Source organism: Haloferula sargassicola, from assembly GCF_040362925.1.
Taxonomy (GTDB): Bacteria; Verrucomicrobiota; Verrucomicrobiia; order Verrucomicrobiales; family Akkermansiaceae; genus Haloferula; species Haloferula sargassicola.
Window position 1 is genome coordinate 57,672 of record NZ_BAABRI010000016.1, and the last position, 57,671, is coordinate 115,342.

The 57,671-nt window shown below is 59.7% G+C and carries 44 protein-coding genes (1 of these 44 only partly in view); 41 read left to right on the plus strand and 3 right to left on the minus strand.

The annotated features are described in order from the left end of the window. From cysD to ABXH26_RS14340, 27 genes are all read left to right on the plus strand, one after another. Positions 1-103, plus strand: the final stretch of a protein-coding gene (gene cysD / locus ABXH26_RS14210; protein WP_353567802.1) for a sulfate adenylyltransferase subunit CysD. Its footprint begins 803 nt before the window's first position; only the last 103 of its 906 coding nucleotides appear in the window; its start codon lies beyond the left edge, outside the window; its stop codon occupies positions 101-103. A 70-nt stretch (positions 104-173) separates the two neighbouring features. After that, positions 174-548, plus strand: a complete 375-nt coding sequence (locus ABXH26_RS14215) for a four helix bundle protein (protein ID WP_353567747.1) — start codon at positions 174-176, stop codon at positions 546-548. A 152-nt stretch (positions 549-700) separates the two neighbouring features. Next, positions 701-1,945 carry a sulfate adenylyltransferase subunit CysN gene (gene cysN, locus ABXH26_RS14220; RefSeq protein WP_353567748.1) on the plus strand — a complete coding sequence of 415 codons (1,245 nt, stop codon included), beginning with the start codon at positions 701-703 and terminating at the stop codon, positions 1,943-1,945. Between the two features lie 1,159 nt (positions 1,946-3,104). Next, on the plus strand, positions 3,105-3,860 hold the full coding sequence (locus tag ABXH26_RS14225; RefSeq protein ID WP_353567749.1) for a class I SAM-dependent methyltransferase: 756 nt from the start codon (positions 3,105-3,107) through the stop codon (positions 3,858-3,860). 145 nt (positions 3,861-4,005) lie between these two features. Beyond that, a complete protein-coding gene (locus ABXH26_RS14230) occupies positions 4,006-5,988 on the plus strand; it encodes an acyltransferase family protein (protein WP_353567750.1) in 1,983 nt (660 codons plus the stop codon). A 59-nt stretch (positions 5,989-6,047) separates the two neighbouring features. Further along, positions 6,048-7,187: a glycosyltransferase family 4 protein gene (locus ABXH26_RS14235; RefSeq protein ID WP_353567751.1), complete on the plus strand. Its 1,140-nt coding sequence runs from the start codon at positions 6,048-6,050 to the stop codon at positions 7,185-7,187. A 71-nt stretch (positions 7,188-7,258) separates the two neighbouring features. Beyond that, positions 7,259-7,996 (plus strand): class I SAM-dependent methyltransferase, encoded by a 738-nt coding sequence (locus ABXH26_RS14240; RefSeq protein WP_353567752.1) that lies wholly within the window; start codon positions 7,259-7,261, stop codon positions 7,994-7,996. Positions 7,997-8,057: 61 nt separating this feature from the next. Next, a complete protein-coding gene (gene rfbF, locus ABXH26_RS14245; RefSeq protein WP_353567803.1) occupies positions 8,058-8,825 on the plus strand; it encodes a glucose-1-phosphate cytidylyltransferase in 768 nt (255 codons plus the stop codon). Beyond that, positions 8,810-9,949 carry a CDP-glucose 4,6-dehydratase gene (gene rfbG / locus ABXH26_RS14250; protein ID WP_353567753.1) on the plus strand — a complete coding sequence of 380 codons (1,140 nt, stop codon included), beginning with the start codon at positions 8,810-8,812 and terminating at the stop codon, positions 9,947-9,949. The genes rfbF and rfbG overlap by 16 nt, the downstream gene beginning before the upstream one ends. 60 nt (positions 9,950-10,009) lie before the next feature. Continuing rightward, positions 10,010-11,662 (plus strand): lipopolysaccharide biosynthesis protein RfbH, encoded by a 1,653-nt coding sequence (rfbH, locus tag ABXH26_RS14255; RefSeq protein ID WP_353567754.1) that lies wholly within the window; start codon positions 10,010-10,012, stop codon positions 11,660-11,662. 26 nt (positions 11,663-11,688) lie between these two features. After that, positions 11,689-12,528, plus strand: a complete 840-nt coding sequence (locus ABXH26_RS14260) for an NAD-dependent epimerase/dehydratase family protein (RefSeq protein WP_353567755.1) — start codon at positions 11,689-11,691, stop codon at positions 12,526-12,528. 1 nt (position 12,529) lies between these two features. After that, on the plus strand, positions 12,530-13,597 hold the full coding sequence (locus ABXH26_RS14265) for an SDR family NAD(P)-dependent oxidoreductase (protein ID WP_353567756.1): 1,068 nt from the start codon (positions 12,530-12,532) through the stop codon (positions 13,595-13,597). Between the two features lie 44 nt (positions 13,598-13,641). Continuing rightward, entirely contained in the window at positions 13,642-14,649 is a 1,008-nt protein-coding gene (locus tag ABXH26_RS14270; protein WP_353567757.1) for a hypothetical protein, read from the plus strand. Between the two features lie 48 nt (positions 14,650-14,697). Then, positions 14,698-16,116 (plus strand): oligosaccharide flippase family protein, encoded by a 1,419-nt coding sequence (locus ABXH26_RS14275; protein ID WP_353567758.1) that lies wholly within the window; start codon positions 14,698-14,700, stop codon positions 16,114-16,116. 84 nt (positions 16,117-16,200) lie between these two features. Continuing rightward, positions 16,201-17,229, plus strand: coding sequence for a glycosyltransferase family 2 protein (locus ABXH26_RS14280; protein WP_353567759.1), 1,029 nt, complete (start codon positions 16,201-16,203; stop codon positions 17,227-17,229). After that, positions 17,226-18,503 (plus strand): glycosyltransferase, encoded by a 1,278-nt coding sequence (locus tag ABXH26_RS14285; RefSeq protein ID WP_353567760.1) that lies wholly within the window; start codon positions 17,226-17,228, stop codon positions 18,501-18,503. The genes ABXH26_RS14280 and ABXH26_RS14285 overlap by 4 nt, the downstream gene beginning before the upstream one ends. A 1-nt stretch (position 18,504) precedes the next feature. Then, positions 18,505-19,398, plus strand: a complete 894-nt coding sequence (locus ABXH26_RS14290) for a glycosyltransferase family 2 protein (protein WP_353567761.1) — start codon at positions 18,505-18,507, stop codon at positions 19,396-19,398. Positions 19,399-19,489: 91 nt separating this feature from the next. Beyond that, positions 19,490-21,010, plus strand: a complete 1,521-nt coding sequence (locus tag ABXH26_RS14295) for a hypothetical protein (protein WP_353567762.1) — start codon at positions 19,490-19,492, stop codon at positions 21,008-21,010. Positions 21,011-21,385: 375 nt separating this feature from the next. Beyond that, positions 21,386-21,940: a class I SAM-dependent methyltransferase gene (locus ABXH26_RS14300; RefSeq protein WP_353567763.1), complete on the plus strand. Its 555-nt coding sequence runs from the start codon at positions 21,386-21,388 to the stop codon at positions 21,938-21,940. Between the two features lie 154 nt (positions 21,941-22,094). After that, on the plus strand, positions 22,095-23,204 hold the full coding sequence (locus ABXH26_RS14305) for a glycosyltransferase family 4 protein (protein WP_353567764.1): 1,110 nt from the start codon (positions 22,095-22,097) through the stop codon (positions 23,202-23,204). A gap of 32 nt (positions 23,205-23,236) precedes the next feature. Beyond that, entirely contained in the window at positions 23,237-24,217 is a 981-nt protein-coding gene (locus ABXH26_RS14310; RefSeq protein WP_353567765.1) for an NAD-dependent epimerase/dehydratase family protein, read from the plus strand. Then, on the plus strand, positions 24,214-25,374 hold the full coding sequence (locus ABXH26_RS14315) for a glycosyltransferase family 4 protein (RefSeq protein ID WP_353567766.1): 1,161 nt from the start codon (positions 24,214-24,216) through the stop codon (positions 25,372-25,374). Before ABXH26_RS14310 ends, ABXH26_RS14315 begins: the two co-directional genes overlap by 4 nt. A gap of 75 nt (positions 25,375-25,449) precedes the next feature. Next, a complete protein-coding gene (locus ABXH26_RS14320) occupies positions 25,450-26,349 on the plus strand; it encodes a glycosyltransferase (protein ID WP_353567767.1) in 900 nt (299 codons plus the stop codon). Between the two features lie 115 nt (positions 26,350-26,464). Next, a complete protein-coding gene (locus ABXH26_RS14325; RefSeq protein WP_353567768.1) occupies positions 26,465-27,886 on the plus strand; it encodes a sugar transferase in 1,422 nt (473 codons plus the stop codon). A 53-nt stretch (positions 27,887-27,939) separates the two neighbouring features. Next, positions 27,940-29,907 carry an O-antigen ligase family protein gene (locus ABXH26_RS14330; protein WP_353567769.1) on the plus strand — a complete coding sequence of 656 codons (1,968 nt, stop codon included), beginning with the start codon at positions 27,940-27,942 and terminating at the stop codon, positions 29,905-29,907. Between the two features lie 1,510 nt (positions 29,908-31,417). Continuing rightward, entirely contained in the window at positions 31,418-31,645 is a 228-nt protein-coding gene (locus ABXH26_RS14335) for a DUF433 domain-containing protein (protein WP_353567770.1), read from the plus strand. Further along, positions 31,642-32,202: a DUF5615 family PIN-like protein gene (locus tag ABXH26_RS14340; RefSeq protein ID WP_353567771.1), complete on the plus strand. Its 561-nt coding sequence runs from the start codon at positions 31,642-31,644 to the stop codon at positions 32,200-32,202. The genes ABXH26_RS14335 and ABXH26_RS14340 overlap by 4 nt, the downstream gene beginning before the upstream one ends. Positions 32,203-32,580: 378 nt before the next feature. Here the strand turns inward: ABXH26_RS14340 and ABXH26_RS14345 are convergent, their stop codons facing one another. Together ABXH26_RS14345 and ABXH26_RS14350 are read right to left on the minus strand one after the other, a co-directional pair. Beyond that, on the minus strand, positions 32,581-33,318 hold the full coding sequence (locus tag ABXH26_RS14345; protein ID WP_353567772.1) for an exosortase-associated EpsI family protein: 738 nt from the start codon (positions 33,316-33,318) through the stop codon (positions 32,581-32,583). After that, complete coding sequence (locus tag ABXH26_RS14350) at positions 33,315-34,289, minus strand: exosortase/archaeosortase family protein (protein WP_353567773.1); 975 nt, start codon at positions 34,287-34,289, stop codon at positions 33,315-33,317. Before ABXH26_RS14350 ends, ABXH26_RS14345 begins: the two co-directional genes overlap by 4 nt. 80 nt (positions 34,290-34,369) lie before the next feature. Here ABXH26_RS14350 and ABXH26_RS14355 point away from each other — a divergent pair, with 80 nt between their 5' ends. The 10 genes from ABXH26_RS14355 (at position 34,370) to ABXH26_RS14400 (ending at position 48,970) form a co-directional block, all read left to right on the plus strand. Further along, a complete protein-coding gene (locus ABXH26_RS14355) occupies positions 34,370-35,296 on the plus strand; it encodes a ribose-phosphate diphosphokinase (RefSeq protein ID WP_353567774.1) in 927 nt (308 codons plus the stop codon). Positions 35,297-36,659: 1,363 nt separating this feature from the next. Continuing rightward, the gene (locus tag ABXH26_RS14360) at positions 36,660-37,886 is read left to right on the plus strand and encodes a hypothetical protein (protein ID WP_353567775.1); all 1,227 of its coding nucleotides are present in this window, start codon (positions 36,660-36,662) and stop codon (positions 37,884-37,886) included. Between the two features lie 163 nt (positions 37,887-38,049). Beyond that, positions 38,050-38,865 carry an SLBB domain-containing protein gene (locus ABXH26_RS14365; RefSeq protein WP_353567776.1) on the plus strand — a complete coding sequence of 272 codons (816 nt, stop codon included), beginning with the start codon at positions 38,050-38,052 and terminating at the stop codon, positions 38,863-38,865. A 66-nt stretch (positions 38,866-38,931) separates the two neighbouring features. Further along, positions 38,932-41,121, plus strand: a complete 2,190-nt coding sequence (locus tag ABXH26_RS14370) for a polysaccharide biosynthesis tyrosine autokinase (RefSeq protein ID WP_353567777.1) — start codon at positions 38,932-38,934, stop codon at positions 41,119-41,121. A gap of 877 nt (positions 41,122-41,998) precedes the next feature. Continuing rightward, positions 41,999-43,888 carry a tyrosine-protein kinase domain-containing protein gene (locus ABXH26_RS14375; RefSeq protein WP_353567778.1) on the plus strand — a complete coding sequence of 630 codons (1,890 nt, stop codon included), beginning with the start codon at positions 41,999-42,001 and terminating at the stop codon, positions 43,886-43,888. Between the two features lie 391 nt (positions 43,889-44,279). Continuing rightward, on the plus strand, positions 44,280-44,777 hold the full coding sequence (locus ABXH26_RS14380; protein ID WP_353567779.1) for a GbsR/MarR family transcriptional regulator: 498 nt from the start codon (positions 44,280-44,282) through the stop codon (positions 44,775-44,777). 467 nt (positions 44,778-45,244) lie between these two features. Then, entirely contained in the window at positions 45,245-45,604 is a 360-nt protein-coding gene (locus tag ABXH26_RS14385) for a four helix bundle protein (protein WP_353567780.1), read from the plus strand. Between the two features lie 280 nt (positions 45,605-45,884). Further along, complete coding sequence (locus ABXH26_RS14390) at positions 45,885-47,216, plus strand: UDP-glucose 6-dehydrogenase (protein WP_434783430.1); 1,332 nt, start codon at positions 45,885-45,887, stop codon at positions 47,214-47,216. Positions 47,217-47,882: 666 nt separating this feature from the next. Then, positions 47,883-48,398, plus strand: coding sequence for a hypothetical protein (locus tag ABXH26_RS14395; protein ID WP_353567782.1), 516 nt, complete (start codon positions 47,883-47,885; stop codon positions 48,396-48,398). Beyond that, positions 48,395-48,970, plus strand: coding sequence for a hypothetical protein (locus ABXH26_RS14400; RefSeq protein WP_353567783.1), 576 nt, complete (start codon positions 48,395-48,397; stop codon positions 48,968-48,970). The genes ABXH26_RS14395 and ABXH26_RS14400 overlap by 4 nt, the downstream gene beginning before the upstream one ends. A gap of 1,102 nt (positions 48,971-50,072) precedes the next feature. On the opposite strand, the gene ABXH26_RS14405 is transcribed toward ABXH26_RS14400, so the two are convergent. Then, the gene (locus ABXH26_RS14405) at positions 50,073-50,501 is read right to left on the minus strand and encodes a hypothetical protein (RefSeq protein ID WP_353567784.1); all 429 of its coding nucleotides are present in this window, start codon (positions 50,499-50,501) and stop codon (positions 50,073-50,075) included. Positions 50,502-51,845: 1,344 nt separating this feature from the next. Between ABXH26_RS14405 and ABXH26_RS14410 the strand changes: the two genes are divergently transcribed. The 4 genes from ABXH26_RS14410 to ABXH26_RS14425 all read left to right on the plus strand — a co-directional run bounded on the left by ABXH26_RS14410 (position 51,846) and on the right by ABXH26_RS14425 (position 57,297). Next, on the plus strand, positions 51,846-53,189 hold the full coding sequence (locus ABXH26_RS14410; RefSeq protein WP_353567785.1) for a lipopolysaccharide biosynthesis protein: 1,344 nt from the start codon (positions 51,846-51,848) through the stop codon (positions 53,187-53,189). A 559-nt stretch (positions 53,190-53,748) separates the two neighbouring features. Then, positions 53,749-55,164: a hypothetical protein gene (locus ABXH26_RS14415; RefSeq protein ID WP_353567786.1), complete on the plus strand. Its 1,416-nt coding sequence runs from the start codon at positions 53,749-53,751 to the stop codon at positions 55,162-55,164. Next, the gene (locus tag ABXH26_RS14420) at positions 55,164-56,381 is read left to right on the plus strand and encodes a glycosyltransferase family 4 protein (protein ID WP_353567787.1); all 1,218 of its coding nucleotides are present in this window, start codon (positions 55,164-55,166) and stop codon (positions 56,379-56,381) included. Before ABXH26_RS14415 ends, ABXH26_RS14420 begins: the two co-directional genes overlap by 1 nt. A gap of 58 nt (positions 56,382-56,439) precedes the next feature. After that, positions 56,440-57,297 (plus strand): polysaccharide pyruvyl transferase family protein, encoded by an 858-nt coding sequence (locus ABXH26_RS14425; protein ID WP_353567788.1) that lies wholly within the window; start codon positions 56,440-56,442, stop codon positions 57,295-57,297. The last annotated feature ends 374 nt before the right edge of the window (positions 57,298-57,671 follow it).

The window sequence follows — 57,671 nt, forward strand, 5'->3', positions numbered from 1 at the left end:
CGAGGAAGTCGCCGCCGCCCGCCAGACCGAGCGCGGCAACCGCGCCGACGACAAACGCTCCGAGACCTCGATGGAAGACCGGAAGAAGGAAGGGTACTTCTGAGTCGCTGCGCTCCGTGCTTCGGGGCTTCGGTGGACGGTGTTTCGGTTAAGAACCAAAACGTTTCATAATCATGGCGATGGTCAATTCTTGGCGGGAGCTGGAGGTCTATCAGGCGGCCTTCTCTTTGCAGCAGGACATCTTCGCGGCCACGAAGAGCTGGCCTCGCGAGGAGACCTACTCGCTGATCGATCAGATCCGCCGCTCCTCCCGCTCTGTTGGAGCCTGCATCTCTGAAGCCTGGGCCAAACGCCGCTATCCCGCTCATTTTCTCTCCAAGCTCACCGACTCCGACGGCGAACTTCAGGAAACCCTCCACTGGCTCGATTCCGCCCGCGCCTGCGACTATCTCGATCCTGAAACTGCCGCGGCATTCATCAGCCGCGCAGAAAAAATCGGTCGCCAGCTCGGCAGCATGATGAACAACCACAAAGCCTTCTGTTTCTGACGGTCCGCGCCGAAAACCGAAATACCATTTCCTGGGTTTCCGTACTTCGGAAGCCGGTGCTTCAGATCAAGAAGTCCGCACTCGAAATCGAAACACCGGCTCCCGAAACACCGAAGCACTGCCCGCCTCCTCAGAATACTCACGCACCACTCATGGATTTATTACGCTTCACCACCGCCGGCAGCGTCGACGACGGCAAATCCACCCTCATCGGCCGCTTGCTTTACGACTCCAAGTCGATCTTCGAGGACCAGCTCGAAGCCGTCGAGGAAAGCTCCCGCCGCCGCGGCGATGAGCACGTCAACCTGGCGTTGCTTACCGACGGCCTCAAGGCCGAGCGCGAGCAGGGCATCACCATCGACGTCGCCTACCGCTACTTCGCCACGCCGAAGCGGAAATTTATCATCGCCGACACCCCGGGGCACATCCAGTACACCCGCAACATGGTGACCGGCGCCTCGACCGCCAACCTGGCCATCATTTTGGTCGACGCGCGCAAGGGCGTCATCGAGCAGACCAAGCGCCACAGCTTCATTGCCAACCTGCTGCGCATCCAGCACGTCGTCCTGGCCATCAACAAGATGGACCTCGTCGACTACTCCCAGGAAATCTACGACCAGATCATCAAGGACTACGAGGCCTTTGCCTCGCGGCTCGACAACATCGTCGACATCACCCCGATCCCGATCTCGGCGCTCAATGGCGACAACGTCGTCGACAAGACCGACAAGATGCCCTGGTACCAGGGGCCGTCGCTCCTTTACCATCTGGAAAACGTCTACGTCGGGGGCGAGGAGAACCACGTCGATGCCCGTTTCCCCGTCCAGTGGGTCATCCGTCCGCAGAGCGACGAGTGGCACGACTTCCGAGGCTTCGCCGGCCGCGTCGCCGGCGGCGTGTTCAAGCCGGGCGATGAAATCGTGGCCCTGCCCAGTGGTTTCAAGTCGACCGTCAAGGCCATCCACACCGCCGATGGGGCCGTGGAAGAGGCCTTCGCGCCGCAGAGCGTGACCATCACGCTGAATGACGAGATCGACATCTCGCGCGGCGACATGATCGTGAAGGCGAACAACCCGCCCAAGGTCGAGCAGGACCTCGAGGCGATGATCTGCTGGTTTTCGAACAAACCGATGGGCCACCGCGCCAAGCTGATCCTCCGCCACACCACCCGCGAGATGCAGGCGGTGGTGAAGGAGGTGAAGTATCACGTCGACATCAACACCCTGCACAAAATCGAGGGCATCGACGGCTTTGCGATGAACGACATCGGCCGCATCAGCCTGCGCACGGCGAGTCCGGTGATCCACGACAGCTACCGCAAGAACCGCCACACCGGCTCCTTCATCCTGATCGACCCCGGGTCGAACGAAACGGTGGCTGCGGGGATGATTCTCTGAAGGAAGGACCGTGGTCGCGAAAAGGAGCGGGTAGCGGGTAGCCAGGAGCGAGGAGCGAGGAGCGAGAACAACACCGCAGGTAGGGACGAGCGCCCTCGCTCGTCCGGCCCATGGTCCGCCCATGCCCAGCCCCATCCCCGCGCGAAGCCTTCCGAGCCTGCAAACCGCATCAAGCCTAACACCCGCGAACCCATGGCGTCTCCCCGCGCCGGACGAGCGAGGGCGCACGTCCCTACCATTCCGTGCCTTCCGCGTATTCCGTGGTTAAATTTCGTCCCTTTCGCCTGTTTCGTTGTTCCCATCACCGCGGGAGCCGGGAGCCGGGAGCTGGGAGCACAGCGGCAAAACCGCATTCAGCGTTTCAGTTTTTGCCTTCGGACCAAGCGCCACGGACGCCGCAGGAAAGAGGAACCACGAAACGGTCGAAGGAGTCGAAATCCGAACAGCCCTTGCAAGGATAAGGGTAGGGACGAGCGCCCTCGCTCGTCCGGTCCATGGTCCGCCCATGCCCAGCCCCATCCCTGCGCGAAGCCCTCCGCGCCCGCAAAACGCATCGAGCTTAACACCCGCGATCCTCTGACGTGTCCCCGGGCCGGACGAGCGAGGGCGCACGTCCCTACCATTCCGTGCCTTCCGCGTATTCCGTGGTTAAATTTCGTCCCTTTCGCCTGTTTCGTTGTTCCCATCACCGCGGGAGCCGGGAGCCGGGAGCCGGGAGCACAGCGGCAAAACCGCATTCAGCGTTTCAGTTTTCAGCGTTTCAGTTTTTGCCTTCGGTCCACGGACCACGGACTTGCCCTCGCTACGCTCACGCCATGCCATTTTGGCTTCGCATGGGAGAGAGGGACGCTATCGCTCCCGCCGCATTCGGACCACGGACCACGGACGTTAATCCCGAGCCGTAGGTTGACAGGTGGTTCGGGGACGCTGGACGAGGCGGGCTCGGCACGTCGGCGGCCACAGGCACGCCGCTCCTTTCGACCACGGGCCACGGACTTGCCCTCGCTACGCTCACGCCATGCCATTTTGGCTTCGCATGGGATAGAGGGACGCTATCGCTCCCGCCGCATTCGGACCACGGACCACGGACCACGGACCACGGACCACGGACCACGGACCACGGACGACGGACGACGGACCAAGCACCAAGCTTCCCACGATGCTGAAAACCCAGCTCCAGACCCTCCTCAAAGGCCTCGCCTATCGCTGCGGCTTCAGCCTTCGGAAGCTGCGTGGCGCCAAGCGATTCGAAGTCACCGGCGATCGTGCCGGGCGGGTTCGCCCGCTGCTCCACCAAGTCGATCCCTATGAGGGATTCGATCCCACCGCGTGGCCGGACGATGCCTCGGGCTGGGGCTCGGATTCCCCGGCGTTCGGGGAACTCATCGCGCAGGTCCGGCCCCGGCGGATCATCGAGGTCGGCACCTGGAAAGGCGGCTCGGCCTTGACGATGGCGGCCGGTCTTGATGAGGCCGGCATCGAAGCGGAAATCATCTGCGTCGATACCTGGCTCGGAGCCTTGGAAATGTGGGAGGATCTCGACGACCCCACCCGTCACGGATCGCTCCATCTCCGCCACGGCTACCCGACCCTCTACTACACCTTCCTCGCCAACATCGTCCGCGCGGGCCACACGGAGACGATCACCCCGTTTCCGGTCCCCTCCATCACCGCGGCCCAGTGGTGCTCCCTCCACGGGATCAAGGCGGACCTCATCTACCTCGACGGCAGCCACGAGGAAGAAGACGTTTATCAGGACCTCGTCGCCTGGTGGGACCTGGTCCGGGAGGGAGGCGTCCTGTTCGGCGATGACTGGAGTTGGGATGGGGTGAGGATGGCGGTGCAGCGTTTTGCCGGCGAGCAGCGCCTTTCGATCACCCATCGCCATGACAAGTGGGAGCTCCGGACCCCGTAGCGGCTGGCCCCTGCCCCGCCGGGAGGAGGGAGGCCCTCCGGTCGTCGGTGGGTCGCTTGATGATGAAAAGAGTTCTCCTTTCCGAATCCGAACCGGCGTTCTCCCCATCCGGTGAGGTCCGGGCAAACGAAAGCGTCTCCCTACGATGACGAACCTGGTTTATCGCAGTGACATTGATGGATTGCGTGCCATCGCCGTGTTGGGGGTGCTCCTTTTCCACGCGGGTTTCGGATGCCCGGGGGGATACACCGGGGTCGATATCTTCTTTGTCATCTCCGGGTTCCTGATCACCTCCCACATCCTGCGGGATCTGGACAAAGGAAGCTTTTCCCTCGTCCTCTTTTGGGAGAAACGGATGCGGCGGATTTTCCCCGCCTTGTTTGTAGTGGTCCTGGCGGTGTTTGCGGGTTCGCTGGTGATTCATCTCCCCAAAGATGCCCGCGATGTGGCGGGCGTCGGATTGTCACTGATGCTGATGGCCTCCAATGTGAGGCTGTGGCTGACCACCAATTATTTCGCCTCCACTGCGGAAGCGAAGCCGCTTCTCCACACCTGGTCGCTTTCGGTCGAAGAGCAGTTCTACCTCTTCATGCCGGTCGTCGTCCTCCTGCTGTTCAGGTTCCGCGGTCGGCGGCTGGTGGCGGCGGCGATGGTGGCCGGCATCGTCCTTAGCCTGGCCGCCTCCGTCATCGCCGTGCGGACAGAGCGCGTTGCCACCTTCTTTCTCCTTCCCACGCGTGCCTGGGAGTTGCTGGCTGGAGCGGTCCTCGCCGTGGTTCCCCGCCCGAAGGAGAGCTTTTGGAGGACGGGCGGAGCGTGGCTGGGGCTGGTCCTCGTTCTCCTGCCGCTGGGGCTCTATGGTCCGAAGACCCTTTTTCCCGGTCTCGCCGCGGTGCCTCCCGTGCTTGGGTCGTCCCTGCTGATATGGAGCGGGGTGAGCTCGGGCGCGGGCCGGTTGAGTGGAGTGGGCCGCATGCTATCGTGGAAACCTCTGGTGGGGATCGGGCTCATCTCCTACTCCTTGTATCTCTGGCACTGGCCCCTGCTTTCGTTCATTCACTATCTGGAAATCTGGGACGAATCGGTGATGCTGCGCGCCGCCGTCCTTGGGTTGTCGTTTCCGCTTGCCTATCTCTCCTATCGCTTCGTTGAAACGCCGTTTCGGCGCAAGGCGGTCTTCAGAAGCCGGCGCTCGGTGTTTGTCGGCGGGGCCACCGCCGTCGCCGCCATTACGGTCTTCTGTGGGTTCGCCCTCCGAAGCGGGGGATTTCCCCGCCGTCTGGACCCTTCGGCACGAGGCTATGCCGCGGGAATGAGCGACTTCAAATACACGCGCAGCAACGAACCCGGCGACGTGCCGGGGAAGCTCCTCAAGTTCGGGCCCGAAACCGAGGACCTGAGCGTGCTCCTGTGGGGCGATAGTCACGCCATGGCCCTCGCGCCAGCGGTCGTTGATGCCTGCGGGGAGTTGAACCTGAGAGGCGCCGCCGCGATGTGCGCCAGCACCCCGCCGGTGCTCGGCTGGATGAATCCCTCGCCTGACTATCGGATGGGCTCCAAGGCCCTGGAATACAATCGCGAAGTGGCGGATTTCGTGAAGGAAACGGTGGAACGGAGAGGGGAACGGAAGACCCACCTCCTCCTCGTGGGATACTGGTCGAACTACGCGACACCGGAGGCCCGCGAGAGCTTCATGCGGGGGTTTGCCGATACGCTTGTCGATCTCCAGCGCGATCATCTGGAGATCCACATTATGCGGCAGGTTCCGGTCTGGAAGAAGCCTGTCGCCAAATGCCTCGCCCTCAACGAGAGGTTCCCCTTCCTGGGACTCAGCCCCCAGGTGGATGAAGATCGCATTGCCAGAACCAACGACTTCGAAACCGAACTATTCCGCCGGGCGAGAGAACGTGGAGCCCGCTTCGATCTCCTCGACCCCAAACCGTTCCTGAAACGGAACGGGGAGTTCCTTTCGGTGGATCAAGGACACGCTTTGTATTTGGATACCCATCACCTTGCGAACTACGGAGCCTTGCGCCTGGATCCCATGATCGAGAGCGCGCTCCGGGACCAGCTCGCGATCCTTCCGGCGGGGATGTCTCCCGATTCCGGCTTGGTCGGGTCGCGTTGAGGGGCTGGCATTTGCCGGTCCGCTTCTCGGTAGCCATATCACCTCCCTGTTTTTGTCCGATGCTGCCCTCTCTGCCTAGCGACGCCGTCCAAGTGGTCATCGCCGGCCAGATGCCCCCGCCGTATGGAGGGCAGAACATCAACATCAAGAGGGTGCACGACATGCTCGCCGCAGAAAAGGGCTTGTGTGTGCGTCATCTCAAGTTCGAGTTCACAAAGTCATGGGAGGGGGTGCGCCGCTTCGAAATCTCGAAAATCATCGAGCTGCTGCGCGTGGTCGGACGGGCCATCAAGCTGCGCATGGAAGGGCCCATCGATATGCTTCTCTATCCCGTGGGCGGCCCGCACACCTCTCCCATCCTCCGGGACCTCGTACTACTCCCGGTCCTGCGATTGTTGTCCCGCCGCGTCGTCCTGCATTTCCGTGCGGCCGGCTTGCGCGAATATCTGGAGCTGGCTTCTCCGGGCTTCCGGCGGCTGATCCGCGGAATCTATCGCCACTGTGGCGGTGAGGCCGTCGTATTGACGACCTATGGAAGACGCGATCCGGCCTCGGTCGGGATTTCCTCGATCCGGGTGATTCCCAATGCTTTCGAAGACCTGGCGGGCGACGACTTTCAACGCACTGCTCCGCCGGGAAAGACCGTGCTGAGCGTCGGACACATCTGCGAAGACAAGGGTACGCCTTCCTTGATCCGTGCTTTCAAAAGCATCGCCGCCCGGGATCCAGAGGCCAGTCTGGTTCTGGTGGGAGAGACCCTCGCACCTTATACCGAGCAGGATCTCAAGAAGGAGATCGCAGGCTGTGGATTGGAGGACCGCGTGATCTGGAAAGGGATTCTTCACGGGGTCGATCTCGAGCAAGCCTACAAGGAGGCCGATCTCTTCGTCTTTTCCTCGGTCGCTCCCTATGAGTCCTTCGGCATGGTCCTCATCGAGGCCATGCAATGGTCGCTTCCTCTGATCGTGACCGATTGGCGGGCCAATGTCTCCGTTTGTGGCGAGGGTTTTGGCGGGGTGATCGCAGGGAATGTGGAGGAAGATCTTGGGGCGGCGTTGCATGAGGCGCTTCAAACCGCGATGGACAGACAGGATTGCTGGTTGGAATGGGGACGACACAATCGCGGGTATTTCAAGGTTCATTACGAGATTTCAACCATGAAGAGAAACTATCTCGATTTGGTGGCGCCTCTGCGATGAGCGTCGATTCCCCAGTATGTTTGAAAAATAAGTAATGTCGCCGCTCCTTTGAAACCATAATCCAGACTAAAATGTCTCTTAATCTTAAAAAGAAAATCAAACATCAACTCAGGATTTTGGTGTCCTTCGGATCCAACGTAAAATGTCCAGTTTGCAACCATACAGCCAGGGAGTTCTGGACATTTGGTTTTCCCGAACGGAAGAACGCACGCTGCCTGCATTGCGACAGCCTTGAACGTCACCGATGGCTCTGGAAATATTGGGAAAAGACTGGCATGGTCGATGACCTCGCAATGAAGGGGAAGCGATTCCTTCATCTTGCTCCTGAGAGATGCTTCGAGGCCAAGCTTCGTTCGATGATGGGCGAGAACTATGTCACAGCGGACTATCTTGAGCCCTGTGTGGATTTGAAACTCGATATTTGTCGGATGGATCTTCCGGACGCTTGCTTTGATGCAGCATATTGCGCCCACGTTCTCGAGCATGTCGATGATGATCGGGCCGCCATGCGTGAATTCCTGCGCATTCTCAAACCTGGCGGGTGGGTGATTTTCACCATTCCGATCACCGCTGATAGAACCTTTGAAGATCCGTCGATCAAGGACCCCAAGAAGAGGCTGGAGCTGTTTGGCCAGGTCGATCATGTGAGGCGCTATGGGATGGATGTGATCTCACGTTTCACCGATGCCGGGTTCGATCTCACCGTCGTGAAGCCAGAGGAAGTCTTTTCACCCGAGGAACTGAAGGCTTACGCAATGGCTGCTGGCGGAGAGCTTTTCATTTGTGAAAAACCCTTGGCTCACGGATGAGCGCGATCGGCACTCTCCCGTTCCCTTTTCACGGGCCAATCGAAACAACCGCTACTACGTGATGAAAGCCGTTATTCTCGCAGGGGGTCTGGGGACCCGATTGTCTGAAGAGACCGCCCTGAAACCCAAGCCGATGGTGGAAATCGGAGGTCGCCCTATTCTGTGGCATATTCTGAAGATCTACAGCTCGCACGGGATCAATGATTTCGTGATTTGTGCCGGCTACAAGGGATATGTGATCAAGGAATATTTTGCCAACTATTTCCTTCATATGTCGGATGTGACCTTCGATATGCGTTCCAACGAAATGGAAGTCCACCACAAGAAGGCCGAGCCTTGGCGGGTGACCATCGTGGATACCGGCGACGAGACGATGACGGGGGGCCGCATCCTCAGGGTGAAGGATTACGTGGGTGATTCGGCATTTTGCTGCACGTATGGTGATGGGGTGGGTGATGTCGACGTCAGCCAGCTGGTGGCCTTTCATCAGCAGTCAGGTTTGAAAGCGACGCTGACCGGAGTTCAGCCTCCCGGAAGGTTCGGTGCCCTTCTTTTGGAAAGCGATCGGGTGACAGCGTTTCAGGAAAAGCCTCAAGGGGATGGCGCTTGGATCAATGGTGGCTTTTTTGTGCTGGAACCATCGGTTTTCGATACGATTGCCGGTGATGCGACGGTCTGGGAACGCGAGCCGCTGGAGACGCTCGCCCGGCAAAGCCAACTCGGTATCTTCCGCCACCGCGGGTTCTGGCGTCCGATGGATACGCTTCGCGACAAAATCGAGTTGGAGACCTTGTGGGATGACGGCAGGGCTCCATGGAAAACGTGGTAAGCTTCGAATCGGGTTCAGTGATGTATTTCAGCGATTTCTATCGAGGGAAGCGGGTCTTTCTCACCGGCCACACCGGGTTCAAGGGCTCGTGGCTGGCCGAGTGGTTGCTTTCGCTCGGAGCCGAAGTGCACGGGTACGCGCTTGATCCCCAACCCCACGAAGTTCTATTCGGGCAGTTGGGGCTTTCCTCCCGCTTGGAAGGAGATACCCGAGGTGATCTGGCCGACCGGGCCGCGCTGTCGGAGGCGATCGAGGCATCCGCGGCAGACGTGGTATTCCACCTCGCAGCCCAACCCTTGGTGCGGCTTTCCTACGACAGGCCGGTGGAGACCTTGGCGGCCAATGTGATGGGCACGGCCCACGTGTTGGAAGCGATCCGGCAGGTGGGGCGCCCCTGCGCCGTGGTGAGCATCACCACGGACAAGTGCTATGAGAATCGCGAGTGGTTGCACGCCTACCGCGAGGATGATGCCATGGGCGGCCACGATCCCTATTCGGCGAGCAAAGGTGCCGCGGAGTTGGTGATCGCTTCGTATCGAAGCTCGTTTTTCCGCCCCGGAGGGCAGGTGAAACTGGCCTCCGCGCGCGCAGGCAACGTGATCGGTGGGGGAGATTGGGCGAAAGACCGGATCGTCCCGGACTGCATTCGCGCGTTGCGTGCTGGCGAGGCCATCCCCGTGCGCAACAAGATCGCCACCCGGCCCTGGCAGCATGTGTTGGAGCCTCTTTCCGGCTATCTCCTTCTTGGAGCGCAGCTCGCCACCAGCGACCGGCCGGAGATGGCGTCCGGGTTTAATTTCGGTCCATCCCTCGTCAGCAACCGCACGGTCGCCGATCTGGTTCAGGAACTTCTTCGCCACACGGGGGGGGAGTGGATCGATGCGTCCGATCCCGCCGCGGTGCATGAAGCCTCGAAGCTGAATCTTGCCACCGACAAAGCCTTCCACCTGCTCCAATGGCAGCCGGTGTGGAACTTCAAGGAAACCTTGGAGAAAACCGCTGAATGGTACCTTCAGGAAGCAGCCGGCGAAGATCCCGCCCAGCTCACCCGAAACCAAATCACCGCCTACCAACAATCCGCCGCTACCAAGTCCCTCCCCTGGGCTTCCGGCCAGCCCCTCTGAGTCCTCCCCTCTCATTCCTTTCTTCAGCGTTTCAGCTTTTCCAATTTCTGCTTTTACCAAATGCCCTCCGCTTCCGAACTCAAAGCCGAAATCCTCCGCCTCACCCGCGAATATTCCCGGCTGGCACACAGCGCCAACCGTCCTGGAGACGATCCGGCGCACGCCCCGTTCATCGCCGGCCAAACTACGGTACCTTACGCCGGACGTGTCTTCGATGAAGACGAGGTGGAGGCCGCCGTATCGAGCACGCTCGACTTTTGGCTGACTCTAGGCCCGGAGGGTGCCGCAATGGAAAAGGAACTCGCGGAGTTCATGGGGGTGAAACACACGCTTCTCGTCAACTCAGGCTCCTCAGCCAACCTCGTCGCTTTCTCGGCGCTGACCACCCACAAGCTCCCCGAGCACAAACGAATCCGGCCCGGTGACGAGGTGATCACGGTAGCCGCGGGTTTCCCCACCACGGTGGCTCCCATCATCCAGGCAGGCGCGGTGCCCGTGTTCATCGACGCCAATACGATCACCGGAAACGCCGATTGCTCTCACCTCGACGCCGCCTACTCGCCTGGCAAGACCAAGGCGGTGATGATGGCCCATGCACTCGGAAACCCTTTCGAACTCGTCACCGTCCTCGAATTCTGCCGAAAGCACGATCTCTGGCTGGTGGAAGACAACTGCGACGCGCTCGGCTGCACCTACACCCTGCCCTTGGAGAAAGCCAGGTCCCTCGGCCTCGACCATCTCATCAAGATCGCCGAAAAGGGCGAACACCCGATCATTAGGATACATGCTGAATCGCTGAAAACTGAAAAGCTGAAAGCGCGAGACGGGGAAGCAAGCTCGGCCCCGGATGCTTCATTTCAAGATCCCAGTGTTCCAGCTTCTCAGCTTTTCCTAACCGCCCCCACCGGCTCCTTCGGTGATATCTCCACCCAATCTTTTTACCCGCCCCACCACCTCACCATGGGCGAAGGCGGCGCGGTCAACATCATCCGCCGCGCGCCGCTCAAGACCTACGCAGAATCCTTCCGGGATTGGGGGCGCGACTGCTGGTGCCCCTCGGGCAAGGACGATACCTGCGGCAAACGCTTCCAATGGCAGCTCGGCGAACTGCCGAAGGGTTACGATCACAAGTACATCTACTCCCACCTCGGCTACAACCTGAAACCTCTCGATCCCCAGGCCGCCATTGGACGGGTGCAGATCAAGCGCCTTCCCAACTTCATTGAGGCCCGCAAGCAGAACTGGGAACGTCTTCGCCGCGGACTCCATGGTCTCGAAGACTACATCGATTTCGCCCTCCCCACCCACGCCACCGCGTGGCTTCCTCCTTCCCAAATCGACAATCTTCAATCTCCAATCTCCAATTTCGAGTGGGACGACACGCAGTGTCGGACCTCCTGCTCCTGGTTCGGCTTCAAAATCACCATCAAGGAAGACGCACCCTTCACCCGTACCGAGTTGGCCGCGCACCTTGACGAAAAGAAGATCGGCAACCGCATGCTCTTCGGAGGAAACTTGGTGCGGCAACCGGCTTTCGTACGCCTTCGTCAGGACAACCCGCAAGCGATGCGCGTCTCAGGTGAACTCGCCGGCGCCGACCGCATCATGAACCAGACCATGTTTCTCGGAACTTATCCCGGACTTACGGAGGAAATGATCCAATACATCGTCAAAACCATCCGCGAGTTTGTGGAGGAGAAGCTGGAGGCTTGACGCCTGCCCCCGCGAAGTCCGCCTGCATGAAATTGCTCGTAACTGGTGGCACTGGATTCCTCGGAAGGCACCTGTTACGGCAGGCTGTTGAAGAAGGTCACGAGTGCATCGCTTTGGCCCGACCGGGAAGCCTCACGCCTGAGATCAACTGCGTAAGCTGGCTTCGCTCGGAGTTGGATCAGGTTCCAGCAGCTGAGTGGGAAGGCGTGGAAGCCCTTGTTCATCTCGCTTCCGCTGGCGTTTCCCCGCAACACGTCACGTGGGCTCAAGCGATGGAGGTGAATGTGTTCCAGTCGCTTGCTATGATGGCAGCGGCAGTGGCTGCAGGGGTTTCCCAATTGCTGCTTTGTGGCTCCTGCTTCGAATATGGACGGAGTGGTGAACGATATGAATTCATTCCTTCGGACGCCCCGTTGGAGCCTGTCGGCCCCTATGCCACATCGAAAGCTGCCTTCTCGGTTGCCGCCGCCGGATTTGCTCGCACGACCCGCTCGAGTCTCGTGCTGCTCAGACCCTTTCACTTCTTCGGCGAAGGCCAGCACGAGTCCAATTTCTGGCCGTCTCTCAGAGAAGCAGCTCTTGGTGGGAGGGACTTTCCCATGACCCCCGGTGAACAAATACGAGATTTCCAACCGGTCGAAGAGACTGCCGAGGCATTCATGAAAGTTTTGCGGCGATGGCCCGGCGAATCGGGTCAGATGACGGTGAAGAATGTCGGCTCGGGTCATCCCGTTACGCTGCTGGATTTCGCGCAGCAATGGTGGTCACGCTGGAATGCCGATGGCAGGCTGATCCCTGGAGCCCTTCCATACAGGCCAGGAGAGGTCAGGCGCTTCGTCCCGAAATTAGAGAATCTTACATTGTGATATGACCGTTCCTCAAAATCTCCTAGTAACCGGAGGCTGTGGCTTTCTCGGCTCGAACATCGCCTCTCATTTCCTCGAAGCAGGGGCTACCGTAACGGTGATCGACGCACTCTTTCGAACCGGAGGCGAGGCGAACCTGGCATGGCTTCGATCGAAGGACGCACGAAATGCGTTGACCTTCGTCCATGGTGATTTGGCCGACGAACAGATGGTCGGGGACGTGTTCCGAAAGCAAGGCCCCTTCGATTATGTCTGCCACCTGGGGGGGCAAGTGGCGATGACGACTTCCCTTTCCGATCCCAGCCGGGACATGAAGACCAATGTCGTCGGGACCTTTAACGTTCTCGAGGCGGTCCGCCACTTCTCTCCGGAGGCATTGATGGCGTATAGCTCAACCAACAAAGTCTACGGTGATTTGGAGGAGTTGGATTACGTGGAAGGGGAGGACCGTTATGGTGTCCCCTCTCATCAAGAGGGATTTGATGAGTCGCTACGGCTTGATTTCGCTTCACCCTATGGCTGCTCCAAAGGGGCTGCCGATCAATACGTTAGAGATTGGTATCGAAATTTTGGCGTGAAAACCGTCGTTTTCCGTCATTCCTCCATCTTCGGGGGGCGCCAATTTTCATCGTTCGATCAAGGCTGGATCGGTTGGTTCTGTACTCAGGCGCAAAAGCAGGCGGACGCCATGGCGAGGGGGGAAAACATCGAACCATTCACCATAGCGGGAAACGGGAAGCAGGTCCGTGATGTCCTTCACGCCGAGGACCTAGTCCGTCTCTATTCCACCGCATTTGAGAGACGCGATGCGGTTGCGGGCGAGATCTTCAATATTGGCGGCGGAATCAAAAATAGTTTGAGTTTGCTCGAGCTGTTCAAAGCCCTGCAGGCCAAACTTCAGCTCGACCATCCCTTGAAGTTTGAGCGTCTTCCTCCTCGCCAGAGTGATCAGAAGTTCTTCGTTGCGGATATCACGAAGGCGTCCGATGTGCTGGGGTGGGAGCCAACTGTATCTTGCGATGAAGGCCTTTCACGTATGTTAAATTGGGTTACTCAGAATGGTGTTTGATTCGTTTGTATAAGTTTTTGTATTGACCATTCATATGTAATAGTATGAAGTCTGTTCAGTTTATTATTCCAACTCTAAATAGGCCGGAAGCTGTGATGGCCAATGTGTCAGCTCTTCTAAGAGCGCTATCGAGAGTGAAGTGCGAAACATTGGAGGTCCATGTTAAGATTTCCGAGAACGATTCAAATCCCGATTTAGCAGTTAGCGACGATTTCATGGAGCACCTCACCTGCGAAGGGAAAAGTAGTCGAATTGCCGTTCAGCTTATTCGAAGGAAGGAGAGGCTAAGTCTTGGTGCTCACATGGCAGTGCTGTTTCAAGAAGTTCAGTCGGACTGGCAAGTTTGGATTGGCGATGATGATCTTTTACTGGATTGGTATGTGGAAGAGCTGTTGAGGCAGGTGTCAGAAGATGCCTCAGGACACAATGTTGTATTCGCGAAATTTAGACCTTCCGCCTATTCTGAATTCTTAGATGAAGCCCGAAGGGAGGTGGAGGAGAATTCACCTTCGTTCATTCACGAGGAGATAAAACAGAGGAATGCGGGGAAGCTGACAACAGATCTTGTTGGTATGGCAATGAGAGGTCATCAGCTAAGCGGATTGATGCTTAGGACATCCTTTGCGAATAAAGCGATTTCCGAGGTAAATCCGGAGAACTTATATCCTTGGATTACCTGTACTGCGAGCGCGATTTTTGATGGGGGGGCTGTCTCCTACAAGGAAGAAGCGATAATCGTAACTAGTGACACCCCGAAATTGTTTAGTTACGGGAAGGACGGACTTCAGGGTGAAATATGTGAGGCGCTGCTTTCGGTGCCAAGTCTGACGCGAGCTAATCGGATTCAACTGGCCCGCCTTGTCTTGAGTCATCCTACCAGTTACTGGCGAATGAAATTGACCGGGCGAAATGCCGTTTGGCGTCTTGTGCGGAGATTAGCGCTGATCGCGCATCCGAAGATTCCATTTGCTGTAGGAATTGTTTCTGTGCCGAAGGCTATTCTTGGGGCAATGTCACAAAGGTGGATGAAGCGTTTGAGAGCAGTTGCCTGATCCCTCGCTTTGCAGTGCGGCTGGCACCATCCTTTCCAATCTGATAAGATGTCGAAGATTCGTGATGGGACATGGCTTACGCTAAGCCGGGCGGCAGCTTTAACTGGCCCTTTTATAGTGACCCCGATGGCGGCCCGGGTCCTTACCAAGGAGGAGTTGGGCTCTTGGGCACTCATCCAGGTGGTGGTAGGCTTTTTAGCGATTTTTCAGGATGGCGGTGTGGGGAACTATGTGATCCGCCATCCGGATTACAATGCAGCCACCCGCAGAATGGCTCGTCTCATAGGGCTCTTGGCCGGGGTATTAGCAGGAATCGCCTTGGCGGCCGTGTCGATCCCCGTTACATTTCTGATGGGGATTTCGAGCCATTGGAAGTATTTCCTGCCCCTCGTGCTCACGTTCTCATTGGGGGGCCTTACCGGAGTTCTCAATGCGGAACTTCGGCGAGAATTACGATTTCGTGAGCTGTTCATGGCTACCGGCCTCGCCACATTGTTATTTGTCCCAGTGACCTGGATGATGTTGGCTAAGGGATGGGGGCTGTGGTCTTACACTATTTCCAGTGCGGCCCTCACTTCAGTTCAGGTGAGCTTCCTTGCGCTGAGGCTGCGCCCCCTTTCGCTGGGATGGGGGGGGGCGTTGTTTTCGGAGATTGTGGTGTATACTCGTGGGTTGCTTGGATTCAATATCATCAATTACTGGGCGCGATCGGCCGATAATCTATTGGTCGGGCGTTTTCTCGGTCCGGCTCCGTTGGCGGTGTATGCCAATGCCTACCGGATCATGTTGATCCCTATTACTCAGGTCATTTCGACGCTCAACCCCCTGATGCTGCCCTACCTAGCAAAATACGCAAATGATAAGGAAGGCCAGAGGCGCGAACTCTTCGGTTTTGTTCGCTTGATCGGTTGCATTGTTTTTCCCCCGATGACGTTTCTATGGCTGGAGAGGGATTTCCTGGTTCGCATCTATCTGGGGCCGGGATGGTCCGGCGTGGCGGATTTACTCGCGTGGTTCGTTCCAATCGGAATGCTGCAGTGCTTGATCAATCCCTTGGGTAATGCCTATCTTGTAGCGGGAAGAAATGACGAGTTCTTCAAGATCGGCGTGATCAACACGGTGGTGATTGTGTTATCTTTTGTTTGTGGGTTGCCGTTCGGGGTAAAAGGCGTGGCAATCGGTTATTTGGTGGCGAATCTGATCATGTGTTTCCCCATCGTCCATCGTGCGTTACGGATGATGGGTTCGTCTTTCAATGACTGGATCATGCAGACCTCCTTGCTTTGGTTCATCCCTGGGCTGTCTCTTGTGATTTCTTACCGCTTTTCAGAAATGCCCTCGCCATGGGATATTGTCGCACGAGGGGGGGTGACCCTGCTGATTAGTTTGCTTGTGGTCGGGAGGATGGAAGGGAAGGCGCTGCGGAGGTGGCTTCATGTCCGCAGGTCCGGGCATCTGGCCACGTGAGTCCGGCTGGAGGATTCCCGCGGACAACTGGGAAGTGGAGGGTGCTTTCCTTGGGTAATCGACCAGGAAGAAGGTATTTCTCAGATGGAGGGAATCACCGTTATCGTACCTGTCTTCAACAGGGGTTTGTTGCTCCGGGAGGCGGTGCACTCCGTACTCCGGCAGACCACCGATCGATGGGAACTCATTCTGGTTGATGACGGATCCGATAGCCATATACTCGAAGAGTGTGAAAAATGGGCTTCTCGGGACGGCCGGGTTCGATGGCTGCCTCGGAACCGTGAACCGAAAGGCGCGCCGACCTGCCGGAACCTAGGGATTGAAGCAGCCCGTTTCGGGAAAGTCATGTTTCTCGACTCGGACGATGTTATTGCCCCTGGCTGCGTCGACAATCGCTTGGGTTTCGCTGGAGCGTATCCGGACCAGGATTTCTGGGTGTTCTCGAACCGGGTTTTTTACGAGGTCCCTGGCGACGTGAGTGGTTATTTCTGTTTTCCGGAGGCCACACGGGTGTCCGATCTGATTCGCTTTCTTCGGTTTGACCAGCCTTGGATCACCTCCGGAGTGCTTTGGAACCGCTCGTTTTTACAAAGCGTCGGCGGCTGGCTCGAAGGCCTTCCGCGGATGCAGGACTGGGAGCTGAATATTCGCGCCCTGCTAATGCAGCCGCAGTATCAGCGCTCTCCGGGGCCGGCCGATTGTTTCAACCGGCTCGCCGAGTCTGGCCGAATTTCAAACTCCCGGATGTCGGTGCCAATGTGCGATGAGATTGAGAGGGCGGTGATGACTCTGCATACTGGGATCCCCTCAGGTTCAAAGGCATTCTGTGCGGTGGCGCTCGCGATGCTCGGCCGGATCGAAGCCGCTCAAAGACGGCCCTGGCGGGCACGCCGCATGATACGGACAGCATTTGAATGGGCGGATGGAGATTGGAATCCCATCCGCTTCTGGATCTGGGCGGGTTGGAGGTCCCTGCCGAAGATTGGCAAGTGGAGTGCCGCGGACCGATGGTATAAGAAGTCGTGGCCTTGGCCGCTGTTTCAGGCGGTGGACCGGCCCCAGGTGCCTCGGGCGTTTCTCGGGGGCGAAACCCCACTTGGAAGGAAGCGATGAAGATTCTTCATCTTTGCACGGATGGCGGCGGCGGTGCGGCGAACGCGGCACTTCGCCTCCATCAGGGTTTGCTCAGTCTTGGCGTAGACTCCGTGTTCGGGATCAAAGCGGGAGAGCCCGCCGACAACCTGACGATTGCCGCTCCTTCAGGTTTGCGAAAGTGGTATGCAAGCCAGGCCCCCCGGTTGGAATACCACTCCGCGAAGTGGTTACATCCGAAGATCCGGCCGGTGCTTCCCGCTTATCGTTTTCCCGGCGTCTGTCGATCATTGATCCGAAGGGTCCGGCCAGATTTAGTGAACCTGCATTGGATCGACAACAATCTCGTGTCGTTCAGCGACCTGAGATGGATAAAGAACCGAGGAATTCCCATTGTCTGGACCTTGCACGACATGAGCCCCTTATCCGGCGGATTCCATTACCGGGAAATGGCGGATCTACCTCCCTCGCCCTTGGGTCCTCTCACCCTTCCCGGCGCGGGGTCCGGGGTTAGCTGGTCAATTCTCCGCAGGAGAGCCGAAGCGCTGGAGAATGCCCGACTGACGGTGGTTTCACCGAGTGTATGGCTGGCGGAAGAGGCGAAGCATAGTCCTGTCTTTAGGGGAGGGGATGTCAGGCGGATTCCCTATGGCATCGATACGGAGAGGTTCCGGTCTCATGACCAAATGGAGTCGCGGCGCTACTTCGGATTTCCTGAGAACTCGATGATTCTTCTGTTCGGTGCGGATTCGTTCGAGGATCCTCGGAAGGGATTGAGTCACTTGGAGGAAGTTGTCGGATATCTATCCAAGAAAGGGCTCCCCCTGATACTGGTGGGATTCGGCAATCGCCATCCTGTGGCTGACGGAAGGTTTGCCTGCCCCACCCGGCTGATGGGAAGGCTGGAAAGCGAAACCGAACTCTCCAGGCTCTATTCCGCAGCGGACCTTTTTGTCTGTCCAAGCCGCGAGGACAATCTGCCCAATACGATGATTGAGGCTCTCGCGTGCGGGACACCGGTCGCCGGGTTTGAGATTGGAGGACTACCCGATTTAGTAAAGCAGAGTCAGACCGGCGTTACCGTTCCCCCGTTCGATGAAGCCTTGATGGCTGAAAGGATCGCCTGCTTTCTTCAGTTGGAGGCGAGGCAGCGAAACGAGATTCGTGCGCGATGCAGGCAGTCAATTCTTGAGGGCTTGACCTTGGAGCATCAGGCAACGGCTTACCTCAGGGAAGTTTACGAGCCGCTATTGGCGGGAACATCAAATGAAGCCGGGTCGCGATCCTGCAGGTAGAATGAGCGTCAAGGATCCAACTTGTTGGGTGATCATCCCGGTGCATAACCGGTGCTCGGTGACTCGGGCTTGCCTCCTGAACCTGGAGGCAACCGATAATTTGGGGAAAGCGAGGGTTTGCGTGGTCGATGACGGTTCCACGGACGGCACCGGAGAAATAATCTCGAGATGCTTTCCTGCCGTCCGCGTGGAACGAGGGGACGGGTCGCTCTACTGGGGTGGCGCGATCGCCAGGGGCATGGAGGTCGCCATGCGGGAGGGTGCCGAAGTGATGGTCTGGCTCAATGACGATTGCCTTCCCGATGAAGGCGCGATTGAAGCCATCGTCGAGCGGGTCCGACAGACCGGCGGGATGTGTGGATCGGTGTGCCTTGACCCCACCCGCGCCGAGGTGACCTACAGCGGTTACAATCGGGCCGGGCTTGGGAAGGAGGTCCTTGCCCCTGAAAAGGGGGAGGTGATGGAGGCGGACCTGCTGAGCGGGAACCTGGTGGCCGTGCATCGAAGGGTGGTGGAAGGAATCGGCGTCCTCGATCCTTCGGAATTCCAGCATTATTTCGCCGACGCATGGTACAGCTGGAAGGCGAAGCTCGCGGGATTCACCGTAGAGTTGGCCGGCTCGGCCACGGCCGTCAATGAGACCTCCAATTACTTCGATACCGTCGGCATCACCCGGAGCGCCATCGATGGCTGGAAAGACCTTTTCAGAAAGGGCCGACCTATCTGCATCGCGGCCCACTGGCGGTTCCGGAGGCGCGTGTGGGGCTTCGTGGGCGCCCTGCCCGCTCTCCGCTTTATTCCGGTGATGGTCAAATACACCTTCATCGCCGTCCGGCGGGGTGGTATCGAAGCGGTGTTGCGCCGGCCGCATCCTGCCAAGGGCCCCACCGGATGAGAAACAGCCGCCGGGATTTTTTGGTGGAAACCCAAGCTGGATACCCCAGAAAAAGCTACGATTTCAGAATCCTCCTAGAACTGAAGCAAGTATGAACTCCGACCGTGTTAAGCTGGTAGCTCTCTTTTTCTTTCTGATCTTTGGCAGTCTGATTCTCGGCGCGGACATCTTTGCCGGGGGGGGGAATCAGCTGGGCCGGGCCCTGAAGTGGTGTACCCTCGGGGCCGCTCTTATTGGTCTGATCTTTGGACGTTATAGTGTTCTGTTTTTCGTTGTGGTTCTCTATTACCTAGATTTCGTCAAGCGACTGCTGGTTTTGGGAGACGGACTTTCCCTGGAGGATGTGATGATCTCCCTCGGCTCCGGCCCGGTAATTATCGTCGCCGCTTGCATCAACTGCACCGTTGGCGCGATCACCGGAAAGATCACCTTCGGGCGGGCGATGGACTTCGCTTTCTACATTGGGTGTGTGGCAATATCCTGCCTCGGCTGGTTCGTTTCAGATGGTAGCACTTTCATCCAGAAGAGCCAGGACATGCTCGGAACCGCCCTGATCGGGATGACGGCGCTGGCGTCCTATTGCCTGTTTCGTACGAAAGAGGATGTCCGGCTATTGATCAAATGCATGGTGCTGGCTGGCATTCCCATGGCTCTCTACACCGTTTGGCAGTTCGTCTACGGTATTGCCGCATGGGAGGAGGCATACATCAAGACCGGCGTGAGCACGGTCCTTTACAATACTTACGTGGTGGCGGGCGGTATCAATGAGATGAGGCCGTTTTCAACCCTGAACCTCCACCCCTCGGTCGGGGCGGCTAGCGGCACGATGTTCGTTCTTTCGGTGGCGGTCATGGCGAAAAGCAAGATCTGCTTCGACCGTCCGTATCAGCGGACGTTCACTTACTGGGTGATCGGCCTGATTTATCTAGCGTCGTGCATCCTTTGCCAGAACCGGACCACCTATTTCCTCCCACTTTTTTACATCGTCTTCGCTTGGTCATTCCGGGGAGGCCTCAGGACTTTGTCCGTCTACTTTGCCGGAGTGCTGGCCCTGACCCTGCTTGTGCTCAAGAGCGAGGCCATCTACAACAACATTCTCCAGTGGTCGGACTCATTCGAGAACACCTCGCTGGGATCCCATTTCGGAACGCTCGGTACCTATCAGGATCGTCTTCAAGGCTTCATCAACCTGACGGACGGGAAAAATTGGCTACCCTTCGGGATTGATTCCGAACATCGACCCTGGAGTCATGATCCTATTTCCGGAATGATTTTCACGATGGGATATGTGCCCTTCGGCATTGCACTGATGGCGGCAGTGATCGGACTATCATGGTGGCATTCAAAAATGCTTGCCATCAAGGATGAGAGCACGAGAGCGCTGCTAATCCGGCTCACTGCCGTGGTCGCGGCGCTCGGGGCCTGCGGGGTAGGATACGGTAACCTGCTATTCGTCGCTCCGGTGAACGCATTCCTGGGAGCTCTGGTAGGGGTTGCTGTGTCGTGTCTCCGGCGGGAACTTCAGTCGGCGCCGGTGGAACTGGAGGCCGCGGAGGAAACTGCCAGTCCTCAGAATCTGAGGGCGGACCAAGGCGTGTTGACAAGGTCATGAAGCCCGCTGTCCCGCGTCCGCAGGTTCGCTTCTTTTTAAGATCGGGAAGAAGTATTTCCCAGAAGCTGCCGGGTAGTGTATCGTTGCCTGACCTCAGATCCTCATTTGGGCCTTCATTCCATTTCCGCTCCAGACGATAGGTCGGTTGTCCTTTCCATCTGCAACTTTTCCAGTAGCGCCGCTGCCATGAGTTTTCGAAACTTCGCCAAAAGAATGCTGCCTACACCATTATGGAACCAACTGGGGACTTGGAGGCGCCGATGGATCACCCGGGACGACAAGGAACGGTCGGCGCGCGAGGTGTTTTCCCGGATCTATGAGAACAGAATTTGGGAGAAGGGTTCATCCGGAGCAGGATCGCGAACTCCAGAAATCGTGGAACCGTATATCGAGGCAGTCGATGACTGGATTAAAAGGCACTCCGCGCAATCGTGGACTGCGGTCGATCTAGGCTGCGGCGATTTTCAGGTTGGCTCTCGCCTTTTTGATAGATTCGACCGTTACGTTGCGGTCGATATTGTCCCCTCGCTCATCGAAGCGCACCGGAGCAACCCGGCGTATCAAGGCGTCGATTTCCGGTGCGTGGATGCCATTGCCGACTCTTTGCCCGAAGGCGATGTGATTTTCGTCAGGCAGGTTCTGCAGCATCTCTCCAACCAGGAAATCGCTGAGATCCTACCGAAACTTAAGAAATTTCGTTATGCGATTGTCTCCGAGCACCTTCCCTCCGAGCAGACTCTCCGGCGGAAAAACCTCGATAAGGTCCATGGGGGAGAGATTAGACTGGTTAAAGGCTCCGGCGTCTATCTCGACGCCCCACCCTTCTCGTTGGAGTATTGCACCGCCGAATTGTTGTTGGAGGTTTCCGGATTCGATCGTCCCGTGGCGGGAGGAGTGATCCGGACCACATGCTACAATTTCACTCCCTGAAGGCCCTCGGAGCGCCGCCAGGAGGAGGCGGGCGGGTCTGAGAATCCGGCGGAATCGAGATAATAGGGTGGGGCACGAACGGTTCGTTTTTAACCAAACGAAATAAGAGCATGTTTTAGGAGGGTGCTCCGTAGGGCAAATCCCCAAGCCCGGCATGACTAAAATAAAGAACAAGATGGAGGTATGTTTTGTGCCCGCGCATCCGTCTTATGGAGCGGTTTCGATGATGAGGTACTGGCATCATCTGATGGCTGTACGACGTCCATCGGATCGCTATGATATTCAAACGGTCATCCCTTCCGATGTTTATTCCGGCGTTGCTAAGCGCCAGAGCACGCTCCTAAGGGCACTCCATCGCAAGGTTGCATACCCCGTACGGATTAAAAACCGGGTTGGGAGCGCGGCATTCGCCCACGTCCTCGATCACAGCTGGGCCGACATGCTTGCGTTTGTGCCTTCCGGCGTAAAGAAGGTGGTAACGGTGCATGATTTGATTCCGCTCCGATATCCCGGAGCCCTCAGCGCTGCCCAACTAAAGCGCTTCCGCTTGACCGTCGAATGGTTGAAGAGGGCTGATGCGCTCATTTCCGTCTCGGAATACACGAAACGAGAGATCATCCACTGGCTTCAGATCGATCCTCTAAAAATTCATGTGGTGCCGAATGGAACCTCTTTAGAAGAGGGGGCGGAAGCCACGAACGGGCGGGTGGCCACCGTGCTGAAGGAAAGGTCGGATCATTTCCGCGTCGGCAGCTTGGGCAGCATTCTACAGAGGAAGAATCTCGGTATCTTTAGCAAGGCCTTGGCAAAGGTAGAAGCGGTTGGAGGTCGAGCACCTATTCTCGTAAGGGCTGGGATGAAGGTTGATGATGAGTTGGCGGACGAATTCTCTCGTGCCTTTGGGGAGGATGGATGGTTGGAGCTAGGTTCACTCGACCGGAACGAACTCGAGCAGTTCTATCGAGGAATCGATGTGTTGGTGATTCCCTCCTTTTACGAGGGCTTTGGTCTGCCGGTGCTTGAAGCGATGGCGCGGGGAGTTCCCGTGCTCGCAGCGGATTCCAGCAGCCTGCCGGAGGTGGGGGGAGACGCGGCCCTTTATTTCAGTCCGGATTCGCCGGACGAACTGGCGGAGCGGCTTGAGTCACTGTCGGATCCGGTACTTTATGAACGTCTCAGCAGGGAGGGGCTCCAACGGGCGCGGGAATTCAGCTGGCGGAGGACCTTGGAGGGCCTCTACGACGTTTACGATCGCCTGCAATGAAAAGTAGGAGCCCGGCAGGGAGGCAAACAGGTATGAAAAAGGTATTCGTGACCGGAGGCTCGGGCTTCATCGGGACCAACCTCGTCCAGGAACTCAGAAGCCGCGGCTGCGAGGTTCTCAACTTTGACATCCAGGCTCCCTTGGAGCCCCGGCATCAGCCTTACTGGAGAAAAGGGGACATCCTGCAGAGGGAGGATCTGCGGGAGGTGATGGAGGCCTTCTCGCCCGACTGGGTGATGCACCTCGCCGGGCGGGCCGAGTGCGACGAGAACACCACGGTGGAGGAGGGCTACCAAGCCAATACCGATGGGGTGGCGAACCTGCTGCACGCCTTGGAGGGGGCTCCTCCCGAGCGCCTGTTGATGGTCTCCTCCCAGTATGTCTGCGGGCCCGGCCGCCAGCCGGACCATGACCAGGATTATTTTCCTGCCACGGTCTACGGGCAAAGCAAGGTGATCACCGAGCAACTGACCCGAAATGCCAGACTGGCCTGTGCATGGACGATCGTCCGGCCGGTGAATATCTGGGGCCCTTATCACATCCGCTACTCCCGGGAGTTCTGGAAAATCGCGGCCATGGGCCTGTATGTGCATCCGGACGTTCCGGCTCCGGTGCGGACCTACGGGTATGTCGGAAACGTGGTCTGGCAGATGCTCGGACTGCTCGAGGCACCCGCCCCCGCCGTGGACCGCGGGGTGTTCTACGTCGGCGATCACCCCATCCGGATCGACCAGTGGTCGCTCGGGTTCGCGAGGGCGCTGAGCGGTCGGAATCCCCCCCGGGTGCCGCTGGTTGCCATGAAGGGAATTGCCAAGGCGGGGGACGCCATCTCGCGAGTCACCGGAAAGCCGTTTTTCCTGACCTCGAGCCGGCTGCAGAGCATGACGATTGATTATCTCTCACCGATTGATGCCACCGAGGCCCTTCTCGGCCCGGCCCCTTGGTCGCTGGAGGAGGGGATCCAAGAGACCGTGGCTTGGTTCCGCGCACGGGGGAAAAAGGAAAAGGCGTGAGAGAGCAGGCATCATCGAAGCTGCCGCGGATCGTGATCGCCGGCCAGATTCCTCCGCCCATCGGGGGCCAGAACATCTGTGTCCGCCGCCTGCTGGAATTGTTGCGCGCCGAACCCGGCCTCGTGTGCGAGCATTTGAGGTTCGGGTTCACGCGGCAATGGTCATCGGCGCGGAAATTCACCTTTCCCAAGCTGGGAGAGCTCGGCCAGGTGGTGGCCCGCCTGCTCCGCCTGCGGGCGAAGGGGAGGATCGACGGCCTCGTCTACCCCATCGGCGGTCCCCATTACGGCGCGATCGCCCGTGATCTGCTGCTACTCCCGTGGGTGCGAGGGTGCTCCGACCGGGTCCTGCTCCACTTTCATGCGGCGGGCATCGCCGAGAAGCTCCAGATCTCCCCGCCTTGGCTTCGGTGGATGGTAGCGCGCGGATACCAGAGACTCGTGGATGAGGCGCTGGTGTTGACGGAATTCGGCCGGAGGGATGCCGAAGCGCTGGGCATCAAGAAGATCTTGGTCCTGCCCAACGCCGTGCCGGCTTCGGAGGCCGCGGTTCCCGACCGCGAGCCCCCGGCCTCGCCCGTGCTTTTGTCGGTCGGGCATCTTTGCCGGGACAAGGGGACCCCCGAGCTGCTGCAAGCTTTCAGCCGAGTGGCCTCCCGCCATACGGAAGTGCGGCTCATGCTGGTCGGTGAGCCCATCTTCCCCTACACCACCGCGCTGCTCGAAGCCGACATCCGCGCCACCGGCTGCGCGGTACGAATCGAATGGCGGGGAATGCAGGATGGAGCCGAGCTTGCCGAGGCCTATCAGTGCGCGGATCTCTTCGTATTCTCGAGCGTGGCCCCCTACGAGTCCTTCGGCCTGGTGATGGTCGAGGCGATGCAATGGAAGCTCCCTCTGGTGATCACCGATTGGCGGGCGAATCGATCGGTGGCCACCTCGTCCTTCGGCGGCGTGGTGGCGGAAAAGCCGCAAGGTCGTTTGGCCGACTCGTTGGAGGAGGCCATTGAGGAGGCGCTCTCCCATTCCGACCAATGGCCCCAGTGGGGGATCGAGAATCGCCGCATCTACGAGGCCCGCTATCACTTCGATTCCTATCGCGAGCGGGTTCTCGGGCTGTTCATGGAAAAAGAGGGGGAGGGGACCGCCACTGGGTGAAGCTTGCCGGGGGGGACCGCACCGTTCCACGGAAGCCCTTCGTGGATGGCCCCACCTGCCCCGGCTGCCAACGACATGAAAATCGCTGCCGTTTTCGCCACCATGAACCGCCGGGATACGGCGGAGACCTGCCTCCGTCGGCTCGCGGGGCAGACGCGTCCGCCGGACCTGGTGGTGGTGGCCGACAACGCCTCCACCGATGGCACCCTCGAGGCCCTGAAGTCGCTTCCGGCGCTGTCCTTTCCGCTGGAAATCCTGGAGCTGGGGGAAAACCGCGGCAACGCCGGTGGGATCGAGGCCGCCATGGAGCGGGCCTTCGACCTCGGCTCGGAGGCCGTCTGGATCCTCGACGATGACTCATGGCCCGAGCCGGACGCCTTGGAGCGCCTGCTCGATCCCGCCGGTCCGGCCGAAGGGATCCGTAGCAGCCTGGTGGTCGATCCCGCCACGGGACGGCCCAGCTGGCCTTTTCAAGTGATGATCGGCGGGGACTGGTCGCTGGTCACCGAGGTGCCCGCGGGCTCCGATTGGTTGCGGGTGCGCCGCTCCTGGCTGGGCGTGCTGGTGCCACGAGGGCTCAGAGATCGGATCGGGCCCGTCCTCGGCGATCTCTTCCTGCGTGGGGAGGATGAGGATTACCCACGGCGCATTGAGGCCGCCGGGGTGGCGGTGCATCTCGCCACCCGCTCGGTGCTCCATCATCCGCCGGGAGGCCGGCTGCACCATGGGCGCTTCTTCGGCAGGACGGTCGCCTTGGAGGCGGACCTCCCCGCTGCGAAGCTCTATTACCGGCTCCGCAACAGCTGGTGGCTGACCCGCCGCGACCAAGGCCTTCCGGCAGCGGCCGTGCTGGTGGCCTGTCACGGGTGGCTGCTGCTACGCCATCAGCGTCCGCTGGGGGAGGGGCTGCATGGTGCGGCGCGGGCCTTGGCCGATGCCTTCCGCGACCGGCTGGGGCGGCGCGATGACCTGTGAAGCCCCCCACGGGGGCGGAAAAACAGCAGGTGACGATGGGGTGACGGGCGACTTTTAAAGTGACTTCCCCGGCTGCCTTGGCTATCCGCTGGCGCGAGGTGATTTTGGTAAAGCAATGACGGTCAACCGGAAAGAGGCCTTTTCCATCCAGATCCTGCAGCTGGTGGATGCGGGGTTGGTGTGGCTGAGCCTGATGCTGGCCTCATGGCTTCGCCAGCCCCTGCGGCAACTGGCAGGGCAGGCACCCACCGAGGCGGCCGGGCTCGAGCAAATGACCTGGGTGCTTTTCGTGGCCATCCCCTTCACCCCGCTGGTTCTCGAGTTCTTCCGCTTCTACCGTCGCCAACGCACCAAATCGACGATCTCTTCGGTCACCCAGCTGCTGAGGGCACTTCTGGTCATGGGGCTTGCGCTGGGCATGATTGCCTTGTTCGCCCGGCCTTTGGAAGGCGAGCACTTCGGGGCCAGCCGCCTCATCCTTGCCATCGGTTCAGGGATTGCCTTTGCGCTCCTGTTCGTCCGCGATCGTGCCCTCACGCACTACCTCCGCAATCGGAAGGTACGCGATGGAATGAAGGAGAGGATCATTCTCGCCGGGTCTCCCCAGGAGATCGAAAGCTTTGAAAGCGAGATCGAGGAGGAAACGATGGAGGGCTGGCTGGTGGTCGATCGCTTCGATATGGAGGAGCGGTCGGTTGATGATCTCTACCACGTCCTCAAGCAGCATTCGGTGGAGCGGGTCATCTTCGCCGCGGGCGATACCTCCTTCGAACGCATCTCCCGGGCCATCGAGGCCTGCGAACTCCAAGGCGTCGAGGCCTGGATTGGAGCCTCGTTCATCCGCACCCAGATCGCGCGGCCGACTTTCGACCTCGTCGGCGACCAGCCGATGTTGGTGCTTCGTTCGACGCCCGAGCTTTCCTGGGAGCTGGCCATGAAGTCCGCTCTCGACCGGATCGGGGCGCTCCTGCTGATCATCGCCACCTCGCCCCTCTGGGTGTTCGCCTGGATGGGGATCAAAATGTCCAGTCCGGGGGCGCCGGCGTTCTTCCCTCAGAAGCGTGCCGGCCGCTACGGGAAGCCCTTCAAAATGTGGAAGTTTCGAACCATGGTCCCCGATGCGGAGGCCTTGCTCGACAAGATCAAGGCCGAGCACGGCAACGAGATGGGGGGGCCGGTCTTCAAGCTTCAGCGCGACCCCAGGATTTTTCCCTTCGGTGCCTTCCTGCGCAAGGTGAGCATCGATGAACTGCCCCAGCTTCTCAACGTGGTCACCGGCGACATGAGCCTCGTCGGTCCGCGACCCCTGCCACTCTACGAGGTCGAGGCGTTCGAAAAGTCCGCGCACCGCCGCCGGCTCAGCGTCAAGCCCGGCATCACCTGCGAATGGCAGGCGGGAGGGCGCAACCGCATCTCGTCCTTCGAGGAATGGGTCCGCATGGACCTGGAATACATCGACAACTGGTCGTTCTGGCTGGACCTGAAGATCCTGGTCAAAACGATTCCCGCCGTCCTTTTCGGAAAAGGAGCGGCGTGACCTCATCCACCCCCTGCTTGCCGACCGGGATCCGGTCGGCTTTTTTTGTGCCCATGCGATTCGCGATGGTCAGCCTGCTGTTGGGCCTTCTTGCCGTGCTTCTTTTTGGAGCGATGACCCTTGCATGGACCTGGGGCCCGGCTCTGCTTTGCCTCGGTCTCGCCCTGGCTGCCACGACGGCTTGTCGGCCTTCGTACCGGTTTTCAAGGGTGCTGACCGTGGTCGTTTTCCTGGCCTCGTTGTGGTTGGCGTGGGTGATGTTGAACTCCCCGGTTGCCGAGGATGCCCGGACCGATGCGGTGCTGGCGTTGGCGGCATTGGCGACGGCTTGGACAGTGGCCCGTTTCGATGTCCGTCACCCCGCCTTCGTCTGGCTCCCCATCGGCCTGAGTGTCCTTGTCTTGATCAACGCCGCCTTGGCATTCGCCCAGTGGTTTGATCCCTCCATCGCCTGGCCCCGGTCCGAGAGGCCGGAAATCAAGCCCAGCGGCCTTTTTGGGCACTACAACTACTTTGCCAACTTCATCATCGGGTGCGGCCTGTTCTGCGCGCCGCGGATCGTTTTCTCGGGCGATCGGGCGTGGCAACGCACGCTTTACGCGCTGGCCCTGCTTTCCGTCGTGGTGGCGGTCCCGCTCTCGGGTTCCCGCGGCGGGCTCCTCGGCCTCTTGGCGGGGGGAGGGGTCATGTTCGGCGCTGCCGCGATGGTCGCCTGGAGAACCAGGCGCCGCGGGGTTCTTATCGCGGCCGGTATCGCGCCGGTCATCTGCCTTCTCGGGTTTCTCGCTTCGTGGAAGTACTTTCGTGGCACGGAAAGCGAGCAGATCACCAATGCGGATGTCCGCCGGACATTCGACAACTCCAGCCGGATCGATTGGTACGATGTGGCCTTGCGGGCGATTTCCGATCACCCATTCACGGGAGGAGGGAGCCGTTCGATCTCTTGGGAGCGGAATTTCCACTGGGAACTTAGTGAGCATGGAGTTCCGCGGGAGAACGAGCCCTTCGTCCACAATGAGACCCTTCAGTTAACCACTGACTACGGTCTGGTCGGTCTCCTCCTCGTGGGTGGGACCGTTTTGACCGTGGTTTGCCTTGGGGTCGCTTCCTTGGTGCTTGGCGGGGAAAAGGACTCGGCTCGCGATCTTGACCCCATCTCCGTGGGCATCCTGGCCGCCTTGGCGGGAATGTTGGTGCAGTCGAACTTCAGCTTCGTTTTCCACCTCATGCCTTCGGTTTTGCTGCTCGGCATCTGGCTCGGGCTTGGGGGGAAGCTTCTTGGGAAGCCGCGCGCTGAATCCGCCGGAGGTCGGTTTCCCTCGCAGCTCGCAGCCGGGGTTTTGGCCTGCGTGATCCTGGGCACGGGCGTCGCATGCACCGCCGCCCTGGCCTACCTCTGGCCGGTGCTTGGGCGGCGGGATAACCTTCTCGCAAGCCGTCCCACCGAGGCGTGGGACCGACTCGAACAGGCATCCCGGTGGTGGCCGAGCTGGCGGATCGCACAGATTCAAGCGAACACGGCCCGAAGAATCGCGGATCGTTCCGACCTTGATGCGGCCGACCGTTGGAAGTGGTACGGGATCGCCCGGGAATCGTATGCCGATGCGATCAGGCGGCATCCTTTGAATGCTGCCTTGCGAGTAAACTATGCCAATACGCTCTCGATTCTTCGGGAGGACCGGGAAGCGGAACATGAGTTTGAGAAGGCGCTGGAGCTGGAAGGCCACCTCGAGTCGGTCTTCAACGCCCGATACTATTACGCGCTTCATCTCCACGATGCGGCCCTCAGGGAGTGGAACGAGCGTCGCTCTGGACGAGCCATGGCGATGCTGATGGCTGCCCAGGCCCTGATGGCGGAGGCGCTTGAAGAAGGTCCCATCTGGACGTTTCCCAGGGACTTCAAACCGCTGGGAGCGAGAATCGCCAAGGTGAAGGCCTTTCTCGACAAGGCCTCCATCCGCCCCGACGGCTGGCAACGCCCCACGAAAGCCGATGGCAAGCCGAACTCCCCGAACCCATGATCGAAAGGAGCGGCGCGCCTGCGGCCGCCGACCTGCCGAGCCCGCCCCGTCCCATCATCCCCGAACCACCTGCCAACCTACGCCCCGTGATCAACGACCAAGCACAGGTGTCCGTTGTCCGTGGTCCGTTGTCGAAAGGAGCGGCGTGCCTGTGGCCGCCGACCTGCCGAGCCCGCCTCGTCCAGCGTCCCCGAGCCACCTGTCAACCTACGGCTCGGGATTAACGTCCGTTGTCCGTTGTCCGTTGTCGAAAGGAGCGGCGTGCCTGTGGCCGCCGTCCTCCGAGCCGGCCTCGCCCCAGCCTCCTCGAACCACCCGCCAACCCACGGCTCGGGATCCCAACACCGGAGTCCTTGGTCCGTGGTCCAACGTCCTTGGTCTGAAAAGGCGAGGCCCTTGGGTGGCCGGTGCCTCGTGCATGGTTCTTGGTGCTTCGTGCGAAAAGGAGAGGCACTTGGGCCTGCGGCCCGTCCTATGTCCTTGGTCCAAGGTCCGTGGTCCGAAGAGGAAAGGCATTTGGGCCTGCGGCCTGTCCGTGGTCCTTGGTCCAAGGTCCGTGGTCCGTGGTCCGAAGAGGAAAGGCATTTGGGCCTGCGGCCTGTCCGTGGTCAGCTCGTAGAGGATTGCGCCACGCGCTTTCCACGAGCGGAGGATTGGCATCGCCAACGAGCTAGCGCTTGAAGGGCGCCGTGCCCGACTCCAAGCGCCTCTACGACAACGGACCAAGGACAACGGACCAAGGACGACGGACGACGGACAGCATTGCAGGTAGGGTCGAGCGCCCTCGCTCGACCGGGCCCATGGATCGCGCATGCTGAGCCCACCCCGCGCGAGGCCCGTCACGCCTGCAACCCGCATCGAGGCAAACCCGCCGCGACCCCCTGACGTGTCCTCGCGCGCGCGCGGTCGAGCGAGCCTACGACCGCGGCATCCGCGAGGGCCGCCGCCAACGTGTCCTCGCGCGCGCGCGGTCGAGCGAGATGGCGGACGATGAGGCGGTAGCGGCCGGGGAGGACGTGTCCTCGCGCGCGCGCGGTCGAGCGAGGTGGGTATCCGCGGAAGTCTGAGAAAGCGCCTTCACGTGTCCTCGCGCGCGCGGTCGAGCGAGGGCGCTCGTCCCTACCTTTCCGTGTCTTCCGCGTATTCCGTGGTCGGATTTCGCTGTTTTCGACCCTTTCGTTGTTCCCATCACGACGGTAGCCGGTAGCCGGTAGCCGGTAGCCGGTAGCCGGTAGCCGGTAGCCGGTAGCCGGTAGCCGGTAGCCGGTAGCCGGTAGCAGGGAGCAGGGAGCAGGGAGCAGGGAGCAGGGAGCAGGGAGCAGGGAGCACAGCGGCAAAGCCGCATTCAGCGTTTCAGTTTTCAGTTTTCAGCGTTTCAGTTTTTGCCTTCGGACCAAGGACGGCGGCGCAGCCGCCTCCACCAAGCAACGTGGGAGCTTTCCAACTGTTGCTCGAAGACCGGGGTTTTCCGGAACGTTGACCGTCTGATCTCCATCGATTAGCCTGCCGTATGGAAAACAGCCACCCACGCATCACCATCGAGCCGGGCAAGCGGGGAGGGAAGCCTTGCATCCGTGGCCTGCGCATCACCGTCTACGACGTGCTGGGATGGCTTGCTTCGGGCATGAGCAACGCCGAAATCCTTGAAGATTTTCCCGACCTGGCTCCAGAGGACCTTCAGGCCGCCTTGGCTTTCGCGGCCGATCGCGAACACCACGTGGTGGCTGTCTCGGCATGAGGCTGCTGCTCGATCAGAATCTGAGCCATCGCCTGATCGCAGCGTTGCACGATCTTTTTCCGGCTGCACTGCACGTCCGTCAGATCGGGATGGCCGAGTCAGACGATCTCGCCATTTGGGAATACGCCAAAGCTCATCAACTCGTCATTGTCACTCAGGACTCTGATTACTCCGACTGGAACAAACTGCGCGGAGCCCCTCCGAAGATCGTCTGGCTGCGATGCGGCAATGCCTCAGTGGAGCAGATCCGCGGCAAAGCCGCATTCAGCGTTTCAGTTTTCAGTTTTTGCCTTCGGACCACGGACCACGGACCACGGACCACGGACCAAGGACCAAGGACCAAGGACCAAGGACCACGGACCACGGACCACGGACCACGGACCACGGACCACGGACCACGGACCACGAACAGCATTGCAGGTAGGGACGAGCGCCCCCGCTCGTCCGGCCCATGGCCCGCACGCGCCCAGCCCCATCCCGCGCGAAGCCCTTCGCCTGCAAGCCGCATAAAGAGCCAAACCCCCGCGACTCCCTCACGACTTCCCGCGCGCGGTTGAGCGAGGGCGCTCGTCCCTACCATTCCGTGTCTTCCGCGTATTCCGTGGTCAAATTTCGTCTTTTTCGACCCTTTCGTTGTTCCTCCAGCCGCCCAACCCCGGCCGCAGGCCCAACTGCCTTTCCTCTTCCGACCCCGGACAACGGACCCCGGACAACGGACTCCGGTGTTGGAATCCCGAGACGTGGGTTGTCGGGTGGTTCGAGGAGGCTGGGACGAGGCGGGCTCGGCACGTCGGCGGCCTCAGGCACGCCGCTCCTTTCGACTACGGACCAAGGACTTGCCCTCGCTGCGCTCACGCCATGCCAATTTGGCTTCGCATGGGTAGAGGGTCGCTATCGCTCCCGCCGCATTCGGACCACGGACCACCATCCACCATCTACCCCCCGATCATCGACCAGTCGATGTTCGTCACCGCCAGCTTCGAAAGGAGCTGGCGGATTTTTTTGTCCGAATCCTCGAGCGGCAGCAGCGGGGCGCCGGACTGGTGCTCCGCCTCGGCCGTATAGGGCATGGTCACGCTCACGTAGGCCCATGACTGGGCCTGGCCCTTCAGCACCCGGTCCTTGATGTCGATCAGCGTCCGCTCGGTGTGGCTCTCGGTGATCCGGGCGTGACCGACGAAAAAGTAGTAGGTCACGCAGTTGCGCGTGATCATCTTCCGGCCGTCCGGCGTTTCCACCGCCACGTCCTGCTTGGAAAGGATGCGCGTCACCGGCACCGCGCCCCCGTTCGGCAGCTCCAGCATGCTGCGGGAGCTCTGCAGGCCGTGGTGCCCCTGCGCCGGCATGCAGCGCTCCGGGCGGTGGATCGAGTTCGCCAGGTCGTAGCCGGACATCACCACCGAGAGGTCCACGTAATCCGTGGGCGAGCGGCCGAAGATGTAGGAAAACTCCTCGGATCGCGGCAGCGCGCACTGCGCCTTCGCGAAGCGGGTGTCCTTGGCCAGGATCTTGAGTTCCTTTTCCGAGGGCGGGTAGGTCTCCATCGACCACTGGCCGAGGTAGTCCGGCAGGTCCAGGCTCATCGCGCTGTCCACCTCCTTGAAGTCGGGGAGGAAGAAGATCATCGAAAAGCCCGCCGTGAGCAGGCCGAGCAGCAGCAGCGAGCGCTTCATGTCTCGGCCGAGAGTTGTTTCCGCACCACCCGCCGGCGCTGCGGTTTCATGAACTTGAACAGCGGCTGCCCGCCCTCCAGCAGGGTGTGGAAGCCGAGCAGCAGCGCCAGCGAGATCGGGTAGAAAATCACCAGCCCGGCCCAGTCGTGCCAGGTGTGGATGGCGAAATGCGGGTCGCCATACTCGGCGATCAGGAAGATCGAGGTCAGCCGCAGGGTGTTGCCGATGATCGCCAGCGGAAACGCGGACAGGCACAGCAGCGCCTTTTTCCACAGGCTCATCTTCGAAAGGTAGGCCCACACGCTGGAGATCAGGATCAGCGCCATCAGCGAGCGGATCCCGCTGCAGCCGTCATCGATTTCCAGCGGATCCCACTTGTCGGTCAGCGAGGCGATCTGGGTGCCGCGCACCTCCGTCTCGATCCCCAGCCAGCCGCAGCCCACCGACGCCAGCTTGGTCGAGAGGATCTGCAGCTTGGTCGTCGCCTGCTGGAACTGGGGCAGGGGGATGGAAAGCCACAACACGAACAGGGGAAAGAAGGTCAGCACCGCCACCCGCCAGCCGTAGAGGAACCAGGCCGAGCCCCACAGGATCATCGGCAGCCCGCCGATCGCCAGCCGTGCCTGCCCGGTGCGGTAGGACAGCACGAAGAACATCACCCCCGCCATCGCCACCGCCAGGCCGAGCCAGGTGCCCTTGTCGAGGGCGCCCGCCGCCGCCCGGCGCAGCCGCTTCCACTGCCAGGCCAGCAGCCCTACGGTGATGATCGGCACCAGGAAGCCGTGCTCGAAGTCGTTTTCGCTGTTCCAGGTGGATTGCAGCCACGCCAGCGGCGATTGCTTCTGCGCGGGCCCGAAGTTCGGCAGGATGCCGTAGAAGATCGCCACCAGCAGCCCGATCAAGGCCGGGCCGATCCAGTCCGCCGGGCGGATCGGGGCCGGGGGTGCGAGGTTTTCCGAGGGCTTTTCCATCGCGTGTCGGGATGCAGGGTTGCCGACCCGATCCGGGCTGTCAACAATCCCCGGCCTCGCGACCTCGCGCCATTTCGCCCATGAAGCTGATCAGTGGAACCGCCCACCGGACCCTTTCCGAAGCCATCGCCAACGAACTCGGCACCCGCCTAGCGAACGTCCACGTCACCGCTTTCCCGGACGGCGAGACCTTCGTGAAAATCAACGAGAACATCCGTGGGGCCGATGTTTTCATCATCCAGCCGACCTGCCCGCCGACGAATCACAACGTCATGGAGCTGCTGATCATGGTCGATGCCGCCCGCCGCGCCTCCGCCGGCCGCATCACCGCCGTGATGCCCTTTTTCGGCTACGCCCGCCAGGATCGCAAGGACCAGCCGCGCGTCCCCATCACCGCCAAGCTGGTCGCCAACCTGCTCACCTCCGCCGGCGTCGACCGCGTCCTCACCATGGACCTCCACGCCCCGCAGATCCAGGGTTTCTTCGATATTCCGGTCGATCACCTCTACGCCAAGCCCGCCCTCATCGGCTACATCCGGGAACAGGTCGGCGACCCCGCCGGCCTCACCGTTGTCTCGCCCGATGTCGGCGGTGTCAAGATGGCCCGCGCTTACGCCGATGCCATCGGCGCCGAGCTGGCCATCGTGGCCAAGCACCGCGTCAGCGCGACCAAGGTCGAGGCCATGAACGTCATCGGCGAGGTCAAGGGCCGGGACGTCATGCTCGTCGATGACATGACGGAAACCGCCGGCACCCTCTGTGCGGCGGCGGAAATCCTGGCCCAGCACGGGGCCAAGCGGATCTATGCCGGCGTCTCCCACGCCGTCCTCGGCGAGCTGGGCCGCCAGCGGATCAAGGATTCCGCCATCGAGAGCATCATCACCACCGACTCCGTCCCTCAGGCCGCCGGGGAAAAGGTCCACATCTGCAGCATCGCCAGCCTTTTGGGCGAAGCCATCCGCCGCATCGCCGGCGGCCAATCGGTCACCTCGCTGTTCGAGGTGTAGGCGGCTTCGCAGTCGTCCGTGGTCCGTGGTCCGTTGTCCGTGGTCCAACGTCCTTGGTCCGTGGTCGAAAGGAGCGGCGTGCCTGTGGCCGCCGAGGTGCCGAGCCCGCCTCGTCCAGCGTCCCCGAACCACCTGTCAACCTACGGCTCGGGATTAACGTCCGTTGTCCGTGGTCGAAAGGAGCGGCGTGCCTGTGGCCGCCGTCTTCCGAGCCGGCCTCGCCCCAGCCTCCTCGAACCACCCGCCAACCCACGGCTCGGGATCCCAACACCGGAGTCCTTGGTCCGTGGTCCAACGTCCTTGGTCCGAAGAGGAGAGGCACTTGGGTGGCCGGTGCCTCGTGCGTGGTTCTTGGTGCTTCGTGCGAAAAGGCGAGGCGCTTGGGCCTGCGGCCCGTCCGTTGTCCTTGGTCCAAGGTCCGTGGTCGGTTCGTGAAGCTTTGCGCTCCGCGCCTTCCACGAGCGGAAGATAGGCAGTGCCAAAGAGCCTGCGCCTGAGGTGCGCCGCGTCCGACTCCAAGCACTTCTTCGACAACGGACCACGGACCACGGACAGCATTGCAGGTAGGGTCGAGCGCCCTCGCTCGACCGGCCCATGGATCGCGCCTGCTAAGCCTCATCCCCGCGCGAAGCACTCCACGCCTGCAAGCCGCATAGAGCCCAACCCGGCGACACCCTTACGTGTCCCCGCGCGCGGACGAGCGAGGGCGCTCGCCCCTACCTTCCGTGCCTTCCATGGTCAAATTTCGACGTTTTCGCCCATTTCGTTGTTCCCATCACTCAGTGAGCACGAAGCACAGCGGCAAAGCCGATTCAGCGTTTCAGTTTTTGCCTTCGGACCACGGACCACGGACTTGCCCTCGCTGTGCTCACGCCATGCCAATTTGGCTTCGCATGGGTAGAGGGTCGCTATCGCTCCCGCCGCATTCGGACCACGGACCAAGCACCAAGTACGCATCCCAGCCCATCGGCGCGGTTGAGCGAGGGCGCTCGACCCTACCTTTCCGTGCCTTCCGTGTATTCCGTGGTTAAATTTCGTCCCTTTCGACAGTTTCGTTGTTCCTCCAGCCGCCCAACCCCGGCCGCAGGCCCAACTGCCTTTCCTCTTCCGACCACGGACCACGGACCACGGACCACGGACCAAGGACCACGGACCACGGACCACGGACCACGGACGCAGCCGCCAACGCCCCAAGCACGCCGTCTCTCCATTTCAGCTTTCTGCGTGCGGCTCCGCATCCTCTACTTTCTTCAAGGTCCGTATTTCCCCGAATCCCCTTGGCTCAAGGGATCTGGCTGAGTGTCACCGACTTGCCCGCATTTTTCGCTTTGGGCGGCATGCGAATGGCTCTATGGCCTGCGCCATGGATTCCGTCCTTCCTCGTGTGCTCGTCGTCGCTGCTATGGCTTTCCCGCTCACTGCCCTCGCGCAGGACTTCGCCGAGCCCATCCCCGTCGAGGCACCCTCCGGGTTTCAGGAAATCCCCGGCACCGGCTCAGGCGCGCAGGATCTCGGCTACGATGCGCTCACCCGGGACTTCCTCGATGGCCTCAGCTATCAAATCGGGACCTCTCTTTTCTACGATTCGAATGTGACCAATGGCTCCGGCCTTCCCGGTTCGCCGGAGATCGATGACACCGCGTTCAGCGTTTCCCCCTCCATCGCCTATCGGACCCAGGGAAGCGAGTGGTGGTTTGCAGGAAATCTGGGAGGGAGCTATGCAGCGTATTTCGACAACTCGAACTTCAATGCTTCAAGCTACAGAATGGGTCTGAGCGGAGGCTACAAGGGTGCCCACCTGAGCGTCACCGGGAATGTCGGAATGGGCCACCAGGAGGGTGCCAATCGCTACGCCGGGGCGTATGTGGAGGAAGATACCTTCAATGCCGGCATCAATGCGAGCTATTCGATCAGCCCCAAGACCTCACTTCGATCGAGCTTAACGTACAGCAAACGCGAGGGAGGTGCTTTCGTCTCGGAAACCGAGGAGACACGCTTCGACCTCTCCGCCCTTTGGAAAGCCACCCCGCTCCTCCGAGTGGGCCCCGGCATCGGCTGGTCCTACTCCGATGGTGCCCGCCAAGTGGACCGCAGCGCGGTGCGCCCGTCGCTGAACGCCAGCTACCAACTTGCCAAGAAGGTCTCCATGACGACCAGCCTCGGCGTCGAGTTCGTCGAATACGGGGGTGTGGGAGGGTCCGACACAACCTTTAGCGGGAGCCTTGGCCTGAATTACCAAGCCAACGCCATCTGGGGCCTCAATCTCCAGTTTTATTCAGGCACCCAGGCGGATGGTTATACTCCAGGGGCTTATCGGGAAACCACCTCGGTCCGTCTCGGCTACCATCACAAGATCCGCCGGGCGATGTTCAATGCGGGCGTTCGCTGGGAATCGTCTGATCTCAAACGACCGGCAGGCGGGGCGATTTTGGGATCTTCGCAGGATTATTTCGGTTTCGATGCCTCTCTCGGGATCCCCGTGTTCTCCGAGCGTGCTTTTGGCAGCCTCTTCTACCAGTGGAGCGACCAGGACGGTGTCCGGAGCTTCCAGCGGAACGTCGTGGGCGTCAGCCTCACCAGCCGCTTCTGATTCGCCTGCCTGCTCACTTCATCGTTCGACGTCCGGTCGGCATGTGCCATGCTTGGAAGAACTTGACCCGGTTACCGATATCGTCGATGGAACCCATTGATCCTCATTTCCTTTGATTCTCGAAGGCGGTGCCGACACCCCACCATTCAATCTTTTGCTCCCGATGAATCGACTTTCCTCTTTCTTCGCCTTCTTTGCCCTTTCGGTCGCCTTCCTTTCCTCCGTGGGCACGGCCCAGAATGCTGTCCCCGTGCTCAAGGCGGACGACGTCGTCCGCCTCGAGGTCTTCGGGGAGGAAGATCTCACCACCGTCACCAAGGTCATGAAATCCGGCGAGGCGGTGTTTCCCCTGATCGGCGCCGTCGATGTGGCAGGGGTGACCCTGGAGGACACCATCGAGAAGGTGCGCAAGCTTTACGACGCCAAATACCTCGTCGATCCCAAGGTGCGGATCACCGTGGAGGAGTACGCCACTCAGTTTTTCTCGGTGATCGGCGCGGTCAATGCCCCCGGCCAGTTTCCCATGCCCCCGGCCGGCCGCATCGACCTTTCCGCTGCCCTGGCGACGGCGGGAGGCTTGGCGGAAAATGCCGACAAGAACCGGATTATGTTAACCCGGGCGGGTGGGGGATCGACCACCTACAGCCGCGCCCAAGCCGAGAACAGCTCCGCCATCCAGGTCCGCCCCGGCGACCGGGTGGTGGTTTCCCAGAGCGCCTACGTGGGGAAAACCATCACTGTGCTGGGGCAGGTCCGCAAACCCGGTCCCCAACCCTTGCCGGTGGATGGCCGGCTCGACGTTGTCAGCGCCATCGCCCAGGCCGGCGGCTTTACCGAGCTGGCCAACCCCAAGAAGGTCAGCGTCAATCGCCGCGGCCGCGTGACCACCCTCAATCTCCGTGAAATGACCGAGACCGGCAAGGATCGCTACTACCTGGAGCCGGACGACATCATCACGGTCGCCGAGCGATTTTTCTGATCCGGGCTTCCGGGTCGGCCACCGACCCATCCCGTCTCCCTCACATTTTCCCTACATTCTGACTGCATGCCATCCTTCGACGACTACCAGGACGACTTCGACGATTCCCACGACTTTGCGGCCAGCCGCGAGAAAACCAAGCGCCTGGTCCTCGATCTGGTCGGGCGCTGGTACTGGATCGTCCTCTTCCTCATTCTCGGCCTTCTCGGTTCGGCCTACTACCTTTCCAAGGCTCCCCGGCTCTACAAGGCCAGCTCGGCGGTCTTGATCAAGACCGCCACCGGCACCGTCATGGGCCGCACCGACCAGACCGAGGACATCGACCTGCGCAGTCTGGAGGCCATGAACACCGCGGCGGCGGAGATGTTCCGTCCGGAGCTGCTGGAAAAAATCGCCGCACGCTCCGAGATTCGCGACATCCCCGGCCTGATGCCGAAGCCGGTCAGCTACCTTCCCACTTGGATGGGCGGACCCGACGAGGAGGAACTTAAGGCACCCGCGGTTCCGCCGGTTCCGCAGCTCGCCGGCCTGATTTCAAATTGGATGGAGGTGGGCGTTCGCAAGGGGACTCGTCTCCTTGATATCACCGTCACCCACCCTACGCCGGAAGTGGCCAAGGCTATCGCCGACGCGGTCGCCCTCGGCTACATCGCCGAGTTGGAAGGAGATGTTTCGACCAGCCGCACGGGTGCCATCGAGGTCCTCGTCAACCAGTCGGAAGAAGCCCGCGAAAAGCTCCAATCGGCCCAGGGAGCCATCGCCGGCTACGCCCGCGCTTTGGAGGTCAAGGGATTGCTCGATGAGATGGAAGCCACCGTCAACCAACTGGAGCGCCGTTACCGTCCCGCCCACCCGAAAATGCAGGCGGCCCTGGCGGAGTTGGATCACCTCAAGGAGCGCTTCATCAAGGAGTTCGAGATCGCCCGCAGCGCCAGCACCGATCAGGCCTACTGGCAACGTGCCTCCAGCGAACTGCCGCCCATCGATGCTCCCGACGATGCCTACATGCGCGTCGCCCGCCAGTTGCTCCTCGCCCGCATTGGCGTGCTGAAGAGTGAGATCGATAGCCAGAACCAGGTCTTCAATGCCATGCTCACCCGTAAGGAGGAGAGCACGGTCAACAAGGAGGCCGAGGAGGCCAGCGCCGCGATCCACAGCCTCGCGAACCTGCCCGGCATCCCGGCCTCTCCCAAGGTCCCGACCGTCTACGGCATGGGAGGCGTTTGCGGTCTCGGGCTGGGCTTGGGCCTCGCACTGCTCTTGGTCCGCATCGACAACAAGTTCCACACCGTCGCTCAGGTCGAGGCGGAGACCGGCATGACCGTGCTGGCCTCCATTTCCCAGCTCAAGGAAGGCATTCTCGATGGCATCGTTTCCAAGCAGGAGAAAAAAACCAACCGCAACTCGCCCGACCACGAGGATGATTGGGATTCGACGATCGTGTTCCGCGAGCACCTGATGGAAACCAACTTCGCCGAGATGTACCGCGTGCTTCGCGCCTCCATCTCGCTCCTTGGTGATGAGAAAACCCGCAAGGTGACCGTGTTCACCAGCTCGATCCCGGGCGAAGGCAAGACCACGACTTCCGTCAACTACGCCCTGGCCGCCGCCGGCCAGGGCAAGAACGTCCTCCTCATCGATGCCGACCTGCGCAAGCCGGCCGTCCACAAGGAGTTCGGCCTCAAGCGTGACCACAACAGCTGCGGCGTTACCGAGATCCTTGCCGGTCAGGCCACCCTGCAGGATGCCGCCTTCAAGCTCTCCGGCGTGCCCAACCTCCACATCCTTCTCTCCGGGGTCCGCGCCCCCAACCCCGGCGAGCTTCTCAGCGGTCCCCGCCTCGAGCGTCTCTTGGAGGAGGCCCGCAAGTTCTTCGATGTCATCGTCCTCGATTCGGCCCCGCTTCTCGCCGTCCCGGACACCCGCATCATCGCCGCCCAGGTCGATAACCTATGCCTCGTCGTTCGGGCCGAATACACCCCTAAGGGCGCGGTGCGTCGCGTGCTGGAGGTGCTCAAGGAACAGCACACCCCGCCCGCCGGCCTGGTCTTCAACGGTTTCCTCGAAAAGCGCCGTCTGATTGGTTCCAACTACTCCTACGGCTACTACCGCTACGGCAAGTATGGCAGCGCCGGCAGCTACGGTTACGGGGCCTACGGCGGTTATGGCGCCTACGGTTCCGACGACGACGAACCCCGCAAAAAGAACCGCCGCAGGAAGCGCGCCTCCCGCCCCCGCGAAACGATCGAAAGCTGACGCTGGCGGCGACCTCCGTGGCCTGGAAAGGAGCGGCGTGCCTGCGGCCGCCGACCTGTTGAGCCCTCCTCGTCCCAGCATCCCGGAAACACCTGCCAACCTACGCCACGGGATCAACGACCAAGCACGGGAGTCCGTGGTCCAACGTTCTTGGTTCGAAAAGGAGAGGCACTTGGATGGCCAGGGCGTCGTGCGTGGTTCTTGGTGCTTCGTGCGAAGAGGAGAGGCACTTGGGCCTGCGGCCCGTCCTATGTCCTTGGTCCAAGGTCCGTGGTCCGAAGAGGAAAGGCATTTGGGCCTGCGGCCTGTCCGTGGTCAGCTCGTAGAGGATTGCGCCACGCGCTTTCCACGAGCGGAGGATTGGCATCGCCAACGAGCTAGCGCTTGAAGGGCGCCGTGCCCGACTCCAAGCGCCTCTACGACGACGGACCAAGGACGACGGACGACGGACAGCATTGCAGGTAGGGTCGAGCGCCCTCGCTCGACCGGTCCATGGCCCGCGCATGCCCAGCCTCATCTCCGCGCGAAGCACTCCACGCCTGCAAGCCGCATGGAGCCCATAGAGCCCAACACCCGCGACCCTTTGGCGTGTCCCCGCGCCCGGAAGAGCGAGGGCGCTCGTCCCTACCTTTCCGTGCCTTCCGCGTGTCCCGTGGTCAGATTTCGTCCTTTTCGCCGATTTCGTTGTTCCCATCGCCGGCAAACAATCTGCTTCACTCAATGACTGACGTTTCGTCTATCTTCCTCGACTCTCCCCCCCGGCATGGTCTCCGCTTCCCGCACCTTGGCATCCCCTGAAGCTTCGACGCGGGTCCGAAAAAGATCTTCCTGTTCCCCGTGGCTCCGCGGCCTCGGCCGACGTTGGTACTACCCCACCGTGTTCGCCGCTCTCGGCTTGGTGGCCACCCACGCCTACCTCGACCGGGCCCCGCAGCTTTACCGCACGCAATCGACTCTCCTCGTCAAGACCCGCACCGGGACCCTGCTCGGCGGGGGCCACGCCACGCCTGAGGAGATCGATCTTCGAAGCGTTGAGGCCCTCAACACCGCTGCCAGCCGGATCTTCACTCCCGAGGTGCTCCAGCGCGTGGCCTCCCGCCAGGAGGTTCGACGGCTTCCCGGGCTGATGCCGAGACCGACCGCGCTTCTCCCCCCCTGGCTGGGCGGTCCCGAGCTTGCCACGGATGCGGCTCCTCCGGTGCCGCCGCCCGCGCGGTTGGCCGCTATCCTGTCGAACTGGATGCAGGTTTCCGCCCGTCAGGACACCCGATTTCTCGATGTCGCGATCGTTCATCCGGATCCCCAAGTGGCGCGGACCCTCGCCGATGCCGTGGCCCACAGCTACCTCGATGGGCGGACCGAGGTCAGGCTCGCCGATCGGTCTGCCGCCCGTCGGTTGGTCCGGCGGGAAACCGAGCAGATCCGGGATCGGCTCCAAGCCGCCCAGCGCCTCCGGGCGGGCTATGCCCGGATGCTCGAACTCGGAACGGAACTCGACCAGCAGCAGGTCACCGTGTCCCTGCTCGGCCACCGCTATCGGGAGGCCCACCCGAAAATGAAGGATGCCTTGGAGGAGCAGGCCCGCCTCGCCCAGCGCTTCGTGACGGAATTCAAGCAGAGCCTCAAAAGAGGAGGGGACGAGGCCTATTGGCAGGATGTCGGGACGATCGAGACGGCGGACACAGCCGCGGAGGACGCCGAAACCATTCGGCGTCGCCTGCTGTCCCGCGCCGCCGCGCTTGCGGCCGAGGTCGAGGCCCTTACCGGCTCGCTGCAGGCCCTGATGAGTCGGGAGGGCGAGCTGGATCTCGAGTTGCAGGGCGATGGCATCGAGGTCGCCCTGCACTCACCCGCACCCTTGCCGGGACGTCCTATTGCACCCTGTCCTTCGCGAGCTTACGCGCTCGGTGGTGGAGGAGGGCTGGTTTGTGGACTTGTCCTGTCGCTCGGCATGGCCCGGTCGGACGAAAAAATCCGCACTCCCGCCCAGCTCGAAGCGGAGCTGGCCATCCCCTTGCTGGCCTCGGTCCCCGCCTTGAATGCCCAGCGGCTGCAGCGGATGGAGTCGCGGGCCGCCCGCGCGGATGGCCTTGGGGCTCCCGAGCATCAGTCGGAGTGGGATCCGCTGTTGGTTTTTCGACAGGGTCTTCACCGCTCGCCTCCCGCCGACCGCTATCGTCTCATCGAGACCCGGATCCACCTCTCGACCGAAGGCCTACGTTGCGTCGCCATCGCCAGCTCCCTTCCCGGCGAGGGGAAAACCACCACCTCAACCAATCTCGCGCTCGCCGCCGCCGACCGCGGCAAGCGCGTTCTCCTCATCGATGCCGACCTCCGCAAACCCGCGGTCCACACCGCCTTCGGCCTCGATCCCGACGTCACCGGCGCGGGCCTCACCGAAGTCCTGGCAGGCCAGTCCACGCTGGAGGAGGCCGTTCTCCCCTTGGCGGGGGTGCCGAGGCTCGACCTACTTCTCTCCGGCCAGCGCGCCCCCAACCCCGGCGAACTTCTCACGGGTCCGGGGATCGAAACCCTGCTTTCCGAGGCAGGCCAAGACTACGACCTCGTCGTTCTCGATACCGCTCCGCTTCTTCCCGTTCCCGATACCCGTCTCATCGCCCCTTGGGTGGACCGCCTCTACCTCGTGGTCCGCGCCGATCACACCCCGAAAGGAGCGGTCCAACACGCCATCAATCTCCTCATCCGCGCCCAAACCCCTGCTGCCGCCTGCATCCTCAACGCGGCGGGAAGGGAGAAGCTGCGATAGCGGAATCGGCCTCGCCGCGTCCGGGGTGCGGAAAGGAGCGGCGCGCCTGCGGCCGCCGACCCTTCGAGTGAGCAGGTAGCAGGTAGCAGGGAGCAGGGAGCAGGTAGCAGGTAGCAGGTAGCACGAAGCACAGCGGCAAAGCCGCATTCAGCGTTTCAGTTTTTGCCTTCGGACGACGGACCACGGACCACGGACCACGGACCACGGACCACGGACTTGCCCTCGCTGCGCTCACGCCATGCCAATTTGGTTTCGCGTAGGGGAATGGGTCACGAAGTTCCCTCTTGCATTCCAAGCACCAAGTACCGCGGCGCAGCCGCCATGTAACACTTCGTTCACTTGGTTCGGAAAGTCTTGAACCATCGGCACGGGCTTTGCTTTTCTCCCTGCGTTGCCCGCCGCCGATTCCAGCACGCTCGAAACCGAAGCCGCCGATACCATCGCGGCCTACTTCTGCCGCATGGCCGATACCCTCGGCCTGCCGCGTTCCACGGCGCTCATCTACCACACCCTTTTCCTCACCGACGAGGCCCTGAGCTACACCGAGATCGTCGAGCGTTCCGGCCTCAGCAAGGCCAGCGCCTCCACCGGCCTCAAGCTCCTCGAGCGCGCCAAGGCGGTCGAGATCGTCATCGTCCCCGCCTCCCGCGCCACCCACTACAAGGCCGAGCTGTCCCTCCGCCGCCTCGCCGCCGGTTTGGTCCAGGAGACCCTCATGCCCGGCTTCAAGGCCGGCGGGCACTACCTCGAGCAGCTCCCCGACCTCGAAAAGTCCGACGCCCCCATCCTCAACGAACGCATCTCGCGCCTCCGCCACTGGCACCAACTCGCCCACGACCTCGTCCCGCTCCTGTCGGCCCTGGGGCCGACCGAAAAAGCTGAAAGCTGAAAAGCTGAGAGCAGAAATGAAGCCTTCGATGCCGATGATGCCGTCACTCATCTCCCCGCCTCTGGCGCTGACTGAACTTTCAGCTTTTTAGCTTTTCCCTTTCAGCTTTTCAGCGGCTCCGCCGCCCCGCGACCCATCATGGGCTCGCTCCCCACAACTTCCGACTCCCGACCGAAAGGTTTTTCCCGAGAAATCAGGAAATCGACCAAGGGCGGCAGCTTCGCCGCTTCGCGGCGGTGCTTAGTTCCTTGTTCTTGGTGCTTCGAGCCGCTTCGCGGCCGTGCTTGGTTGGCGCTACGCGCCAGTGCCTCGTACTTGGTTCTTGGTTCTTGGTTCTTGGTGTTCGCGAATGAGTGTGCCCGAGAAGGCCGGAACCGTCTTCCTTCGGCGCTACCAAGCAAGAAGCGCCAGAAACAAAGCTTGATCGCGCAGCGATCACAAAGCACCGCCGCGTAGCGGCGACACCCATGGCTTGGAAGACGTTTGAAGAAATCGACGCGTGGAAGCTCGCAAGAGTTCTCAACCAGCGTGTGTGGGACCTCATCAGCGAGGGGGCGTTTGGGAAAGATTTCGCCTTGGCGGATCAGATGAATCGGGCGGCGGGATCCGCCATGGACAATATCGCCGAAGGCTTTGATGGGGGCTCGAATGCCGAATTCGCCCGCTTTCTCAGCTACACCCAACGTTCCTGTTCCGAAGTTCGCAGCCAACTCATCCGGGCTCTGGATCGAAACCATATCGATTCCGCAGCCTTCGAAGAATTGGTCGAGATGGTTTCCACCATTCATCGAAAAACCGGTGGCCTGATCAAACGTCTCAAATCGTGACGACGCGGCGCGGCGGTGTTGCCGCTTTTAGTGCCTCGTTCTTGGTGCTTCGTAAAAGAAGTGCGCCTGAAAAAGGCCGGGAACGACCGCATCAGGCGCCACGAAGCACGAAGCACGAAGCACAGCGGCGCAGCCGCCCCCAAGCACAGCGGCGCAGCCGCTTCCTCTTCCCATGAACCAAGCACCAAGCACCAAGCACCAAGCACGTGGCGAAGCCACTTTGCCGATCAAGGTCCAAAACATCTGCTGCCTGGGCGCCGGCTATGTCGGTGGACCCACCATGGCCATGATCGCCGCCAAGTGCCCGGACATCCAGGTCACCGTCGTCGATCTCAACCAGGCCCGCATCGATGCCTGGAACTCCGACGTGCTGCCCGTCTACGAGCCCGGGCTCGACGAGGTCGTCGCCTCCGCCCGCGGCCGCAACCTCCATTTCACCACCGATCCCAAGGCCGCCATCAAGGCCGCCGACCTGATCTTCGTCTCCGTCGGCACCCCGACCAAGACCCAGGGCATCGGTGCCGGCCGCGCCGCCGACCTCCGCTACATCGAGTCCGCCGCCCGCCTCATCGCCGAGGTCACCGAGGGCCCGAAGATCATCGTCGAAAAGTCCACCATTCCGGTGAAGACCGCCGAGGCGATCAAGACGATCCTTTCCGCCAATTCGTGCAGCGAGGCCAGCTTCCAGGTCCTCTCCAATCCCGAATTCCTCGCCGAGGGCACCGCCATCGACGACCTCAACTCGCCCGACCGCATCCTGATCGGCGGCGAAAGCACGCCCGAGGGCGATGCCGCCGTCGAGGCCCTCGCCAGCGTCTACGCCACCTGGGTCCCGCGCGAGCGCATCATCACCACCAACCTGTGGTCGTCCGAGCTGTCGAAACTCGTCGCCAACGCCTTCCTCGCCCAGCGGATTTCCTCGATCAACTCGATCTCCGCCCTCTGCGAGGCCACCGGCGCCGACGTCAACGAGGTCGCCAACGCCATAGGCACCGACTCCCGCATCGGCCCGAAGTTCCTGAAAGCCTCCGTCGGCTTCGGCGGCTCCTGTTTCCAGAAGGACGTGCTCAACCTCACCTACCTCTGCGAGTCCTTCGGCCTGCCCGAGGTCGCCGAATACTGGCGCCAGGTCATCCACCTGAACGACTGGCAGAAGTCGCGCTTCGTCGAAAAGATGGTCCGCACGCTGTTCAACACCGTCACCGGCAAGCGCCTCGCCATCCTCGGCTTCGCCTTCAAGAAGGACACCAACGACACCCGCGAGTCCGCCGCCATCGCCATCTGCCGCGATCTGCTCCTCGAGGGTGCCCGGCTCGCCATCTACGACCCCAAGGTCGATGCCGACCAGATCCAGGCCGACCTCGCCTACGTCGGCATCGGCGAGGAGCTGTTCAAAAAGAACGTCGAGGTGGTGGACGACCCCTACACCGCCTGCGAGCACGCCCACGGTCTCGCCGCCCTCACCGAGTGGGACGAGTTCCGCGAGCTCGACTTCGCCAAGATCCACGGCCTCATGTTCAAGCCCGCCTTTGTCTTCGACGGCCGCAGCATCCTGCCCATGGCTGCGTTGAAGGAACACGGCTTCGAAGCCTTCGTCATCGGCAAAGGCTAGGCCGCGGAGCGGCCGTCCGTGGTCCGTGGTCGGGAAAGGAGCGGCGTGCCTGTGGCCGCCGACCCTCGGACCTCGCTCCACCTCTCAACTCGGCACCACCCAAGGCACCCTCCAGCACGTCGCAGATGAAATCGGCGCCCCACCGGTCCAGCACCCGGGAAATGAGAGGGAACCACGAAACGGTCGAAAGAGTCGAAATCTGAACAGCCCTTGCAAGGATAAGGGTAGGGACGAGCGCCCTCGCTCGTCCGGCCCATGGCCCGCGCTTGCCCAGCCCCATCCCCGCGCGAAGCCCTTCGCCTGCAAGCCGCATAAAGAGCCAAACCCCCGCGACTCCCTCACGACTTCCCGCGCCCGGACGAGCGAGGGCGCTCGTCCCTACTTTTCCGTGCCTTCCGCGTATTCCGTGGTCAGATTTCGTCCCTTTCGACTGTTTCGTTGTTCCCATCACGCAGTGAGCAGGGAGCAGGGAGCAGGTAGCAGGTAGCAGGTAGCACGAAGCACGAAGCACAGCGGCAAAGCCGCATTCAGCGTTTCAGTTTTTGCCTTCGGACCAAGCACAGTGGCAAAGCCGCTCGAAGAATCGCCCTGTTCGAAAACCGAGCCTGTCGCTATCATCCTTTCGTGGTTCCCACCGCTGAAAAGACACTCGCCCAACATTTGGGCATGACCGCCCACTTATCTCCGCTCCTTCAGAAGGCTCGGAGGCTTGGCATCAGGCATCCCGCCGACTTGGAGAACGTTGCCCGTTCGAGGGGCCTTCACTATTTTGTCGGGCCCGACCGCGATCCGCATCGTGAACGCGCGCCAATCCCGGCGGAAGATCCTTCCCTGTTCAGCAACGAGGAACTCGTCATCGCCCTGATCCATCCCTCCTCAGCCTATTCCTTCAACCGGATCCGTATGGCAGGGGCGATGATGGCGGCCAAAGGAGTCTCGGCAGAGAAACTTGAGCGTCTTGCACGACAAGAGCGTTGTGAGGCGGTCGTTCGCCACATCGCCCAGTGCGGCTCGACGGCCGAACCCGACAACCCGTTCTGGCTGACCCTGCTTGATCGACTTCCCGAAACCCCGCCTGACTGCACCGATCTTCTACCGCAACGTTCCCGCTTCGTTGCCATGTCGGGCCTCAATCGCCATGGCAGACAGAACACCCTGCAGTGGATCCGCCCACTCGCATGATCCCGAATCATCCCGTCGAGGTGCTCCTGACTCTGGATCAGGAGTTGGATCATCCCGTTTCGCTGGTTCTCTACGGTCGCGCGGCACTTGCGCTCGGGTTCGAGCACGCACCGCCTGAGTTTCAAACCACTTTGGATGTCGATGCCATCATCACGTTGTCGCAGTTGCCGGTCTTGATGGATGATTTCGCATTCTGGGACGCTTTGGACCGCACGAACCGGAAGCTCCAGGGAAAGGGCCTGTATCTCACTCACCTTTTCAGCGAGGATCAGGTATTCCTCCGCCCCGATTGGCAATGCCATGTCGTGCCGATCAGCACTCCGGCGACGAAATACCTCAGCCTTTCCCGCCCTCACGTGCTGGATTTGATTCTGACGAAGATGATGCGGGGAAACGATGAACTCGACATGGCGGACATTCGTTTTCTCCTCGCCCAGGAGGACGTCACCGGAGAAGACTTGGATACCGCCATTCGAGTTGCCAGGATTCCGGACCTCCCTGAACTCAGAGACGCCTTCGAGCGGGCAATCCCGGAGGTAAGGGCCATGGCGGCAGCGAGAGACGGAAAATAATCGAGGCCGCCGCCTCGATACGGGTGCTTCGGGAAAAACTCCTTGGTCCGTTGTCCAAAGTCCGTTGTCGGGAAAGGAGCGGCGTGCCTGTGGCCGCCGACCCTCGGACCCCGCTCCACCTCTCAACTCGGCACCACCCAAGGCACCCTCCAGCACGTCGCAGATGAAATCGGCACCCCACCGGTCCAGCACCACGGACACCGCAGGAAAAAGGAACAACGAAACGGTCGAAAGAGTCGAAATTTGAACAGCCCTTGCAAGGATAAGGGTAGGGACGAGCGCCCTCGCTCGTCCGGCCGATGGCCCGCGTCCAAGGTTCGTGGTTCTCGGTCCGAGAATGAGAGGCCCTTGGGTGGCCGGTGCCTCGTGCGTGGTTCTTGGTGCTTCGTGCGAAAAGGCGAGGCACTTGGGACGTGACGTCTCGATCCAAGTTCGACGACGGACGACGGGCAGCATTGCAGGTAGGGACGAGCGCCCTCGCTCGTCCGGCCCATGGCCCGCGCTTGCCCAGCCCCACCCCCCGCGCGAAGCCCATCACGCCTGCAACCCGCATCGAGCCAAACACCCGCGACATCTTTGACGTCTCCCCGCGCCCGGACGAGCGAGGGCGCTCGCCCCTACCTTTCCGTGCCTTCCGTGTATTCCGTGGTTAAATTTCGTCCCTTTCGACTGTTTCGTTGTTCCCATCACTCAGTGAGCCGGTAGCCGGTAGCAGGTAGCAGGTAGCAGGTAGCAGGTAGCAGGTAGCAGGTAGCACAGCGGCAAAGCCGCATTCAGCATTTCAGTTTTCAGTTTTCAGCGTTTCAGTTTTTGCCTTCGGACAACGGACTTGCCCTCGCTGCGCTCACGCCATGCCACTTTGGCTTCGCATAGGGTAGAGGGTCGCTATCGCTCCCGCCGCATTCGGACGACGGACCAAGCACCAAGCACCGCTGCACAGCAGCGTCCAAGCACGCGGCGAAGCCGCAAATCTTCCTTCCATCCCGCCGGCGCGTCTGCTATGACATTCCTCCAACAAAAAACCGCCGGCCCTCTCGGACCGGCGGTGGGTTGTTGCTCCGGACTCGGACGCTTGCTTGATTCAGCTTCCTACGGCGTCAGATCAAGCAGCGTCCGTGGTCCCGGTCTCCCCAGCGGGAGGGTTGCCCCCGGTTTCCCCGGGCGCAGGGGTGTCCGGCTTGGCCGATCCCGGTCGGGTCAGACCGCTGGACCGTTCGCTCTTCGGCACATAGCCGAGGGCTCGATACAGCGCGCTGTCCTCCCCGAAGGCGTCAGCCCCCTGGATGAAGCGGACGACCTGTTGCATCCGTTTCCGGAATTCGGCGTCCACGTGGTCCCGCTCGCGGATGAGCCCCTTGACGATGGACCGGGCATCAGCGATGCGGTCCCTGACATCCAGCATGGCCGAGGTGCTCTCGGCGAACTGGTCGACGGTCATGTCTCCGAAGCTGACTTCGGGGGCATGCTGTTTCCAGGCGCGGATGAATTCATCGCGCGCTTGGATGGCGGTATTGACGGTATAGCGTTTCATAAACGTCATACTGTTCGTTTGGTGAACTGCCCGTATCCCCGGCACCTACCGGGGTTCCCGGAAACCCCCGGGAAGAGCAGCGTCGTTAGAATCCCACGATTCCGACCCACAAGGCAAGCCTTTCTTTTATTTCAAAAACTTGCAAGTCGCTGGATTTGTGGCATTTGCGACCGGTCGTCGAAGCATGGAACGGACCCGGTCCCACCACCGTCGGGACCGATCTCGCGTGCGGACGTCAGAGGCCGTGGCCCCGGATGGCGCCGGCACCTCGCCTGAAATCCTTGCAGGGATAGGGGATTCATCGCCATGCCCTTTTAAACATCTTTAAAGTTGCAAACCTCGAAAGGATTTCTATCGTCGGAGCGTAAAGTTAGAACCCATCCTCTCCTTAGGCACCCGGAAGACGGCCAACCGTCCTTCTCCGCTCAGAGAGCTTTTTGAAATTTCTTCGCGATACGACGAAGAATCGGAGGATTTTTGCGAAATCCGCCGAGGCCAGAGTCTCCCCGCCAGCGGCATCCCAGGGTGGAAATCCACGCTGCGACGTCCGCATAAAGGGCCAAGTCGGCCTCCGACAGGTCGATGTCTTCACCGGACACCCGGACCTGCAGCCCTGACAAGTGGACCTGTGCGCCTGACGAGTGAACCTGTACGCCTGACGAGTGGACCTGCACGCCCGACAAGTGGACCTGTACGCCCGACAAGTGGACCTGTACGCCCGACAAGTGGACCTGTACGCCCGACAAGTGGACCTGTACTCCCGACAAGTCGACCTGCACGCCTGACAAGTGAACCTGTGCGCCCGACAGGTGGACCTGTACGCCAGACAAGTCGACTCGACCGCCCGACGAGAGCGCCTGATCGCCGACCTTCGACCTAAAGACCTTCGGCATCCCGCCTGCGACCAAAGACCAAGTTGCCCTCGCTGCGCTCATGCCATGCCAATTCGGCTTCGCGTAGGGGAATGGGTCACGAAGCTCCCTCTGCATTCCAAGCACGAGACACGAAGTTCAGCTGCAGAGCAGCTCCGCACCAAGGACAGCGGCGCAGCCGCTACGGAGAACGAGTTTTCAACTCGCTTCTTCAATCCAAGCACAAAGAACAACACCGCCGCGAAAGGGCGCGCAACCCTTCCGTGTCTTCCGCGTATTCCGTGGTTCAAGTTTCCCTATTCCTCACTTACTGTAGCACCCGGCCTGACACTGCGATCACGATCCCGCAAACAAAAACCCAGTAAGAGCTCTCAAAATATGCTCTCAAGCCGCAGGAGAATAGGGCAAATCAAATCTCCCATCAATCTACGCGAAAACCTCACTAACGGATCATATAAGATACTTAACATAGATGAGTAATCTGAAGCGAACAATTGCGGCAGTATTCCTAGGTCGTGGCCTGATGGCGCTCCGTCAGCTTCTGATGGTCCCTATTCTTATCCACGCCTGGGGGGTGGAATATTATGGTAACTGGCTCGTGTTAAGTGCCATACCGTCGTTCATGGCGATGTCAAACCTGGGTTTGGGGAGCTCGGCAGCCGCAAAAATAGCAACTCGTCCGGTGGCCCAACGCACTGATAACGCAAAAACGTTTATCAGTGCGATTGCAGGAATCAGCGTGGTATTTATTGTATTAGTTACAATTATAGCATGTTGGGCAACATTCAAGGGGCAAGAATTGGCGGGGATACCATATGGATTTTGGATTCTGATTTCCCTTTTAGTGCCGAATTTTGTGAAAATGGCGTCACAGCCGTTGCAAGGTTGGTGGAATTCCATCGGAAAAGCCCACACCGGGATGCACCTGACCCAGATTCTAGTAGGCGTCGAAATTCTTCTGTATTTTACAATACCAATCGCAGGCGGCCGTGCCCTGGCGGTGACGGTTAGCAGCGCAGTTTGGGCTCTTGTTTGGGCGCTGGGTTATTATGTAATTCTTAAAAGGAGGAAGTGCCCACTATTGGAAGTGGTGCCCGTCGACATCGTGGAGATTAAGAATCTGATGGGAAAAGGCGTAGGATATCAGCTAAGCCCGCTCTGGCAAGCGCTACTCTTCCAGGGATCAATTGTGCTCGCAAAAGCTCTGTTTGGAGCGCCTGGTGCCGCAGTGTGGGGATCTCTTCGAATCATTAACCGAATTGGCAACCAAACTTTGGAACTAGTGAGTCAATCCTGTGGACCCGAGTTCCAGAGAAACGCCTCTCATGATCGTCTGGCGCAAAATAGGATACTCTATTCGAAGTCGTTACTAATATCCCTTGGTATCGCAATAATAATCGCTGGCTCGTTATTCGCTTTTGGAGGAGAGATTTTCAACATATGGACCCAAGGCAAGATGGTGGCACCGAAGGAAGTGTGGCACGTTCTACCACTATCGTTGATTCCCTTCTCGGTATGGTGGATCTCGGGAGAATACCAACGGGCATTGAACTTCCCTTGGTTTCTAAATATTGTAGGATGTATTGCGGCTGGAGTTTCCCTCTTGGTGGCCTGGATGTGGGCCAAGGTTTGTGATGCAAGCGTTGTTGCAATGTGTGTGGGCGCGGTGGCTTTTGATTCTCTGATGGCTCTAGCTATCATACGGAGCACTGCAGATAAGTTGCAAGTTACTGTATCGCAGATGACCCGAGATGTGTTCAGTGTATTGAAGAGAGCTTGTCGGAGAATAAGGCCCCAAGTGCAGCTGCGGCAGTGAAAAAATGGCTCTTCGACGTGGACGCACGACAAATTCCGTTCACTCTGGAGGTTGCATCCGCTAGGGGCACCTTGAACGGGGGTGGAAGTCCAAAAAATGAAGGCATTGATCCCCTTAAAGGGATACATCGTTAACGCAATGAACTTCGAGGATATGAGTGTGCAGATCAACGCCGATTTCGACAAGTTTTTTCGGACAGAAACTCAGCGGCATCCCGGCTCTGAGGCCGCCGCAATAAAAAAGTGTCTTGTCGCATTGCAAGACGTATAATTGGATGAACTCCTTTGATTGTCTAGCGGGCGTGCAAAAATACAATTGAGTAATTCGGGGGGGCGCACAACGAGATACTAAACGAACGACTAAAATACCGCGAACCTTGCTAAGACAGATCCATAAAAAGTCATTCGGCCAACCAAGGTCGCCGGAAGGAAGATCGGAGCGATTTTTCGCTTCGTTGGCGGGTCGGACAGCTGCGGCTGCAGCTGGAGTATCACTGGTAGGATTCCTCATCAAATTATTATTACCCGAATCTGAAGGTGCTTCGAATATCGTCGGGTATATGAGCGTCGGGCTTTGTCTCTACCCTACAATTTCCGTGCTTTTAAAGCGCGACCTTAAGCTACTCCTCTCAGCGTTGGTAATAGCCAATCTCGCCCCGATATGGTTCCTTCATCTTGAAGGAGTGCTGAGCGGAAGAGACGCTAAGGAGCTTCTTTCTCCTGCCGTCAGAATCGGCGGATTTATATGGGCGAATGTTTACAGCGCAATTTTCAACTGCCTATATCGATTCTTCTTAAAAACTACGTCAAAAGCACTTCATCGTTCCGCCTACATTTGGGCACCCGACCCACAAAGCTCTTTGCTGGGGCTCGCTGCAATCGCGATGTTTTGGATACCCATCGCCATTATCGGTCAGCGCTACGAATCCTTGGAGCAATTATGGTGGTCATTGACAGCTGGCCGCACGGGGGGTGAGATGGGTGTATTGCTTCGTGTGACTTCGGTAGGTGGAAGCAACTCCTTCTATCTCCCTCTGATGTGGGCATTCCAGCTGGTGCCTCTAGTTTCCGCAATGGCTCTTGATTCGCATTTAAGGCAGCAGAATCACCCTGTAATCCCTTGGATCGCGACTTGCTTTGGGTTAATGGTGATCGGGTTCTACCTCTTGGGCGGATCAAGAGGTCAATTCATTCAAATTGTAGCCGGTCCCTTGGGGCTCCTGATATTCAGAGTAAGAAATAGAGGATATGTAGCGGCAATCATCGCGCTAGTAAGCTTCTTTTTATTGATTGGCATAATGGAGCTGCAGGTTAGGCAAAGAGGTAACCTTTTGGAACTATTGAGTAGGGATAACATAAGACCAGGGACGGCGGTCAAAAATAGGGAGATTACTACGTTCAATCCATTGGAATCGCATCGCGACAACAATCTCTATTTTCTTTGCCTCATTGTAGATCGAATTCCCAAACAAATCGATTATGATGGATTCAATAGTCTATTTATTGATCTGGTGAACCCGATCCCTCGAGCGTTGTGGAAAGACAAGCCATCTCATCATGACGGTGATCTGAGTGCTAGGAATGCTGATGCAATTTATAACTCAGGTCCGCTTCAGGTTGGGACTAGCAGTATTTCATGTACAGTGGTTGGTGAGTTCTATAAAATGGGTGGGATATGGGGCCTGGTTGTCATCGCGGCAATTTATTCATTTTTACAAAGTTATACCGATATTCATTTCCTGAGAGCGAGGAGATTAACTACGTTTCGTGTAGGGGTCCAGGCGATTTCGGTATTCTTCGCCCTGTGGGGATTTCGTGCATTCGGGACATTTTTGAATATGGGTTACCCATTGATGATGTTGGTAATAGTACTAGTTATTGGGGGGAAGCTGGTCCGAGCGCCCTCGTCCAATGCCTCGAAGAAAATGCACAAGGAAAGTAACGGGAATTTGAAGTGCCAAGAGCGAGCAAAATGATGAATGAGGATATTCAAGTGCTGCAAATTGGCGCAAGACACCAATATGCTATACCGAGAATTATTAATGAACTCGGCAGATTGGACGTGCTATTCACGGACAGTTGCGGGGCGAGCAAGCTTGGGATGGTATGTAGCAGGATTCCGCGTATGTTTCGACCAAGTAAAGCTGCGAGACTTGCAGAAAGGAGCATACGCGGAGTGCCACCAGAAAAGATAAAATCATGTGACGCAATCTCACTTTCTGAGTTAATTTGGAAGCGAGGTGGAGAGAATTCATTTGATGTTCTCAAGAGAAACTTAATTCGCTCCAAAATAGCTTCGATCGCAGCTAGAAGACGAATAGGTAAGATTCCATCTATCATCTACACCTTCAGCCGGGAATTTCAAGACTATGTTGAATGGTCGGTATCAATGGGGGCAAGATCGATCGTTGACGTATTCATCAATCCGCAAACTGCTTGGATTTTGGAAAGAGACATTTCAGGTACGATGCGCAAAGTCTACCGAGATTACCTTGATTTAGAGCGTATTTCGTATGAACGCACCGTAAGGAATGCAACTTTAATTCTTTGCCCTTCGGAATTCGTCGCCCGGGGAGTAGCGGAAATGTTTCCGGACTCTGAGGGAAAACTTGAAATTGTACCTTATGGAAGCACAATGGGGCAAGCTCAGGTAAGAAGCGGGAACGAAACAATCGAAGGAAGGTTCCTCTTTGTTGGGCGTGAGGCATTACGGAAAGGGTTGGATCTTATCAAAGAGGCCATTCCAAAGGTGAAGAGTACCTTTCCCTGCGCGGAAGTGCGAATTGCTGGACTAAACAGGGGGCAGTTGATTGACCTCTTCGGCTGTGAACCAGATGGATTGACCCCTCTGGGAAATCTCGACCGCAACGAACTAGAGAATGAGTATCTGCAGGCTGATGCCTTCATCTTGCCGTCTCGATCGGAAGGCTTTGCTAGTGTAATTGCCGAGGCTGCATGTTACGGTTTGCCTCTTTTGGTGTCACCTCAATCTGGCACACCAAATATCGGTGGGTCCGGTGTGATCTGGCTCTCAACAGAAAGTTCGATCACAGTTGAAGAGGGAATGAGAACAATCCTTATGGACAGGAGACGGAGAGATGAGTTGGCTAAATCAAGCCGGGAATTAGCTCATTACTTTTCTGAGGAAGCATGGAAAGCGAGACTCGAGGAGGCACTTTCGAAAATAGCTTAAATAGTTAAATATGGAACTTATGTGTTATAGGGATTGGCGGGGAAACTTCGGGGACGACTTGAATCTGCCCTTCTTCCAGGCAATGGTCCCAAATCACCTTGATATTTTGCCCGATATCAAGCTCTACGGTATAGGCACTCTGCTCAACTCCAATCGGGGCCGAATTGAGCGCGCAGTTATTCTTGGGTCCGGCTTCGGCTACGGCGATAAAATTGATTGGAATCAACAATCCGTTACCGTGTTAGGGGTGCGTGGTCCGCGAACAGCTTTGGCTTTAGGCTTAGAAGATCGGGACGACCTAATTATAGGAGATCCGGCCCTTTTCTTGCCATTGATAGATTGCTTAAATACTGGAGGTGATCTTGGCGGAGGACGATCCGTAATCGCACCGCATCACAAGACTACGGAGGCTTGGGATTTGGCCTCCATATCCAATGACGAACTGTTTGTATTGGATCCGGGACTGACCCGAATTGACGACTACATCGCGACCATAAAGGGTGCCGACCTTGTTATGGCGGAGTCGTTGCACGCTGCAATTGTTGCTGCGGCATACGATGTTCCCTTCGTGCCCATTGCGCTTTCATGTGAGATAGATCGGAGCAAGTGGGGCGATTTCTTCGATTCCCTAGAGGTGGAGCGTTGCGAGCATTACGCTATGCCTATTCCGCTTAGAAAGAAGCTTCGACGGTTGGAGGTTGGGGTAGCCAGAGGGCTTGCTAGGAAGGGCTATTGTGTAGAACGACATTATAGGGGATCGAAACTTCCCCCAAAGTGCGTTTCGGCAATCAGGCGCGCCGCTGGCGATGTTAAACTTATGTCACGAAATTGCCAGATCAGAGGCGATCGCCGGATCATACAAAAATATCAAAACAGGATTCTCAATGCCTGTAATAAACTCGCGTCAATGAAATAGATGAAGATGGAAGATGGAGCGCCTATTCCAAGCAAGTCACTGGAGAACGTGGGAATATTGTTTCCGAATTTCGGGCCTTATCATAGCGCTCGGTTGGAAAATTTGGCTGGCCAACTTGAGCAGTCTTCTAGGAGGTTAGTCTGCTTCCGCCTGACTGTTGGAAGCGATGTTTATAGTTGGAGGCCGTGTGCGCCACGCAATGCCCCGACCATCACCTTAGCTAGGACAAGCACTGGGGTGCTCGAGGCATTGAGGATTGGGTTCCGTCTGTTCAGGGAAATTAGACATAGAGGAATTCAGGTAATGCTCTTACCAAGTTATTCACCACTTCCGAATTTGATGTGCGTGTTTGCATCCAAGGCTGCTGGCGCCAG

Excerpts from the sequence above, each read along its gene's own strand:
- ABXH26_RS14320 (WP_353567767.1), top strand. The coding sequence starts at position 25,450 with ATGAAAATCGCTGCCGTTTTCGCCACCATGAACCGCCGGGATACGGCG.
- ABXH26_RS14275 (WP_353567758.1), top strand. The coding sequence starts at position 14,698 with ATGTCGAAGATTCGTGATGGGACATGGCTTACGCTAAGCCGGGCGGCA.
- ABXH26_RS14325 (WP_353567768.1), top strand. The coding sequence starts at position 26,465 with ATGACGGTCAACCGGAAAGAGGCCTTTTCCATCCAGATCCTGCAGCTG.
- ABXH26_RS14360 (WP_353567775.1), top strand. The coding sequence starts at position 36,660 with ATGGATTCCGTCCTTCCTCGTGTGCTCGTCGTCGCTGCTATGGCTTTC.
- ABXH26_RS14365 (WP_353567776.1), top strand. The coding sequence starts at position 38,050 with ATGAATCGACTTTCCTCTTTCTTCGCCTTCTTTGCCCTTTCGGTCGCC.
- rfbF (WP_353567803.1), top strand. The coding sequence starts at position 8,058 with ATGAAAGCCGTTATTCTCGCAGGGGGTCTGGGGACCCGATTGTCTGAA.
- ABXH26_RS14270 (WP_353567757.1), top strand. The coding sequence starts at position 13,642 with ATGAAGTCTGTTCAGTTTATTATTCCAACTCTAAATAGGCCGGAAGCT.
- ABXH26_RS14395 (WP_353567782.1), top strand. The coding sequence starts at position 47,883 with ATGACCGCCCACTTATCTCCGCTCCTTCAGAAGGCTCGGAGGCTTGGC.
- ABXH26_RS14405 (WP_353567784.1), bottom strand. The coding sequence starts at position 50,501 with ATGAAACGCTATACCGTCAATACCGCCATCCAAGCGCGCGATGAATTC.
- ABXH26_RS14310 (WP_353567765.1), top strand. The coding sequence starts at position 23,237 with ATGAAAAAGGTATTCGTGACCGGAGGCTCGGGCTTCATCGGGACCAAC.
- ABXH26_RS14420 (WP_353567787.1), top strand. The coding sequence starts at position 55,164 with ATGAATGAGGATATTCAAGTGCTGCAAATTGGCGCAAGACACCAATAT.
- rfbH (WP_353567754.1), top strand. The coding sequence starts at position 10,010 with ATGCCCTCCGCTTCCGAACTCAAAGCCGAAATCCTCCGCCTCACCCGC.
- ABXH26_RS14225 (WP_353567749.1), top strand. The coding sequence starts at position 3,105 with ATGCTGAAAACCCAGCTCCAGACCCTCCTCAAAGGCCTCGCCTATCGC.
- ABXH26_RS14340 (WP_353567771.1), top strand. The coding sequence starts at position 31,642 with ATGAGGCTGCTGCTCGATCAGAATCTGAGCCATCGCCTGATCGCAGCG.
- ABXH26_RS14285 (WP_353567760.1), top strand. The coding sequence starts at position 17,226 with ATGAAGATTCTTCATCTTTGCACGGATGGCGGCGGCGGTGCGGCGAAC.
- cysN (WP_353567748.1), top strand. The coding sequence starts at position 701 with ATGGATTTATTACGCTTCACCACCGCCGGCAGCGTCGACGACGGCAAA.
- ABXH26_RS14390 (WP_434783430.1), top strand. The coding sequence starts at position 45,885 with ATGGCCATGATCGCCGCCAAGTGCCCGGACATCCAGGTCACCGTCGTC.
- ABXH26_RS14335 (WP_353567770.1), top strand. The coding sequence starts at position 31,418 with ATGGAAAACAGCCACCCACGCATCACCATCGAGCCGGGCAAGCGGGGA.
- ABXH26_RS14295 (WP_353567762.1), top strand. The coding sequence starts at position 19,490 with ATGAACTCCGACCGTGTTAAGCTGGTAGCTCTCTTTTTCTTTCTGATC.
- ABXH26_RS14345 (WP_353567772.1), bottom strand. The coding sequence starts at position 33,318 with ATGAAGCGCTCGCTGCTGCTGCTCGGCCTGCTCACGGCGGGCTTTTCG.
- ABXH26_RS14265 (WP_353567756.1), top strand. The coding sequence starts at position 12,530 with ATGACCGTTCCTCAAAATCTCCTAGTAACCGGAGGCTGTGGCTTTCTC.
- ABXH26_RS14235 (WP_353567751.1), top strand. The coding sequence starts at position 6,048 with ATGCTGCCCTCTCTGCCTAGCGACGCCGTCCAAGTGGTCATCGCCGGC.
- ABXH26_RS14305 (WP_353567764.1), top strand. The coding sequence starts at position 22,095 with ATGACTAAAATAAAGAACAAGATGGAGGTATGTTTTGTGCCCGCGCAT.
- ABXH26_RS14415 (WP_353567786.1), top strand. The coding sequence starts at position 53,749 with ATGAGCGTCGGGCTTTGTCTCTACCCTACAATTTCCGTGCTTTTAAAG.
- ABXH26_RS14215 (WP_353567747.1), top strand. The coding sequence starts at position 174 with ATGGCGATGGTCAATTCTTGGCGGGAGCTGGAGGTCTATCAGGCGGCC.
- ABXH26_RS14260 (WP_353567755.1), top strand. The coding sequence starts at position 11,689 with ATGAAATTGCTCGTAACTGGTGGCACTGGATTCCTCGGAAGGCACCTG.
- ABXH26_RS14385 (WP_353567780.1), top strand. The coding sequence starts at position 45,245 with ATGGCTTGGAAGACGTTTGAAGAAATCGACGCGTGGAAGCTCGCAAGA.
- rfbG (WP_353567753.1), top strand. The coding sequence starts at position 8,810 with ATGGAAAACGTGGTAAGCTTCGAATCGGGTTCAGTGATGTATTTCAGC.
- ABXH26_RS14350 (WP_353567773.1), bottom strand. The coding sequence starts at position 34,289 with ATGGAAAAGCCCTCGGAAAACCTCGCACCCCCGGCCCCGATCCGCCCG.
- ABXH26_RS14230 (WP_353567750.1), top strand. The coding sequence starts at position 4,006 with ATGACGAACCTGGTTTATCGCAGTGACATTGATGGATTGCGTGCCATC.
- ABXH26_RS14370 (WP_353567777.1), top strand. The coding sequence starts at position 38,932 with ATGCCATCCTTCGACGACTACCAGGACGACTTCGACGATTCCCACGAC.
- ABXH26_RS14240 (WP_353567752.1), top strand. The coding sequence starts at position 7,259 with ATGTCTCTTAATCTTAAAAAGAAAATCAAACATCAACTCAGGATTTTG.
- ABXH26_RS14280 (WP_353567759.1), top strand. The coding sequence starts at position 16,201 with ATGGAGGGAATCACCGTTATCGTACCTGTCTTCAACAGGGGTTTGTTG.
- ABXH26_RS14330 (WP_353567769.1), top strand. The coding sequence starts at position 27,940 with ATGCGATTCGCGATGGTCAGCCTGCTGTTGGGCCTTCTTGCCGTGCTT.
- ABXH26_RS14410 (WP_353567785.1), top strand. The coding sequence starts at position 51,846 with ATGAGTAATCTGAAGCGAACAATTGCGGCAGTATTCCTAGGTCGTGGC.
- ABXH26_RS14355 (WP_353567774.1), top strand. The coding sequence starts at position 34,370 with ATGAAGCTGATCAGTGGAACCGCCCACCGGACCCTTTCCGAAGCCATC.
- ABXH26_RS14290 (WP_353567761.1), top strand. The coding sequence starts at position 18,505 with ATGAGCGTCAAGGATCCAACTTGTTGGGTGATCATCCCGGTGCATAAC.
- ABXH26_RS14400 (WP_353567783.1), top strand. The coding sequence starts at position 48,395 with ATGATCCCGAATCATCCCGTCGAGGTGCTCCTGACTCTGGATCAGGAG.